This window comes from Peteryoungia ipomoeae (assembly GCF_004912165.1).
Lineage (GTDB): Bacteria > Pseudomonadota > Alphaproteobacteria > Rhizobiales > Rhizobiaceae > Allorhizobium > Allorhizobium ipomoeae.
In genome coordinates this window covers 1-57,061 of the sequence record NZ_STGV01000008.1, presented here as the reverse complement: position 1 = coordinate 57,061, position 57,061 = coordinate 1, and the positions used below count along the sequence as shown (strand labels likewise).

General features: G+C 61.1%; 55 protein-coding genes (1 of these 55 cut by a window edge). 28 read left to right on the top strand and 27 right to left on the bottom strand.

All coding sequences use genetic code 11. From position 1 onward, the window contains the following. The 12 genes from FAA97_RS19445 to FAA97_RS19390 all read left to right on the top strand — a co-directional run. Window positions 1-462, top strand: partial view of a TonB-dependent receptor plug domain-containing protein gene (locus tag FAA97_RS19445; protein ID WP_136600239.1) — the 3' end only. The gene continues 1,854 nt to the left of window position 1, outside the view; only the last 462 of its 2,316 coding nucleotides appear in the window; its start codon lies off the left edge, out of view; its stop codon occupies window positions 460-462. Between the two features lie 151 nt (window positions 463-613). Further along, entirely contained in the window at window positions 614-2,404 is a 1,791-nt protein-coding gene (locus FAA97_RS19440) for an IucA/IucC family protein (RefSeq protein WP_136600238.1), read from the top strand. Further along, window positions 2,388-4,112, top strand: coding sequence for an IucA/IucC family protein (locus FAA97_RS19435; protein WP_136600237.1), 1,725 nt, complete (start codon window positions 2,388-2,390; stop codon window positions 4,110-4,112). Before FAA97_RS19440 ends, FAA97_RS19435 begins: the two co-directional genes overlap by 17 nt. Beyond that, window positions 4,109-5,377: an AMP-binding protein gene (locus FAA97_RS19430; protein WP_136600236.1), complete on the top strand. Its 1,269-nt coding sequence runs from the start codon at window positions 4,109-4,111 to the stop codon at window positions 5,375-5,377. Before FAA97_RS19435 ends, FAA97_RS19430 begins: the two co-directional genes overlap by 4 nt. Then, complete coding sequence (locus FAA97_RS19425) at window positions 5,374-6,687, top strand: DUF6005 family protein (protein WP_136600235.1); 1,314 nt, start codon at window positions 5,374-5,376, stop codon at window positions 6,685-6,687. The genes FAA97_RS19430 and FAA97_RS19425 overlap by 4 nt, the downstream gene beginning before the upstream one ends. A 36-nt stretch (window positions 6,688-6,723) precedes the next feature. Continuing rightward, window positions 6,724-7,635: a siderophore ABC transporter substrate-binding protein gene (locus FAA97_RS19420; RefSeq protein WP_136600234.1), complete on the top strand. Its 912-nt coding sequence runs from the start codon at window positions 6,724-6,726 to the stop codon at window positions 7,633-7,635. Next, a complete protein-coding gene (locus FAA97_RS19415) occupies window positions 7,635-8,612 on the top strand; it encodes an ABC transporter permease (protein WP_136600233.1) in 978 nt (325 codons plus the stop codon). The genes FAA97_RS19420 and FAA97_RS19415 overlap by 1 nt, the downstream gene beginning before the upstream one ends. Further along, entirely contained in the window at window positions 8,605-9,549 is a 945-nt protein-coding gene (locus FAA97_RS19410; RefSeq protein ID WP_136600232.1) for an iron chelate uptake ABC transporter family permease subunit, read from the top strand. The genes FAA97_RS19415 and FAA97_RS19410 overlap by 8 nt, the downstream gene beginning before the upstream one ends. Beyond that, a complete protein-coding gene (locus tag FAA97_RS19405) occupies window positions 9,546-10,316 on the top strand; it encodes an iron ABC transporter ATP-binding protein (RefSeq protein ID WP_136600231.1) in 771 nt (256 codons plus the stop codon). Before FAA97_RS19410 ends, FAA97_RS19405 begins: the two co-directional genes overlap by 4 nt. 129 nt (window positions 10,317-10,445) lie before the next feature. Continuing rightward, window positions 10,446-12,767 carry an FdhF/YdeP family oxidoreductase gene (locus tag FAA97_RS19400; protein WP_136600230.1) on the top strand — a complete coding sequence of 774 codons (2,322 nt, stop codon included), beginning with the start codon at window positions 10,446-10,448 and terminating at the stop codon, window positions 12,765-12,767. 127 nt (window positions 12,768-12,894) lie between these two features. After that, on the top strand, window positions 12,895-13,641 hold the full coding sequence (locus FAA97_RS19395; RefSeq protein ID WP_136600229.1) for a cytochrome c oxidase assembly protein: 747 nt from the start codon (window positions 12,895-12,897) through the stop codon (window positions 13,639-13,641). A gap of 8 nt (window positions 13,642-13,649) precedes the next feature. Then, window positions 13,650-14,138, top strand: a complete 489-nt coding sequence (locus tag FAA97_RS19390; protein WP_246041585.1) for a CopD family protein — start codon at window positions 13,650-13,652, stop codon at window positions 14,136-14,138. On the opposite strand, the gene FAA97_RS19385 is transcribed toward FAA97_RS19390, so the two are convergent. After that, window positions 14,116-14,622 carry a DUF2231 domain-containing protein gene (locus FAA97_RS19385; RefSeq protein ID WP_136600227.1) on the bottom strand — a complete coding sequence of 169 codons (507 nt, stop codon included), beginning with the start codon at window positions 14,620-14,622 and terminating at the stop codon, window positions 14,116-14,118. The two genes, FAA97_RS19390 and FAA97_RS19385, sit on opposite strands and share 23 nt — an antisense overlap. Before the next feature lie 42 nt (window positions 14,623-14,664). On the opposite strand from FAA97_RS19385, the gene coxB reads away from it, so the two are divergent. Genes coxB through FAA97_RS19370 form a run of 3 tightly spaced genes read left to right on the top strand, consistent with a single transcriptional unit; the run spans window position 14,665 to window position 18,222 of the window. Continuing rightward, on the top strand, window positions 14,665-15,363 hold the full coding sequence (coxB, locus tag FAA97_RS19380; protein ID WP_136600226.1) for a cytochrome c oxidase subunit II: 699 nt from the start codon (window positions 14,665-14,667) through the stop codon (window positions 15,361-15,363). Then, on the top strand, window positions 15,360-17,885 hold the full coding sequence (gene ctaD / locus FAA97_RS19375) for a cytochrome c oxidase subunit I (protein WP_136600225.1): 2,526 nt from the start codon (window positions 15,360-15,362) through the stop codon (window positions 17,883-17,885). Before coxB ends, ctaD begins: the two co-directional genes overlap by 4 nt. A gap of 1 nt (window position 17,886) precedes the next feature. Next, a complete protein-coding gene (locus tag FAA97_RS19370) occupies window positions 17,887-18,222 on the top strand; it encodes a hypothetical protein (protein WP_136600224.1) in 336 nt (111 codons plus the stop codon). A 90-nt stretch (window positions 18,223-18,312) separates the two neighbouring features. Here FAA97_RS19370 and FAA97_RS19365 read toward each other — a convergent pair whose 3' ends face one another. The 12 genes from FAA97_RS19365 to FAA97_RS19310 form a co-directional block, all read right to left on the bottom strand. Next, entirely contained in the window at window positions 18,313-19,404 is a 1,092-nt protein-coding gene (locus FAA97_RS19365) for an ABC transporter ATP-binding protein (RefSeq protein WP_136600223.1), read from the bottom strand. Window positions 19,405-19,415: 11 nt separating this feature from the next. Further along, window positions 19,416-21,659, bottom strand: coding sequence for a glycoside hydrolase family 2 protein (locus tag FAA97_RS19360; RefSeq protein WP_136600222.1), 2,244 nt, complete (start codon window positions 21,657-21,659; stop codon window positions 19,416-19,418). A gap of 9 nt (window positions 21,660-21,668) precedes the next feature. Further along, window positions 21,669-22,487, bottom strand: a complete 819-nt coding sequence (locus FAA97_RS19355; RefSeq protein WP_136600221.1) for a carbohydrate ABC transporter permease — start codon at window positions 22,485-22,487, stop codon at window positions 21,669-21,671. Then, window positions 22,484-23,380, bottom strand: coding sequence for a carbohydrate ABC transporter permease (locus FAA97_RS19350; protein ID WP_136600220.1), 897 nt, complete (start codon window positions 23,378-23,380; stop codon window positions 22,484-22,486). Before FAA97_RS19350 ends, FAA97_RS19355 begins: the two co-directional genes overlap by 4 nt. A gap of 129 nt (window positions 23,381-23,509) precedes the next feature. Beyond that, window positions 23,510-24,778: an ABC transporter substrate-binding protein gene (locus FAA97_RS19345; RefSeq protein ID WP_136600219.1), complete on the bottom strand. Its 1,269-nt coding sequence runs from the start codon at window positions 24,776-24,778 to the stop codon at window positions 23,510-23,512. A gap of 155 nt (window positions 24,779-24,933) precedes the next feature. After that, on the bottom strand, window positions 24,934-26,004 hold the full coding sequence (locus FAA97_RS19340; RefSeq protein WP_136600218.1) for a LacI family DNA-binding transcriptional regulator: 1,071 nt from the start codon (window positions 26,002-26,004) through the stop codon (window positions 24,934-24,936). A 133-nt stretch (window positions 26,005-26,137) separates the two neighbouring features. Continuing rightward, window positions 26,138-28,027, bottom strand: a complete 1,890-nt coding sequence (locus FAA97_RS19335) for a bifunctional sugar phosphate isomerase/epimerase/4-hydroxyphenylpyruvate dioxygenase family protein (protein WP_136600217.1) — start codon at window positions 28,025-28,027, stop codon at window positions 26,138-26,140. Between the two features lie 31 nt (window positions 28,028-28,058). After that, the gene (locus FAA97_RS19330; RefSeq protein ID WP_136600216.1) at window positions 28,059-28,508 is read right to left on the bottom strand and encodes a type II 3-dehydroquinate dehydratase; all 450 of its coding nucleotides are present in this window, start codon (window positions 28,506-28,508) and stop codon (window positions 28,059-28,061) included. A 10-nt stretch (window positions 28,509-28,518) separates the two neighbouring features. Next, a complete protein-coding gene (locus FAA97_RS19325; protein WP_136600215.1) occupies window positions 28,519-29,820 on the bottom strand; it encodes a TRAP transporter large permease in 1,302 nt (433 codons plus the stop codon). After that, window positions 29,817-30,335 carry a TRAP transporter small permease gene (locus tag FAA97_RS19320; RefSeq protein ID WP_136600214.1) on the bottom strand — a complete coding sequence of 173 codons (519 nt, stop codon included), beginning with the start codon at window positions 30,333-30,335 and terminating at the stop codon, window positions 29,817-29,819. The genes FAA97_RS19325 and FAA97_RS19320 overlap by 4 nt, the downstream gene beginning before the upstream one ends. A gap of 68 nt (window positions 30,336-30,403) precedes the next feature. Continuing rightward, entirely contained in the window at window positions 30,404-31,396 is a 993-nt protein-coding gene (gene dctP, locus FAA97_RS19315; RefSeq protein WP_136600213.1) for a TRAP transporter substrate-binding protein DctP, read from the bottom strand. Between the two features lie 122 nt (window positions 31,397-31,518). Then, window positions 31,519-32,406, bottom strand: coding sequence for a shikimate dehydrogenase (locus FAA97_RS19310; RefSeq protein ID WP_136600212.1), 888 nt, complete (start codon window positions 32,404-32,406; stop codon window positions 31,519-31,521). Window positions 32,407-32,597: 191 nt separating this feature from the next. Between FAA97_RS19310 and FAA97_RS19305 the strand changes: the two genes are divergently transcribed. Further along, a complete protein-coding gene (locus FAA97_RS19305) occupies window positions 32,598-33,263 on the top strand; it encodes a TetR/AcrR family transcriptional regulator (RefSeq protein WP_168801055.1) in 666 nt (221 codons plus the stop codon). 134 nt (window positions 33,264-33,397) lie between these two features. On the opposite strand, the gene FAA97_RS19300 is transcribed toward FAA97_RS19305, so the two are convergent. The 4 genes from FAA97_RS19300 to nirK all read right to left on the bottom strand — a co-directional run bounded on the left by FAA97_RS19300 (window position 33,398) and on the right by nirK (window position 36,849). After that, window positions 33,398-33,838 (bottom strand): pseudoazurin, encoded by a 441-nt coding sequence (locus tag FAA97_RS19300; protein WP_136600210.1) that lies wholly within the window; start codon window positions 33,836-33,838, stop codon window positions 33,398-33,400. A gap of 104 nt (window positions 33,839-33,942) precedes the next feature. Next, entirely contained in the window at window positions 33,943-34,644 is a 702-nt protein-coding gene (locus tag FAA97_RS19295) for a Crp/Fnr family transcriptional regulator (protein ID WP_136600209.1), read from the bottom strand. A gap of 98 nt (window positions 34,645-34,742) precedes the next feature. Then, window positions 34,743-35,636, bottom strand: a complete 894-nt coding sequence (locus FAA97_RS19290) for an SUMF1/EgtB/PvdO family nonheme iron enzyme (protein ID WP_136600208.1) — start codon at window positions 35,634-35,636, stop codon at window positions 34,743-34,745. A gap of 73 nt (window positions 35,637-35,709) precedes the next feature. Continuing rightward, on the bottom strand, window positions 35,710-36,849 hold the full coding sequence (nirK, locus tag FAA97_RS19285) for a copper-containing nitrite reductase (RefSeq protein ID WP_136600207.1): 1,140 nt from the start codon (window positions 36,847-36,849) through the stop codon (window positions 35,710-35,712). Between the two features lie 230 nt (window positions 36,850-37,079). On the opposite strand from nirK, the gene FAA97_RS19280 reads away from it, so the two are divergent. After that, window positions 37,080-38,324: an NnrS family protein gene (locus FAA97_RS19280; RefSeq protein WP_168801054.1), complete on the top strand. Its 1,245-nt coding sequence runs from the start codon at window positions 37,080-37,082 to the stop codon at window positions 38,322-38,324. Here the strand turns inward: FAA97_RS19280 and FAA97_RS19275 are convergent. Together FAA97_RS19275 and FAA97_RS19270 are read right to left on the bottom strand one after the other, a co-directional pair. After that, window positions 38,288-38,812: a DUF2249 domain-containing protein gene (locus FAA97_RS19275; protein WP_136600205.1), complete on the bottom strand. Its 525-nt coding sequence runs from the start codon at window positions 38,810-38,812 to the stop codon at window positions 38,288-38,290. The genes FAA97_RS19280 and FAA97_RS19275 overlap by 37 nt on opposite strands. An 83-nt stretch (window positions 38,813-38,895) precedes the next feature. Beyond that, window positions 38,896-39,177, bottom strand: a complete 282-nt coding sequence (locus FAA97_RS19270; protein WP_136600204.1) for a DUF2249 domain-containing protein — start codon at window positions 39,175-39,177, stop codon at window positions 38,896-38,898. Window positions 39,178-39,373: 196 nt separating this feature from the next. Here FAA97_RS19270 and hemN point away from each other — a divergent pair, with 196 nt between their 5' ends. After that, window positions 39,374-40,726, top strand: coding sequence for an oxygen-independent coproporphyrinogen III oxidase (gene hemN, locus FAA97_RS19265; RefSeq protein ID WP_136600203.1), 1,353 nt, complete (start codon window positions 39,374-39,376; stop codon window positions 40,724-40,726). 71 nt (window positions 40,727-40,797) lie between these two features. Here hemN and FAA97_RS19260 read toward each other — a convergent pair whose 3' ends face one another. The 6 genes from FAA97_RS19260 to FAA97_RS19235 all read right to left on the bottom strand — a co-directional run bounded on the left by FAA97_RS19260 (window position 40,798) and on the right by FAA97_RS19235 (window position 46,384). Continuing rightward, complete coding sequence (locus FAA97_RS19260) at window positions 40,798-42,696, bottom strand: nitric oxide reductase activation protein NorD (RefSeq protein WP_136600202.1); 1,899 nt, start codon at window positions 42,694-42,696, stop codon at window positions 40,798-40,800. Between the two features lie 9 nt (window positions 42,697-42,705). Next, entirely contained in the window at window positions 42,706-43,509 is an 804-nt protein-coding gene (locus FAA97_RS19255; protein ID WP_136600201.1) for a CbbQ/NirQ/NorQ/GpvN family protein, read from the bottom strand. A 62-nt stretch (window positions 43,510-43,571) separates the two neighbouring features. Next, window positions 43,572-44,918 carry a nitric-oxide reductase large subunit gene (locus FAA97_RS19250; protein ID WP_136600200.1) on the bottom strand — a complete coding sequence of 449 codons (1,347 nt, stop codon included), beginning with the start codon at window positions 44,916-44,918 and terminating at the stop codon, window positions 43,572-43,574. A gap of 28 nt (window positions 44,919-44,946) precedes the next feature. Beyond that, on the bottom strand, window positions 44,947-45,399 hold the full coding sequence (locus FAA97_RS19245; RefSeq protein WP_136600199.1) for a c-type cytochrome: 453 nt from the start codon (window positions 45,397-45,399) through the stop codon (window positions 44,947-44,949). A 155-nt stretch (window positions 45,400-45,554) separates the two neighbouring features. Continuing rightward, entirely contained in the window at window positions 45,555-45,830 is a 276-nt protein-coding gene (locus FAA97_RS19240; protein ID WP_136600198.1) for a cytochrome C oxidase subunit IV family protein, read from the bottom strand. Window positions 45,831-45,838: 8 nt separating this feature from the next. Then, window positions 45,839-46,384: a cytochrome c oxidase subunit 3 gene (locus FAA97_RS19235; RefSeq protein WP_136600197.1), complete on the bottom strand. Its 546-nt coding sequence runs from the start codon at window positions 46,382-46,384 to the stop codon at window positions 45,839-45,841. Between the two features lie 125 nt (window positions 46,385-46,509). Here FAA97_RS19235 and FAA97_RS21125 point away from each other — a divergent pair, with 125 nt between their 5' ends. The 7 genes from FAA97_RS21125 to FAA97_RS19205 all read left to right on the top strand — a co-directional run bounded on the left by FAA97_RS21125 (window position 46,510) and on the right by FAA97_RS19205 (window position 52,307). Next, complete coding sequence (locus FAA97_RS21125) at window positions 46,510-46,665, top strand: hypothetical protein (RefSeq protein ID WP_168801053.1); 156 nt, start codon at window positions 46,510-46,512, stop codon at window positions 46,663-46,665. A gap of 10 nt (window positions 46,666-46,675) precedes the next feature. Beyond that, entirely contained in the window at window positions 46,676-47,152 is a 477-nt protein-coding gene (locus tag FAA97_RS19230) for a hemerythrin domain-containing protein (protein ID WP_136600196.1), read from the top strand. Window positions 47,153-47,292: 140 nt separating this feature from the next. Beyond that, window positions 47,293-48,333 carry an ABC transporter substrate-binding protein gene (locus tag FAA97_RS19225; RefSeq protein WP_136600195.1) on the top strand — a complete coding sequence of 347 codons (1,041 nt, stop codon included), beginning with the start codon at window positions 47,293-47,295 and terminating at the stop codon, window positions 48,331-48,333. 9 nt (window positions 48,334-48,342) lie between these two features. Next, entirely contained in the window at window positions 48,343-49,152 is an 810-nt protein-coding gene (locus FAA97_RS19220; RefSeq protein WP_136600194.1) for an ABC transporter permease, read from the top strand. Next, the gene (locus FAA97_RS19215) at window positions 49,149-49,898 is read left to right on the top strand and encodes an ABC transporter ATP-binding protein (RefSeq protein WP_136600193.1); all 750 of its coding nucleotides are present in this window, start codon (window positions 49,149-49,151) and stop codon (window positions 49,896-49,898) included. The genes FAA97_RS19220 and FAA97_RS19215 overlap by 4 nt, the downstream gene beginning before the upstream one ends. Next, window positions 49,895-51,115, top strand: coding sequence for an NnrS family protein (locus FAA97_RS19210; RefSeq protein WP_206110067.1), 1,221 nt, complete (start codon window positions 49,895-49,897; stop codon window positions 51,113-51,115). Before FAA97_RS19215 ends, FAA97_RS19210 begins: the two co-directional genes overlap by 4 nt. 1 nt (window position 51,116) lies before the next feature. Then, window positions 51,117-52,307, top strand: a complete 1,191-nt coding sequence (locus FAA97_RS19205; RefSeq protein WP_136600192.1) for an NnrS family protein — start codon at window positions 51,117-51,119, stop codon at window positions 52,305-52,307. 19 nt (window positions 52,308-52,326) lie between these two features. Here the strand turns inward: FAA97_RS19205 and FAA97_RS19200 are convergent, their stop codons facing one another. Beyond that, window positions 52,327-52,896 carry a UbiX family flavin prenyltransferase gene (locus tag FAA97_RS19200; protein ID WP_136600191.1) on the bottom strand — a complete coding sequence of 190 codons (570 nt, stop codon included), beginning with the start codon at window positions 52,894-52,896 and terminating at the stop codon, window positions 52,327-52,329. 2 nt (window positions 52,897-52,898) lie between these two features. Beyond that, complete coding sequence (locus FAA97_RS19195; RefSeq protein WP_136600190.1) at window positions 52,899-54,416, bottom strand: UbiD family decarboxylase; 1,518 nt, start codon at window positions 54,414-54,416, stop codon at window positions 52,899-52,901. A 107-nt stretch (window positions 54,417-54,523) separates the two neighbouring features. Between FAA97_RS19195 and ubiT the strand changes: the two genes are divergently transcribed. Genes ubiT through ubiV form a run of 3 tightly spaced genes read left to right on the top strand, consistent with a single transcriptional unit; the run spans window position 54,524 to window position 56,924 of the window. Next, window positions 54,524-55,036, top strand: coding sequence for a ubiquinone anaerobic biosynthesis accessory factor UbiT (gene ubiT / locus FAA97_RS19190; protein ID WP_136600189.1), 513 nt, complete (start codon window positions 54,524-54,526; stop codon window positions 55,034-55,036). Then, window positions 55,027-56,004, top strand: a complete 978-nt coding sequence (gene ubiU, locus FAA97_RS19185) for a ubiquinone anaerobic biosynthesis protein UbiU (protein WP_136600188.1) — start codon at window positions 55,027-55,029, stop codon at window positions 56,002-56,004. Before ubiT ends, ubiU begins: the two co-directional genes overlap by 10 nt. Next, entirely contained in the window at window positions 56,001-56,924 is a 924-nt protein-coding gene (gene ubiV, locus FAA97_RS19180) for a ubiquinone anaerobic biosynthesis protein UbiV (protein WP_136600187.1), read from the top strand. Before ubiU ends, ubiV begins: the two co-directional genes overlap by 4 nt. Window positions 56,925-57,061 lie beyond the last annotated feature (137 nt).

Below are 57,061 nucleotides of genomic sequence, written 5' to 3'. Positions count from 1 at the left end.
CTCAACTACGACGTCGTCTCCGAAGGATACGAACTCGGTGTCGGCTACGACTGGGTCGATGGCTTCATCAAGGTGAAGTACGCGCACATCACCGGCGAAGTCGACGGGCAGCCAGTGAACTCTGATACTGGAAACTACTTGGCGACACCCGTGGGCGATATCATCACCCTCTCCGCGGCTCACACATTCACGGAATGGGGCCTGACCATCGGCGGTGATATGGAATTTGCACCGAAATACGAGTCGGGCGACACCACCTACAAGTCATATGAAGTGGTCAACATTTACACCGAGTGGAAGCCGGAGCAGCTCTCTCATATGACGTTCCGCGCGGAAGTTCAGAACCTCTTCAACGAGACCTATGCGAGCCGCGCCACTTACGGCCAGGAGTTCGAAGCGGATGTAACCCCCCTCTATGAGCAGGGCCGCACCTTCCTGGTTTCAGTCAAGGCAACCTTCTGACCCTGAGAGACTGCGCTGCGCCAGGAGACTGGCGCAGCGCTCACGTGTATCGAGTGACGAGGAACACCTCGATGAGCGACATGGATACCAAGCGGGCTATCCGCTGCAGTCTTCGTGGACCAGTATTTCGGCATAGCGGGGCGTCGTCCTGATGCAGCGCGCCCACACCCCGAACCCTCACGCGATTGCCGCGGCTGCAACCTTCCAGAGCTTCGCCAATTGCTATATCCGCGAGATCGATCCCGGCTGCACCACTTGCATGACGCTTGAAGGCTGCGAGCGAGACTGCCTCGACTGGTATCTGTCGGCACCCAGGCTTTATCTGCGGGCAGTTGTCGCCACCGACAGCCAGGTCGGACCAAAGGCCTTTGGTCAAATCTTTAGCCGCCATCCCGGCGAAAGCGTCTGGCATACAACCGATCCACTCTGGGCCGTCCAGTGCCTGGTCCACGATCTCAGCGAAAAAACCAAGGCCGAGAGCCGTCCCGGTGCCGGCCTCGAACTGATGCTGCGCACGCTGCAGAGCTGCGCCCGGATTGCGAGCTTGGCCGAAGAGGCGAGTGAGCGCGCTCTCGAAAACCGGCCCAACGGCTTTATCGAAAGCGAACAATCGCTCGTCTTCGGCCACTGGATGCATCCGACACCCAAGAGCCTGACCGGCATGAGCGACTGGCAGTCGGCAACCTATGCCCCGGAGGGTGGCGGGCGTTTTGCGCTCACCTATTTCGCCGCACCGCGGCAGAGGGTCCGGGCCCGCTCGGTCGCGGGCGATCTTGATGGGATCGTTCGTGAAATGGCGGGCGATCTGCTCGATGAGAACCCACTCGGTGACAACGAAATGATCCTGCCGATGCATCCGCTGCAGGCCGAGGCGCTGCTGCTGCAGCCGCAGATCCAGGCGCTGATGGCTGAGGGCGAGCTACGCCTGCTCGGCAGCGGTGGCGTCAAGTTCACCGCGACATCTTCCGTGCGCACCGTCGCCTCTGACGACTGCGACTGGATGCTGAAATTCTCGCTGCCGGTGAAGATCACCAATTCGCTGAGGCTCAACCGCGCCCATGAGCTGGAGGCCGGGGTGGTGATGGCGCAGCTGGTCGACCTGCTCGACCTTGAGACCCGGCTGCCGAAGCTCGGCTTCCTCCGCGATCCCGCCTATCTCACCCTCGATCTGCCGGGATCGAGCGAAAGCGGCTTCGAGGTGATCTTGCGGGAAAACCCCTATCGCGGCGAGAAGGGCGAAGGCGTGATCAGCCTTGCGGCGCTGACGGCACCGGCCCTTCCCGGTCGGCGCCAGCGGCTTGCGGCGCTCATCGAGCGGCTGGCCGGAGAGGCGGGACTGGCAAAGACCGAGGCCGCCCATCAGTGGTTCGACCGCTATCTCGACTGCGCCGTGACGGCCCTTGTCCGCCTCTATGACGAGACAGGCATCGCGCTCGAAGCGCATCAGCAGAACATGCTGGTGGATGTTGCCCAGGGCTGGCCGTCGAAAGTGATCTATCGCGACAGCCAGGGCTTCTATCTCTCGGAGCGGCACCGGCAGGGGCTGACGAACCTCCTGCCCGATCTCGCCGACGTGAACGATCTCTTCTATCCCGATACCGAGATCCGCCGTCGCTTCGGTTATTACCTTGTCGTCAATCAAGTCTTTGCCGTGATCCAGCGGATGAATGCCGAAGGCCTGGCCGATGAGGCGCACCTTCTGGGCAAGCTGCGCGGCCATTTGACCACATTGTCGAAGACCTTGCACGGCAGCGGGCTCGATCTCGTCCGCCACCTGCTCGACAACCGGACCATCACCACAAAGGCCAATCTCGGCGTGCGTGTCGCCGGCATAGACGAACTGGAAGGGGGCACTGGCATGGCCCTCTATCGCGAAATGCCGAACCCGCTGCATCCCGCCCACATCAAGACCGCGAGGCTTGCCGATGCCCTTGCCTCTTGATCTGCCGGCACAGCCGGAAGAGCGCGTCCTTCGGCAACTCGTCTCGGCGCTGCTTTTTGAAGGAATAGCATTAAGCGACAGTCGCGGCGCGAATGACGGTACGACAAACCTTCAAATTGGCGCTGGCGAGGCCCGCGCGGCGCTTCGAAGGGGTCCCTTCGGCCGGCCACGCCTCACACCCGGCTCCATCGAACTCCGCTGCCCCGAGACCCGCGGCTGGACGCTTGGGGACCTCAACAGGCTCATCGATGTCTTGCCCGCACCCGAGGCGTCGCGAAAGACCTTGCTTGACGAACTCAAAAGCACGATCCGCTTCCTCGATCAGGATGGGATCGTCACGACCGTCTCGGACCGGCGTGCCCTCTCCTTCGATCGCTTGGATTGCGCGCTAGCCGAAGCACATCCCTACCATCCGTGTTTCAAGTCGCGCACCGGCTTCAGCCTCGACGACAATGCCCTGTTTGGGCCGGAGGCAGGGCGAGCTTTCCGCCTGCACTGGCTTGCCGTCGAACGACAGCATGTACGCGAAGCCCTGCCTTGCGATTCCGATCAGTTTTGGCAAGACGAACTCGGCGAAGGCCATGCCGCCCGGGTGCTGTCGCGGATGAAGCGCAAGGGTTTGTCGCACGAAAGCCATGCGCTGGTGCCGATTCATCCCTGGCAGTGGCGGCATCTGAAGGACGGGCTTCTGGCCGACTGGATCGCCGACGGACGCGTGACCTCGCTCGGCGAAAACGGCGATCCCTACCGCGCGACGCAATCGATCAGGACGCTCGTCAACCATGCCGATCCGACCCGCGCGCATGTGAAACTGCCGCTCGATATCGTCAACACGTCGTCCATGCGGGGGCTGGAGCCGCATTCGATCGTGACGGCGCCGCATCTTAGCCACTGGCTAGCCGGACTGATCGAAGGCGATGAGGATTTCAACAGCCGCTATCCGGTCGAGGTGCTGCAGGAATATGCTGGAATTCGGGTCGACGCGCATGGCGCGCTCGATGGCAAACTGGGCGTGATGCTGCGCGAAAGCCCGAAGATCAGGCCCGGCGAACAGGCCGTGCCGTTCAATGCGCTGATGATGCTGGAGGCGGATGGCCAGCCCTTCATCGCGCCGTGGATCGCACAGCATGGCCTTCGTCCCTGGCTCCAGCGCATGCTGGAAGTGGCTATCCTGCCGGTCTGGCATCTGATGGTCCACCACGGCGTCGCACTGGAAGCGCATGGACAGAACATGATCCTCGTGTTGCGCAACGGCTGGCCCGAGCGGCTGATCCTGCGCGACTTTCACGAGAGCGTCGAATTTTGCCCGGCGCTTCTGCGCCGCCCTCAGGATCTGCCGAATTTTGTGGCCATCGACCCCGTCTATGAGGGGGCGCCGTCGGATGCCTATTACTGGACCGACCATGCCAATGAGCTGCGCGAGCTGGTGATGGACTGCCTGTTCATCTACTGCCTCACGGAGGTCTCGCTGTTGATCGAGACGGCCTATGGGCTCACGGAGCACGCGTTCTGGAGCATGGTCAGCGAGCTGCTCGATGGCTACGGCGAGCAGTATGCCGACGAGGCGCGGCTTTCGCTCTTTGCCCATGACCAGCCCGAAATTTCGACGGAATCGCTGCTGTCGCGCAAGCTCTTTCGCGATCGCAGCCTCTATCGCCACCGGGTGCCCAATCCGCTTGGCCCCAGAGAACGGAGCGACCAGCCATGATCCTCATCGACGGGACTTTCCATAGCGAGGCACAGATCAACGAGAGGGCCACGGCCTTCCTCGCCGCAACGGGCATCGTTGACCCGCGCCTCAGCGTCGCTGTCTGTTTCGACGAGACGGTCGACTGGCTCTCGGCCTTCTTCGCCATCCGGCAGCTCGGCGCGAGCATCCTGCCGCTTCTGCCCGGCACGCCGCTTGCGACCGCCCGCAAGCTCGCCAAGGAGGCCGGCTGCCACCGGCTATTCCACGGCGGGACGACAGCCGAATGGCTGGGCGAGCCCGACGACGACAGCCCGAGGGGACGGCTTTTGCAGATGAGCTCCGGCACCACGGGTGCCGCCAAATGCGTGGCGCGCGGATGGGACGATATAGAGCGGGAGCTTGAGGACTACGTCTGCTTCTTCCGCGAGCCCCAGGACATGACGCCTGTCGTCGCCTGCCCGACCACCCATTCCTACGGGCTGATCTGCGGTCTCCTGGTGGGATTGAAGCGCGGGCGCGTGTCGCATGTGGTGAACACCGGAAATCCCAAACACCTGATCAGGGTCCTCAGGGAAACCGAGCGACCGATCCTCTATTCCTCGCCCGCCATGCTGCACACATTGGCGCGCTTGCTGCCATTAGGCGAAAAGGTGCATGCGATCATGACCTCGGGCACGCTGTTGCCGGAGAGCTGGTTTTCGACCATCCGCGCCAAGTGCGAGCGTTTCTACCAGCAATATGGCTGCTCGGAGGCTGGCTGCGTTGCCATCAACAGCGACCTCACGCATCCCGCCGACATGGGCCGCATTCTGCCGCGCTTCTCGGTCGCCGAAACAGGCACCGCGGATGCGCCGGTCGAAATCGTGCTTCAGGGCCATGCCCGGATCGAGACAAAAGATCTCGGCTATGTCAGAGCCGACGGTATGCTCGTCTTCGTCTCCAGGCTCGATGACACGGTGAATGTCTCGGGCCTCAACGTCTATCCGCGCGATGTCGAGGACCAGGCGATTGCCGTCGACGGTGTAACAGATGCGGTGGCTTTCCGTGTGCCGGACAGCTTTGCCGGCGAGCGCGTGGCGCTCGTCTATTCGGCGAACAGGAACCTGCCATCCACCGAGTTGCGCGAGAAGCTGATTGCCCTCCTCCAACCGCACCAGGTGCCGATGCATTTGGTGCAGGTGGGCGAGGTACCCCGCCAGGCGAACGGCAAGATCAGCCGCCGCGAAATTGCCAGGCGCTTTTTGGCCGGCGAATTCAACGATCAGAAGGAGCGCGCCTCGTGACCCGAAGCGACATCATCGACGCCATTGCGCAAGTGTTGGCCGGCCCCATGCAGCATCGGCATATGGAGGCATTTTCGCCGGCGGCGCGGCTCAACCAGGATCTCTATCTCGATTCCGTGCTGATCCTGCAGATCTTCCTCAATCTCGAGCTCGAACACGGGCTGATGGTCGACGACGCCGTGATCAGCCGCAAGGATGTGGTGACGGTGGCCGATCTCGCCGATCTCTTCCTGCCTGAAGACGACACGGCACCCGCTGAACCGGAACCTGCCGCAGAGCCCATGCCGGAATTCGAAGGCGGGGTGCATGGCGAGGAATATTACGACATCAAGGTGCACTGCTTCGTCAGCTGCCTTTGCGACGGCTTGAAGCGGCGCGGCATCGATCACCGGCCCTTCTATTTCGGCATCTGGGATGCGCCCTTCGGGATAAGCCCGCGCCACGAGCTGCTCTATCACGACGCCACCGTCAGCCATGAGCCCTTCCGTCTCTGGTTCGAGCGCCTCTACCGCGCGCCCGTGACGCCCTGGTACGACCACGCCCGCTCGAAGGACGAGAATGTCGCGGCCTTCCTCGATCTGCTGGAAAAACGCAGCGAAACCGAAGGCGTGATGGTGATGCTCGACCTCTTCCATCTGCCGGAGCGGGAGAACAAGTTCAACCAGAACCCCTTCCCGCATTACCTGATGCCGGAAATGACCGAGGACGCGGATGTCTGGTTCATCCGCGACCCCGACTATCGCTGGGAAGGGCCGATCGAACGCGCGAAGGTGTTGAACGCGATTGCCCAGCCGACGGTTGCCGGCGGCTATCATTTCGACCGCGCCGCCTTCCAGCCGGCGGATGATGCCGATGTGGTGGCCTATCTGAACGAATGCCTGATCCGCGCGCGCAATCCGCTCATCGAAGCACTGCGATCGGTTCTTGCCGCCCATGTCGAAGGGCGAGACGGTCTGGTACTCTCCGATCTTACCTCTGGCCTGCGCGAGCTGCCGGTTCTCGCCATCCGCAAATATGCCTATGAGCATGGCTTTGCCTTTGTCTGGCGGGCGGCCAAGCTCGGCAACAGCGAATTCGAGCATTGGTGTAACGAAATCGAAGCGCTGCACCAGGAGTTGAAAAACATCCACTTTACCGCCATGAAACTGGCGCAGACGGGCGACCGACGGCTGATCGAGGATGTCGAGCGCCGGCTCGACCGGGCCGACCGCTTCGAGACCGCCATCAAGACCCGCCTTGGTGCCGCGTTCGACGCCTGGAGCGCCGGCTTTCAGGACGCAGATAGCCCACGCCTGAAAGCGCTGGCCTGATCCATGACCACCTGCTTACGTTTCGGAGAGACAGCCATGAGCATTCGCCACTTCACCCGCCGCGCGCTGATTGCCGCCAGCCTTTGCCTCGCCGCTTTGCCGGCGGTTGCGCTCGACGTCGAGACCTATGCCGGCAAGGTTACCGTCGAGGGCACGCCGTCGAAGGTTGCCGTCTTCGATATCGCCGCCCTCGACACGCTGCTGGCGATCGGCGTCATGCCCGCAGGCATCCCGGAGAACCTTTACCTCTCCGAACTCTCGGAGCTCAAAGGCAAGGCCGAGGTCGTCGGCGACATCTTCGAACCCGATCTCGAGGCTTTGAGCGCGCTTGAGCCCGACCTCATCATCCTCGGCGGCCGCTCCTCCGGCAAGGAGAAGGAGACGGTCAAGGTCGCGCCCTCGCTCGACATGACCATGGACGGCATCGATGTCATCGAGCAGGCGCGTGAGCGCGCCACGACCTATGGCGCGATCTTTGGCAAGCAAGCTGAGGCCGAGAAGGCCGTTGCTGAATTCGACGCAGCACTTGCCCGCGCCAAGGCCGCCATTCAGGGCAAGGGCAAGGGCCTGATCCTGATGACCAACGGGCCGAAAATCACCGCATACGGTGTCGATTCCCGCTTCGGTTGGGTGCACAAGGCGCTCGACCTGCCGCCAGCAGTGGAAGACGTCGAGGCCGCCACCCATGGTGAGCCGGTCTCCTTCGAATTCATCGCCAAGGCCAATCCCGACTGGCTGCTGGTGCTCGACCGCGCGGCAGCCATTGGCGCAAACGACCAGAATGCCAAGGCGACGCTCGACAATGCGCTGGTTGCTGGAACTACGGCCTGGAAGAGCGGCCAGGTGATCTACCTGCCCTCGGCGGATTTCTACATCGCAGCCGGAGGCTTGAAGGCCACCGAACGGGTGCTGGCGACGATTGAAGCCGGCTTTTCCGCCAGCCAGTGATGTTTGCCATCGCTGATGTAGGACGTCGTCGTGCAATGATCGGCGCCGGGCTCTGTCTGGCGCTTCTCATCGTCATGAGCATGGCAATCGGCGTGCAGGAGCTTTCGATTTCCGGCACTGATGGGGCGATGCCGCTTGCCGAGCTGCTCTCGATCAGCCGTCTGCCGCGCACGCTGGCCGCAGTCCTCTGTGGTGCAGGCCTTGCGGTCGCCGGGCAGATCATGCAGACGCTGACGCGCAACCGTTTCGTCGAGCCCTCAACGGCAGGCACCGCCCAGAGTGCAGCGCTCGGCATCCTGATCGTGACGCTCTTCCTGCCGGCAGCGGGTCTGGGCGTGAAGGCACTGGTTGCAAGTGGCAGCGCCATGGCCGGCACCGCGCTGTTCCTCGCCACCGCCCATCGCCTGCCGCCGGAACAGCCGCATCTCGTGCCGCTCTTCGGCCTTGTCTATGGCGGCGTGGTTGGGGCTGCCGTCACCTACGTCGCCTGGCAGAATGACCTGCTGCAATATCTCGATATCTGGACCAATGGCGAGTTTTCCGGCGTGTTGAAGGGCCGTTACGAACTGCTCTTCATCGCCGTCGTCATCGTCGCAGCCGCGATCCTGATTGCCGACCGGCTGACGATCATGGCACTCGGCGAGGACCAGGCGACCAGCCTCGGCATCGACTATCGCCGCATGACCCAGATCGGGCTGGTGCTGGTCTCCATCATGTCGGCGCTCTCGGTCGTCGTCGTCGGGCTCATACCCTTTGTAGGCCTTGTCGTCCCAAATCTCGTTTCACGCATCTCGGGCGACAATCTGCGTGGCACGCTGCCGCTCGTGGCACTCGGCGGCGCAATCCTTGTGCTCGCCTCCGACATCGCCGGTCGCGTCATCCGCTTTCCCTACGAAATCCCCGTGGGCACCGTGATGGGCGTCATCGGACCGGCCGTCTTTCTCTGGTTCATCCTTCGGGAGAGACGCGATGCGTGACCGGGTCGTGATTGCAGTGCTCCTCTGTCTGGCGCTCTTCGCCATCGCCGCCTTCATGACGATAAACCTGCGCGGCAACGTCGCTTTTGCCCTGGAGCTGCGCGGCATCCGGCTTGCAGCCCTGGTGACAGTCGCCGTCGCCATTGCGCTGTCGACCGTTACTTTCCAGACGATCACCGGCAACCGTATCCTCACGCCCTCGATCATGGGGCTCGATGCGCTTTACCAGTTTGGTCAGGCAGCCCTCGTCTTTACGCTTGGCGGGCTGGGCTATGTCTCGCTCTCGCCGCATCTGAAATTCGGCATGGAGACCTCCGCCCTGATGCTGCTGGCTATGGTCATCCTCTGGCCGGCGCTGAAAAGCCGGATGGACCTCACCTTGATGTTGCTCGCCGGCGTCGTCATCGGTGGCCTCTTCCGCAGCCTGACCAACCTTTTGGCCAGGTTGATCGATCCGCAGGAATTCGCGGTGGCGCAGCGGGCGATGTATGCCAACTTCTCGTCCCCGAACACCGACCTGCTGATGATCGCCGGCCTGATCACCATGCTCGCCAGCGCTTTCCTCGTCTCGCGCCGGCACCAGCTCGACATCGCAGCCCTTGGACGCGACACGGCGATTGGCCTCGGCATCGCCTGGAACCGCGAGATCATGATCCACCTCCTGGTGGTGTCGCTGCTGGTCGCGGTCTCCACAGCCCTGGTCGGCCCCGTTACCTTTTTCGGTCTGCTGATCGCGGCGCTGGCCGAGCGGCTGACGGCCTCGCGCCGCCATGCCGGTGTTTTTGTCGTGGCAAGCCTGCTCGGCGTGATTGTGCTGGTCGGCGGCCAGACGCTGCTGCAGCACGGGCTTGGCCAAGCAGGCACCCTCTCTATCGTCGTCGATTTTGTCGGCGGCCTTGTCTTTATCCTGCTTCTGTTTGCGAGGCGCACCCGATGATCGACATTCAATCCGTGAGCCTTGATCGCGAGGGCCAACGCGTTCTCGATGGCATCGACCTTACCCTGCCCAAAGGTGGGCTGACCGCACTGGTCGGTCCGAATGGGGCAGGCAAATCGACGCTGCTCTCGCTCACGGCAAGGCTCTTGCCGCTGAAACAGGGCAGCGTAACCATTGACGGCCTGTCTGTGGCCACCACACCGGGCAAGGTGCTGGCAAAGAAACTCGCGATACTGAGACAGGAGTCCGGACCGCCGCCGCGTGTGACCGTGCGCGAGATGATTGGCTTCGGCCGCTTCCCCCACAGTGGCGGACGTCTGACGGCCGAGGACAAGGCCATGGTGGAGGAGGCGTTCGCCCGCTTCGAACTGGAAGGGCTTGCCAACCGCCCACTCGACCGGCTCTCCGGCGGCCAGCGGCAACGCGTGATGGTGGCGATGACCTATGCGCAGGACACCGACTACATCCTGCTCGACGAACCCCTGAACAATCTCGACATGTATCACGCCCGCCAGTTGATGCTGGAACTACGCCGGCTGGCCGACGAGACGGGCCGCACCATCGTCATCGTGCTGCACGACATCAACCATGCCTCGGCAAGCGCCGACCGGATCATTGCGATGAAACATGGCCGGATTGCCGCCGATGGACCGCCCAACCAGATCATGTGTACAGAGGTGCTGGAGACGATATACGGCTTTGCCATCGAGGTGGTGGAAACGCAGGGCATGCGGATCGCACTGCAATACGCAAGGTCGGTTCGCTAGCCGATCCCACAGCCGCTTACGCCGGACGGTGCTTATCAGCATGCCTTGCCCTTCACCCTACCCCGGATTGAAACCATTGTCTGATCCGCGAGTTCCCCCAGGATGGCACCACCCTGGAGGCGATGGAACATGGCAAAGCGCGATGAGACGGTAACCTATGATGGTCCCGCTGGTGGCTGGGGTTCGCTGCGTGGGATCGCCGAGATAGCCGGCAAGGAAGGAGTGAGCGCCGGCGCCATGGCGACCCTCCTGGAGCAGAACAAGCCCGGCGGCTTTGCCTGTGTCTCCTGTGCCTGGACGAAGCGGGCAAACCACAAGGCCGTTGAGTTCTGCGAAAACGGCGCCAAGGCCACCCTTTGGGAACTGACCAGCCGCAAGGCGACCCTGGATGTCTTTGCCCGTCACACCCTTGCGGACTTGCGCGGCTTCTCGGATCATGATCTTGAACAGCTTGGCAGGCTGACCCATCCCTTGCGCTATGACAGTCGCAGCGATCGTTACATTCCCTGCTCCTGGGATGAGGCCTTTGCCGAGATCGGCAAGGAATTGCGGGCCATGGAGCCCAAGAAAACGGTCTTCTACACCTCCGGTCGCGCCAGCCTTGAGACGAGTTACTGCTGGGCTTTGTTCGCCCGAGCCTACGGCCACAACAACCTGCCCGACAGCTCGAACATGTGCCACGAGACAACCTCGGTCACGTTGAAAAAGGTCATTGGCTCGCCCGTCGGCACTGTGGTGCTCGACGATTTCGACCATTGCGACGCACTGTTCTTCTTCGGGCAGAACACCGGCACCAACAGCCCGCGCTTCCTGCATCAGCTTCAGGCAGCCGTGCGGCGCGGCTGCAAGATCGTCACCTTCAATCCCGTGCGCGAGCGCGGCCTTGAAAGCATGATCAATCCTCAGGAACCGACAGCCATGGTCAGCGGCCATGAGACCGCGCTGTCCTGCCAGTATCACCAAGTCAAGCCGGGCGGCGACATCGCGGTTCTCCTGGGGCTCTGCAAGCACGTTCTTGCCGCCGATGATGCAGCGCGTGCGGATGACAGGCAGATCATCGATCACGCGTTTATCGCCGAACATACCACTGGGTTCGAAGCCTTCGAGGCACGTCTGCGATCGCTCGACTGGTCGGACATCGAAGAGGTCTCCGGCGTCACCCGCGCCGCCATCGAGGCGGCGGGCACGGTCTATGTCGAGGCTGAGAATGCCATCGGCATATACGGCATGGGCCTGACCCAGCACATGCACGGCTTCGAAAACATCGCAACTTATGTGAACCTGCTGCTGATGAAGGGCAATATCGGGCGCAAGGGCGCCGGCATTTCGCCTGTGCGCGGTCACTCCAATGTTCAGGGTCAACGCACCGTCGGCATTGCGGAAAAACCGGAGCTTGTGCCGCTTGATCGACTGGCAGAGCTTTTCGATTTTGCGCCGCCACGGGAAAAGGGCATGAATACGGTCGAGGCCTGCGAAGCCATCCTGAAAGGCGAGGTGAGCGCCTTTATCAGCCTCGGCGGCAATTTTCTGCGCGCCGTTCCTGAGCAGAGAGCGATGGAAGAGGCGTGGCCGCGCATGCGCCTGACGGTGCAGATCGCAACCAAGCTCAATCGTAGCCACCTGATCAATGGCGAGATCGCGTATCTCCTGCCCTGCCTTGGGCGCAGCGAAATGGATCTGCTGACCGGCAAGCCGCAGGTGGTCTCAATGGAGGATAGCCTCAGCTGCGTGCATGGTTCGGTCGGCAAGCGTACGCCGGCCAGCAAAGACCTGAAGTCCGAGATAGAGATTGTCAGCCGCCTCGCTGAGGCGACACTTCCGCCGAACCCGAACATGCCCTGGGGCAACTGGGCCCGCGATACCGCCGCCGTGCGTGACCTGATCGAGAAAACCTATCCCGACGAATTCCGGGACTTCAATGCCCGCTTGTTCACGCCGGGCGGCTTCTATCGCGGCCATCCCGCCCGCGAGCGGCAATGGAAGACGGAAAGCGGCAAGGCCGAATTCGTGACTCCGGAGATGCTTTCGGCGACTGGCTACCAAACAGCGCCTGAGCGGTTCACCCTCATCACGCTGCGCAGCAACGATCAGTTCAACACCACGATTTATGGCTATAGCGACCGGCTGCGCGGCATCGAAGGCAAGCGTGACGTGTTGCTGATCAACCCCGGCGAAATCGACCGGCTCGGGCTGGCCGTGGGAGAGCGGGTCACCGTGGTATGCGATGCAGAAGATGATATCGATCGTCGCGTTACCGGCCTGGAGATCATGCCATTCGATCTCCCGGATGGCTGCGTGGCTGGCTACTATCCGGAACTCAATCCACTCGTCCCCCTGTCACATCATGACCGCGCGTCGAAGACCCCGGCCTATAAGTCCGTGCCGGTCAGGATCAAGCGCAACGGTGAGGCAAGATTGTCTTTCCCGGGAGCAGACAAGCCGTCGTCCTGATCAGGACCTATGGAACAATTCGGCCCCAGGCGTGTTGCCTTCCGCAAGGCAGCTGCTGCACCGGCCCGTAACTGGTCGACCGAGCGCGGCAAGCGACAGATCAGGACTGGAGCCGAGTGGGGGGACGATGAACCTGGACATATATTGCGGCCCTGCGCCCACCCCTGATGCAGTCTGGAGTGCGTGGAATTTTGACCCTCCGCTGCTTCTCATGATCGCCGCGGCTTTCGCGATCCTGATCACGTTAGCGAGCGGGTCACGGCAGCGACTGGCGGCAATTGCCGCACTCATCATCATGCTGATCGCGTTCGTTTCGCCTCTCTGCGCTCTCGCCTCGGCGCTGTTTTCCGCCCGCATTTTCCATCACATCCTGATTGTCTCTGTCCTTGGTCCCCTCATCGTGATGGCGATCCCCTTAAGATTGCGACCGGGGCGACGCCTTCCGCCGCAGCTTTCGTTCCTCGTGCACACACTTTCGATGTGGTTCTGGCATGCGCCGGAGCCCTACCTATTGGCGCTCTCGTCACCTGTTATCTACTGGTTGATGGAGCTCAGCCTGATTGGATCAGCCATCTGGCTCTGGGCTGATATCGTTTCCCCACGGCGCGCGGCGGGCTCGGCCATCGCGCTCCTGCTTGGAACGACCTTGCAGATGGGCATGCTGGGTGCACTTCTCACCTTCTCGCGCCAACCGCTTTTCGCCGCACATATGGATACGACCCTCGCCTTTGGACTTTCGCCACTGGCCGATCAGCAACTGGCCGGGCTGTTGATGTGGGTGCCGGCAGCACTTCCCTATCTATTTGCTGCGCTTCTCATCCTGCGCCGTGTCTTTGCCGGTCGCGGCCTCGACGGCGAGGCCTCCAGCCGATGATTGCCCTGTTGAAATTCGTTCACATCGCAGCGATTGCCATCTGGACAGCCGGTCTCATCAGCCTGCCCAGCCTCTATGTGCAGAGAGCGCATGTAAGAGACAAAGATGCGCTTTACCGCATGCAGCGGATGACGCGATTTGCCTTCGTGGCGCTGATATCGCCGGCGGCCTTTGTTGCGGTCGCAAGCGGCATAGGGCTCAGCTTTTTGCGAGAGGTCTTCTCTCCGTGGTTTTCCTGGAAGCTGGCATTCGTCGGTCTGCTTGCCGTTTTCCACGTCTTCTCTGGCCTGGTGGTCATCAAGCTTTTTCGCGAGGGCGAGGTCTATCCCGTATGGCGCTTCGTGGTCGCAACAGCGAGTTGCTGCGCGGTGGTGCTCGCCATCCTCGTTCTGGTCCTCGCCAAGCAGGCCCCGGACTGGTCACTCCCCTCCGTCATGTCGGAACCTGGCGGGCTCCAGCGGCTGCTCGCGCCGATCAATCCTTGGGCGACACCATGAGGCCGATACCGTGATCGAAAATCAGCTTGCCCCCATGCCATCCAGCAATACCCGTCAACACGGCGGCGAGACACGACAGGAGCATGCCATGCGGCAGAACCGCATCCGGATCGACCAGTCTCAGGCCCCAATTGGCACCGGCAACAGAGATCAGCGTGACAGCGGCGATTGCATGCGCCCAGCTCGCAGCCCGTGCACGAATGCCAGGAACGAGAAGGAGTTCCGCAGTGCCGACGATGCCGGCGGCAACACCCGCGAGAAATGCCGTCCCTGCGCTCCAGAGCCCGACCCGCAACCAGAAGGGATCGGCACTGAACCAGTAGAACACATCGGCTGCCAGCGTGCCGAACACCAGAGCGATCGGAAAATGCACGCTCATGGCATGGAGAGGATGACCGGCAACGGCGACCGCCGAGGTCTTGTCTTCCTTCTCCAGCTGCTCGATGACAGGGTTTGCGGTATCCGCGTCAGATGTTTCGGCCATGGGCATCCTCCATTCGCGTTGAAAAGGTCGGAGCGAGCGCAATTGTTCCAACGTGCCAGTTTGCTGACTGTTTCCACACTGCCGCTCGCCTCCTGTTCCGGAGACCTGTCGGCCCTGGATCCGGCAGGTCCCTACGCCGGCGCGATCGCCAATCTCTGGTGGATCATGCTTGCAGGTGCCGCAGCGATCCTCGCCCTTGTGCTTGTCCTGTTTGCACTGGTGTTCTTCCGACCCGGCTTCGGCCGCGGTCTCTCGCAGAAGGGCTGGATGATCGCGGGCGGCCTTGTCCTGCCGGTTCCCGTGTTGATCGCGCTGATGATCTACGGCATGGCGCAGGGAGAGTATCTGATTGGCGCATGGCAAAAGGAACCGGTGATCGCCCGTGTCGAAGCCAAGGGGGCCATGTGGCGCTGGAATTTCCGCTATCCCGATCTTGGACCGGATGTCGCGTCAGAAGAGACACTTCACATTCCCGTCGGCGGCGTCGTTGAGGTTCAGGTCACCAGTGACGATGTCGTGCACAGCTTCTGGATCCCCAGATTGGCGGGCAAGGTCGATGCCGTACCCGGCCATATCACGACCCTGAGGATCAGGGCCGATGTAGCCGGACGCTATGGCGGCGTCTGTGCCGAATATTGCGGTGTCGGACACACATCCATGCGCTTCACCGTCGAGGCCCACCCGCCCGAACTCTACGAACAACGCCTGACCGAGATGTCCGTAAGGGGGGCCGCGCCATGACAGAAGCAAAACCGGTTACCGGATTTGAGACCCCTGCGACACCGATCCGCCTGCATCGCCAACTGGATTCCGTCTGGGGATCGGGACAAGGCCTCGAACGCCTGTCCGCCGTCAACCACACAGTGGTTGGCAAACGCTTCATGCTGACAGCGCTGGTTTTTTTCGCCATCGGCGGCGTTCTCGCCATGCTGATCCGTGCGCAGCTCGCCACGACCAGCAGCGCCTTTCTCGATGCCGCCCAATATGCCCAGGTTTTTACCATGCATGGCGTCATCATGATGTTCCTGTTCGCCATCCCCTTCTTCGAGGGCCTGGCGATTTACCTGTTACCGAAGATGCTGGGAGCCCGTGACCTCGCCTTTCCGCGCATGTCGGCCTATGGCTACTGGTGCTACCTTTTCGGCGGCTCGTTTCTGGTCGCGGCACTTGTCTTTGGTATCGCGCCGGATGGCGGCTGGTTCATGTACACGCCGCTTTCGTCGCGGCCCTATTCGCCCGGCATCAACGCCGATGTCTGGCTGCTCGGGATCACCTTCGTCGAAATTTCCGCGCTGTCGGCTGCCATCGAAATCCTGGTGACGATTCTGAAGGTGCGCTCACCCGGGATGTCGCTCACACGGATGCCGATCTTTGCCTGGTACATGCTGGTCGTTGCCGCCATGATGCTAATTGGCTTTCCTCCACTCATCCTCGGCTCCATCCTGCTGGAGGTTGAGCGCGCCTTCGACCTCCCCTTCTTCGATCCGACGCGCGGCGGCGATCCGTTGCTCTGGCAGCATCTCTTCTGGCTTTTCGGCCACCCGGAAGTCTACATCATCTTCCTGCCAGCCGCCGGTGCGCTCTCGACCATCATCCCGGTGCTGTGCCGCACCAGGCTCGAAGGCTATGGGCTGATCGTTGCTGCCATCGTCGCCATGGCCTTCCTGTCCTTCGGCCTCTGGGTCCACCACATGTACACGGTTGGCATTCCGCATGTGGCGCTATCCTTCTTTTCCGCCGCAAGCGCACTGGTCGCCATACCCACAGGCATCCAGATCTTCGCGTGGCTTGCCACGATGGCGCATGGCAGCCCCCGCTCGTCCATTCCGATGTTGCATGTCTTCGGGTTTTTCTTCGTCTTCGTCGCTGGCGGTCTCACCGGCGTCATGCTTGCCATGGTCCCCTTCGACTGGCAGGCCCATGACACGCATTTTGTCGTCGCCCACCTTCACTACGTTCTCGTCGGCGGCTTCGTATTTCCGATGATGGCGGCAGCCTATTACTGGCTACCGCATATTGCCGGGCGCCAGCCGGTGCAGCACCTCTCGAAACCCGCCTTCTGGCTGGTCTTCATCGGCTTCAATCTAACCTTCTTCATCATGCATCTGACCGGGCTCCGCGGCATGCCGCGCCGGGTTTTCGAATATCCGCAGGCAGCAGGCTGGGAGGTTCTGAATTTCATTTCTTCGGTGGGCGGCTTCATCATGACGATCGGGTTTGCGCTGGTGGCCCTCGACCTCATTCTGCTCTTCATTCACGGCAAGCCCTTCCGCCGGGACCCGTTCGAGGCCGGGACGCTGGAATGGGCGACCCCGACGCCGCCGCCCTCCTACAACTTCGCTTCCCTGCCGCATATCGAGACCCGCGCCGACCAGTTACAGCCGCGCCAGCTCGGCCCCGAGCTTGCCGCAGGACGTGGCTATCTCGGCTTCATGCGAAACGGCTGGATGGAAACCCTGACCGTCGACATGACAGACGGTCGCCTCGATCATGTCGTCGTCCTGCCGGGTCCGACTTACTTGCCGCTCTGGACGGCGATCGCAACGGCCGGCTTTTTCGCCAGCCTGCTGGCAAAGCTCTATTGGCTGACGCCAATCGCGCTTATCGTCGTCATCGTGCTGTTCTTCCTGTGGACGCCGTCGACCGGCCTGAAACAGGATTTAGGCCCGCTTGAGGTCGGGCGCGGCTCAAAGGCCTGGCATCACCAGGAAGTCGACCAGCCGCCATCCTGGTGGGCCGTCGTCTTCGCCCTGGCCGCGGATGCCACCCTCTACACCTCGCTGATCTTCGGTGCCTTCTTCCTGTGGCTGTCCGCACCGAACTGGCCGCCGGCTAATCTCGACTTCACCTTTCCGCTGCCGGCGCTTCTCGCAGCGGCGTCGCTGACGATCGCCGCGATCGCCGGCCGCTATGCCGATGGCAGCGCCGGCCGGACCTCGTCAGCTCTCGGCGTCGTCCTTGCGGCACATCTGGTCAGCATCGTCGCTTTGGCGACCATCATGACCTCGATCCCGGCCCCGACAGGCCACGCAGCCTCCGCCGCGGCCTTCGCCGTCGCGGCCTACGGCTTGCTGCATGCCGGCATCGGCGCTCTGCTTGCCCTTTACGGGCTGTGGCGGTGGAGGACCGGCTATATCTCGCAGGCACGCAGGCTTGACCTGCGCATTGGCCGTCTCTGGCACGATTACACCGCCGTGACAGGCCTTGTCGGACTGGCCTTCCCCTTCATCCTGCAAAGCCTGACCGGCACCGGAGGAGTTTGAGATGAAGGCACCGAGCTTCACATTTCTGCTTTCGGGCTTCCTGGTCTGGTCCGTGGGATTCCTTCTGCTCTATGGCGTCCAGGCCACCGGCTGCCATCTTGGGTGGCACGAAGTTCCCATTGGACCGATCTCGGCACTGCGCCTGATCCTTCTTGCCCTGCTCGCGGCAATGCTTGCTCTGATCGGTGCACTGGTCTGGCACGCGACAAAAGCTCGTCGCACTGCGCAATCTGAAAACATCGGCATCCTCGCAGACATCGCCCGATTGCTGCAAATCGCCGCCCTCGCTTCGACGGTTCTGGTCTATGCGGGCGTGGCCTGGCTGACGCTCTGCTAGACCATTGCGAACCTACCCCGGATCGCGAATGCGCGGGGTAATGCGGCAAAAGGGAAATGGAGAGGAAGCCAGCGAGAACGCCTCAAACTGTTACCGGATCCTTCGGCCCAGCGCGTCAAAGAGGAAACAGGCCCTGGCGGATAGGCCGACGGTGATCTCCTCGCCCAGCCGACCGCCCTGCCGCCGTTCCTCCTGTTCGATGATGATCTGCTCGCCGGGCACCGTATGGGCGTAGACATAGCTGGTATTGCCAAGGTGTTCGACGACGTCGACATGGGCGGTAAATTGCGCATCGCCCTCACCATCGGATGAGAAGTGCTCAGGCCGAACGCCGAGCGTCACGCTGTCGCCGGTCTTCGGCGGCGCAGCGCAGGCGAACGTCAGTCGTGTCTCGGGCCGCGCGGTCAGCGCCACCGTGACTGCGCCGCCTTCTACCTGACCGACCACCGTTGCCGGCAAAAAATTCATCCGCGGCGAGCCGATAAAGCCCGCGACGAACATGTTGTCGGGGTCGTCGTAGAGCGCGAGCGGCGCCCCCACCTGCTCCACGATGCCACCACGCATGACGACAATCTTGTCGGCGAGGGTCATCGCCTCGACCTGGTCATGCGTGACATAGACGATGGTGGCGTTAAGCTCCTTGTGCAGCCGGGCGATCTCGACGCGCATATGCACGCGCAGCTCCGCATCAAGGTTCGACAGCGGCTCGTCGAACAGGAAGACATCTGGCTGGCGCACGATCGCACGACCGATCGCCACGCGCTGCCGCTGGCCGCCGGACAGGGCCTTGGGCTTGCGGTCCATCAGCGCATCGAGTTCAAGGATCTTCGCGGCGGCATCAACCCGCCGCGCAATCTCGTCCTTCGCCATGCCGGCAAAGCGCAAGGCAAAGCCCATGTTTTCACGCACAGTCATATGCGGATAAAGCGCATAGGTCTGGAAGACCATGGCGATCCCGCGTTTCGACGGATCGACATCGTTCATCACGGTTCCGCCGATAGTCAGTTCGCCCGAGGAGATATCCTCAAGCCCTGCGATCATCCGCAGCAGCGTGGACTTGCCGCAGCCGGACGGGCCAACGAAGACGACGAATTCGCCGGAGGAAACCTCAAGGTTCACCCCCTTGATGACCTCGAGCGAGCCGTAGGACTTGCGGATATCGGTGAGCCGAACCTCTGCCATCTTATCCCCGCTCAGGTGACGTTGAAGGTGATGCGTTGCGTCCCGAAAGGACGGCAGTTCGCGGATAACGTCAATTGACCGGCCTCGTTTCCGGCTTCGACATAGACGCCGACGGCGCCGCCCTTGAAGGAAAGAAGCGAGGGGCCGACGATGCGGCCCGGGCCCTCAAGCGAGACCTCAACCGGATCGTCGAAGAAGCCCATGACGTTGCCGCCCTGGTCAAGTGCCCGCAGGATCACCCTAACCGTGTCCTTCTCGCCGGCCCTAAGCTCGGTATCGTCAGCCGCGATCTCCAGCGTCGTCGGCAGCGGATCGGCCGGCAGATGGCGGCGAACCACTTCCTTGCCGTTGATAAAGCCGACAAGTTCGCCGTCCCGCCAGGTCATGCCCCATTCGCCGAATTCCTCCGGCGTCACCATGCTGTGGTCAAGGATACAGGGCGGATGCGGCAGATGCGGATAGGTCTTGGTATCGGGCTCGATCCGCTTGACGATATGGCCCATGCGGATTTCCACATAGTCACAATTGGTCAGCACGATGAGCGGCAGCACCCCGCCGATATTGCGCTCGCCGCGCGCCCAGAAGCTGACCGGCTGCATCACCACCTTGGCGGCTGGATCGCCCTGCGAAGCATAGGCATAGGCCGCGAATTTCGGTTCGCGATACATGTCGGTCACGCCATGATAGCAGATGCGGTCACCGGACCCGAAATCCTTGTGGGTGTTGTAGTCGAACATGCACCAGCCGGTAGAGCCGGAGATCGACGGGTCGCCGGCTGCCGCATTCAGGATCGCCAGATGCCGTCCGACATGCTCCGCCTGCCGCTGCTCCTGGTCGAAGCGCTTGGTCGGATACATGTGCCCGCCATATTCGGTGATCATGTAGGGCACCTTGCGGTCGAGCCCCGTCACCTCGCGCTGGTCGCGCAGCACCAGCCGCTCACGGTTGTGGCCCGGCATTTCCTCCATGCCGAGAATGAAGTCGTTCATCGTATAGACATCTTCGAGCAACTCGCTCTCGGTGATGTAACGGACGCCGCCGGTTTGCCGGGTCGTATCGAGCGAGCGGGCCATGGCATTCGTCTCGGCATAGAAATCATGGCTGTCCTGACTCTCGTTGATACGCACCCCCCAGATGATGATCGACGGATGGTTCCAGTCGCGCTCGATCATGCGGCGCACATTCTGCACGCTTTCCGCCTTCCAGGCATCTCCGCCGATATGCTGCCAGCCGGGGATCTCTTCGAAGACGAGCAGCCCGATCTCGTCGCATCGGTCGAGGAAGTATTTCGACTGCGGATAGTGCGAGGTGCGGGCAATGTTGCAGGCAAGATCGAATTTCAGGATGTCGGCATCCTTCTCCTGGCCGCGTCGTCCCATGGCGTAACCCAGATGCGGCCAGGCCTGGTGACGATTGAGGCCCCGCAGCTTGACCACACGACCATTTAGCTTGAAGCCCTCGATCGTGTATTCAGCCGAGCGGAAGCCGAAGCGGTTTGTCACTTCGTCGGTCCCGGCAGCGGTCTCCAGCGCCACCGTGAGGTGATACAGAACCGGATTGTCGATATCCCAGAGCGTGATGCCCTGAAGCCCAGAGAGGCCAAGCGAAACTTCTGCGCCCGCAACGTTCGCCTCATTGCGTGCAATCTCCTGCCCCGCGCCGTCCTTGAGTATAGCCGTCACCTTACCGGAAAGCGCCTGATCGGTCGGATTGGAAATCCACACCTTCGCGGTCACTTGCTTGGTGTCGGCAAGCACATCCGGCGTCTCGATCTTGACGTTCGCGATCGAAACCGGCGCCGCGATCTTCAGCCAGACGTCCCGGTAGATCCCCGCATAGGTGAGATAGTCGATGACGCCGCCAAAGGGCGGGATCTCAGGGTTTTCCGAACCGTCGATCTTCACCGTCAGCAGGTTGTCGCCGGCCTTCAGATGCGGTGTCAGCCGCGCCTCGAAAGGCGTGTAGCCATCCTTGTGCGCGGTTACCTCGACGCCGTTCAGATAGACGACGCTGTCGGCCATGGCGGCATCGAAGACCAGTGAAACCTCCTTGCCCTCGAAGCGCGGATCCCAGGCGATCACCTTCTGATAGGTAAAGGCCTTCTGATAGCTCTTCTCGTCGAAGTAGTTGTAAGGAAGCTCGACCGCCGTATGGGGGAGCTGAATCGTCTCGCCGGGCTGCGCAGCCGAGGCGAAAGCCGGCTCGAAGCCTGCGCGGAAGCTCCAGTCTCGGTTGAAAGTCTCGATAATGCGCATTTCAAAGTCCTATTTCACGGAGCCGAGCATGCCCTGCACGAACTGGCGTTGCATGGCGAAGAAGACGAGAAGGGTCGGAAGGGTGGCAAGGATCGTGCCGATCATCACCGTGCCGTATTCGGGCGAATAGGCGGATGCGAGCGACGAGACGACCAGCGTGATCGTCTTGGTATCGTTCGACTGCAGCACGATCAGTGGCCAGAGATAGTTGTTCCAGTTCAGCATGAAGACGATGACGAAGGCCGCCGCATAGGTGGATCGCATCACCGGAACATAGATGTAGAAGAAGATCTGCCATTCCTTGAGACCATCCACCTTCGCCGCATCGCGAAGTTCGGTCGGAAACGCCTTGGAAGCCTGGCGGAAGTAGAAGATGATGAAGGCGGAGGCGATCATCGGCAGCATGATCGCGGCATGGGTGTTGAGGAGCCCGGCCTTGCCCATCATCATGAAGAGCGGGATCATCAAGGCCGCAAACGGCACCATCAGCGTCAGCAGGATCAATGTATAGACCCGCTCGCGAAGCCTGGAGCGGAACATCTCGAAGCCGTAGCCGGCAAGGGATGAAACGAGCAGCGTCAACGCCGTGCCGACGAGCGCGATCTTCACCGAATTCCAGAACACCAGTGGCACATCCACCTGCGCGAAGAAGGACGCGATGTTGTCGAGGAGCGCGGCGCCGAAGGTGACCTTGCCACGGATGATCTCGCTCGTCGTATTGGTCGCCCCAATCACCATCCAGATGAACGGGAAGATCGACAGGAAGGCCGCAAGCGACAGAACGGCATACTGCACGATATCGGGCAGGCGGCGGCGAAGCGCAGTCATCGGCGTTCCCTCGCAGCATAGAATTGCAGGAAGGAGAGAACAGCCACCATCAGCACGATAACATAGGAAATGGTTGCCGCGTAACCGAAGCTCGGCATGAATCGGAAGGTCAGATTGTAGATGTAGAGCGAGAGCGTCAGCGTCGCATTGGCCGGCCCGCCCTTGCCTTCGGTGAAATTGTAGACCTCATCGAAGAGCTGCAGCGTGCCGATTGTCGAGGTGATCGTGGTGAACAGGATGACCGGCTTCAGCATCGGCACGGTGAGGAACGCAAAGCGCCCCCAGGACGGCACGCCGTCGATCTTCGCCGCCTCGTAGATCGAGCGATCGATATTCTGCAGGGCTGCTAGATAGAAGATCATGTTGTAGCCGGTCCACCGCCAGGTAATGGCGATGATGATCAACACCTTGGCCCAGAAGGGATCGGTCAGCCAGCCGATTGGCTCGCCGATGATGCCGATGGCGAGCAGCGTGTTGTTGACGACCCCATCCAGCGAGAACATGCTCTTGAACAGGATCGAATAGGCGACCAGCGACGAGACGCAGGGCAGAAAGATCATCGTCCGGAACAGGCCGGAATAGCGCAGCTTCGGATTATTCAGCATGGCTGCCAGGATCAGCGCCATGGTGATCATGATCGGCACCTGGACGATGAAGAAGATCACCGTGTTTTGCAGCGCCTGCCAGAAGACAGGGTCGTTCCACAGGCGCACGAGGTTGCCGGTGCCGGAGAAGCTCATCATCATCCCGCGGCCCGAATAGAAGGAGAGCGCAAGCGAGCGCAGGATCGGATAGACCAGGAAAATGCCAATCAGCGCGACGGCGGGCGCAACGAACAGCCAACCGTTCACGTCGTAATATCGCTTCAAACTCGATCTGGATGTGGTGGCCATGCGGTATCCCCGAACCCGATCAGTGATCAATCAACCTTGTATTGCGACCGGAAGCCGCGCGGCGTTTCCGCCGCACGTCTCCGGGAGGACAGAGGCCAAGCGCGAACGCCAAGCCCCTGAGGGATGGGTTTATTGGATCTGCCCGGCGGCCTGGCTCTCGATCGCCTTCAGAACATCGTCGACCGGCGTGCCCTTCAGCAAAGCGGGGAAGTTTGCCGTAACAGCCGTGTCGAGTTCGTTGGTGAAGATGCCGTAGTTCACGGCCGGCACCTGGACGAGCCAATCGGCAAAGTTTTGCCAGACCGTCTGACCACCGAAAAACTCATCCGGCTTCTGATAGGCTTCCCCCGTGCGGGCGGCGAGCAGCGAGCCGACAGCGCCACGCTCGGTCAGGATCTTCTGGTAGAAATCGAGATCCTTCGCATAGACCTCGTTGAGGAAGTCGATCGCTTCATCCTTTTCGGCAGATGCCTCGAGCACATACCAGCTCGAACCGCCGAGGTTCGATGCCGTCGTAGCGCCCTCGACATTGAGCTTCGGGATTGCGGTCAAAGCCCATTTCCCGGCCTGATCGGCCTGCGACTTGACGGTACCGGTGATCCACACGCCCATCAGCACCGAGGCGACATCGCCTGAGGTCAGGGCGTTGATACCGTCGTTCCAGCCGCTGGTCGGCTTGGCGACGCCCTCGTTCACGATGCGGGCCTGGGTTTCCAGCGCCGCCCTCAAGGCGGCATTGCCCGTGATGTTCAGGCTGCCGTCGTCGTTGAAATACCACTGGCCGCCGGACTGCATCATGATGCGGATCAGGCCGCCATCATTGCTGTCCAGCGCCATCATCTCGTGGCCGGTCTTGGCCTTGATGTCCTTGCCGATCTCAATGAAGCGGTCCCAGGTCAGGTTCTCCATGTCTGCGGGCTTGTAGCCGGCCTGCTCCAGGTAATCGGTACGATAGTAAAGGCCGGTGACGCCGGAATCGAAGGGAACGCCATAGACCTGACCCTCAAGCGTCATCAGGTCGACCTTGTACTTGGCAAAGCCGGAATAATCGATCTTGTCGGTCAGCGCCGCAAAGGAACCGGGGAAGGACTGCAGATACTTCTGCGCGCCGTAGTCCTCGATCAGCACGATATCCGGCAGCGTGTCGGTCATGCCCGAGGCGAGACCGGTCTGCAGCTTCTGCTCGACATCGGCCTTGGCAAAATCCACGATGTTGAAGGTCGTGTCGGGGTGCTTGGCGGTATAGCGCTCGGCCGCTTCCTTCATGATTGCGACGTTGAAGTTCGGGTCCCAGCACCAGATGGTGACTTCACCGGCAAAGGCGGCGGTGCTGCATAGAAGTGCGGCGCCAGCAACGGTGGCCGAAATCGAGCGCTTGAACGCGCGAGAATAATCCATGTCTTCCTCCCATGGTGTCGTTGATACGCGGCAGCTCCATCCCCTGCCTCGCTACCACTATTTCCGAAAATCGGGAGAGCGCCAAGAAAATTTTTACTAAAAGTTTTGTGCGCTGCGGTAAGCCGTCGAAATCTCTGGATTACCGGTGCAACTGCTTAGTCAGCAGGAGGCTTGCGGGCACTGCCGCGCCATATCATTTCCGTTGGGAGCGTCACGTGCTTGGAATAGTCCCGTCCATTCAGCCGCTCGACCAGGAGGTCCACAGCCACCTCTCCGATCAGTTCGCCAGGAATGCGCATGGTCGAGAGGGGTGGCATCAGGAACTGGGCAACCGGAATGTCGTTGAAGGCAACGACAGCAATATCCTCCGGAATCGAGAGCCCTGCCTCCTGGATGGCGCGATAGGTCCCGATCGCCATATTGTCGTTTGCAGCCAGAATGGCATCTGGCCTGTTTTGAAGTGCGATGAGCGATTTCGCCTGCTGATATCCCGTTTCGAGCCTTAGGTTCTGGCCGAAACGCTCGCTCTGCCCGAGCGCCAGCAAGTTCTCGTCGAAGCGGCCCCGCGCTTGATGCCATTCGATATAGGCCTTGCACCGCTGCTCACCCTGCCGCAGCGCCTCGTTGTCCATCAGCTCATAGCCACCGACAAACCCGATCCGCTGGTATCCCGCGCTTTCCATGCTGTCGAGAATGGAGGTCGTCGCCTCTCCCAGATCCGCCCGCACGCAATCGAACTGCGGCATGCGCGGATTATAATCCGCCATGACGAGATGCGGGCACATTCTGGCAATCGCCTCGATTTCAGCCTTGGCTCGATGTCCAACAACGATCACCGCTGAAATGCCCGCCAGCTGTGCCAAATCAACGGGAACATCCGGATTGAACACCCGAGCAATTTCCAGCTTGTATTCACGACACCGCACCTCGATAGCGAGCCGCACGCCCACGTAATAAGGGTCAACGAGTTCCTCGTTCGGTGCCAGGAAGTGAATGACGGCAATACTTGCAGCGACTTCCGCATGCAGCCCCATGGGGATGGAAAGCTGTGGCAACAATGCATTTTTGCGCGCGCGCGGAGTTGCGTAGTTCAGCGCCTCCGCCGTTTCGATGATGGCTTGCCGCTTGATTTCCGAGATGGACAGCGTCTGGTCGTAGTTCAACACACGCGAGACCGTGCCGGGCGAAACGCCAACGGCCTTCGCGATTTCCTTGATTGTCACCACGACGTCCCGTCCCCTCGCACCGATATTTGCGACCTTGCTAGTAAATCAGCGGAAAATATTTACTAGGCCAGGCGCGTGACGGAGACAAGCATTTCGTTCAATGCTGGAGGCCAGCAGCCGACACGGGATCGGACTACCTCGGCATGCCCTTCGGTCGCAGATGCCGCTTGAGCGCCGCGATGCGGAAAATGGCATTGGGTGCGCCATAGCCCGCGTAACCACGGCGCTCGACAATCTCGAAGAAAAAGCCCTCGCCATAGGTCGGGGAATAAAGTTGGAAATATTCGCCGTGATCGTCCCGGTCGTAGAGAATATTGGCCATTTTCATGCGCTCGACCAGCACCGGATCAAGCCCAAAGCGGGCCTCTATGTCGTCGTAGTAGTTTGCCGAAATCGCGAGGGCCTTGAAGCCGTTCTGGGCAAGCGCTTCGGCCGAGGCAAAGATGTCGGCGGTCTCGAACGCGATGTGCTGGATGCCCGAGCCGAATGTTTCAGTGATGAACCGTCCGGCAAGCGTATTGCGGTTTTCCGCCCCGTTGAGCGTTATCCGCAGCCTCCCGTCCTCCGTTTCAACCACCTGGCTTCGAATCACGCCGGCAGGATCGATGATATCGACCATGGGCGTCTTCCTCGTCGCAAGCTGCGACGTGTAAAAAAGCAGCCAGGTCAGCATTTCCTCATAATGCGTCGTCTGGGCAAGATGGTCGATCCGTGTCAGGCCGATGGCGCCATGATCCTCTTCCACATCGGAAACCGGCTCGAACTCGATATCCCAGATGGCGCCAAGCCCGGTCTTCTGGTCGAGGAAATAGACAACCCCTCCCCCGACACCGCGAATGGCCGGCACCTGCATTTCTCCCGGTCCGACCGGCTGGCGAAAATCCTCCGACCCGAGCTGAAGCGCCCTTGCATGTGCGGCCAGCGCATCGTCAACCATCAGCCCGAAAGCATAGGCATTGGCGCCGTGCACGAGATAAGAGGCATTGGCGAACCCCTTTTCCTCGCGGTTGATCACGAGGTTGATCTCGCCCTGTCGCATCAGCGTCACCGCCTTGGTTCTATGGCGGCCAACGGTTTTGAACCCGAGGACTTTCAACAGTGCTTCGAGTTCCCGTCCATCGTCGTCACCCACGGCAAACTCGATGAACGCGACACCAGAGACTTGGCTGCGCGCCGGCATCGGCACAACGGGGATGCGCATGTCGGGCTCGACACGACGAACCTGATCCATCAGATAGACGAGAGACCGGTGACCATCGCGGGAGATTGCCTCGGGCGACCCGCCGCGGAACTGGTCATTGAATATCTCCAAAGAAAGATAGCCGTCATACCCCGTCGCCGCGACCGCCTGCATGAAGGATGTGACAGCCAGATCGCCTTCACCCGGCATATTTCGGAAGTGGCGCGACCAATAGAGGAGATCCATCTCGATCAGCGGCGCATCGGCAAGCTGGACGATGAAGATCCGGTCGCCCGGGATCGAGCGGATCGAATTCACATCGATCTTTCGAGCAAGCGTGTGGAAGCTGTCGAGGATCAGGCCGATATTCGGGTGATCGGCGCGGCGAACGATCTCCCAGGCATCGCGGTGATCATGAATGTGGCGACCCCAGGCAAGCGCTTCATAGCCGACACGCAGACCGCGCTTGGCCGCACGCTCGCCAAGTTCGCGGAAGTCCGCCGCCGCGCGATCAATGCCGCCCAGCGATACCGGCGAGGTATTCGAGCAGATCAACATCAGATCCGTGCCAAGTTCGGCCATCAGGTCGAACTTGCGTTCAGCGCGGTCGAAGTTTCGGCTGCGAAATGGTTCAGGCATGCCCTCGAAGTCGCGAAAGGGCTGGAACAGCGACACCGTCAGCCCGTGATCGCGCACCATCTGGCCGACATCTGCGGGCGATCGGTCGAAAGCCAGAAAGTCGTTCTCAAAGATCTCGATGCCGTCGAAGCCGGCTCGGGCAATGGCTGAGAGCTTTTCTTCGAATTCGCCGCTGATCGAGACCGTCGCAATCGAGGTTTTCATCGCCGTATTCTCCGTCTCGCCTGATGCGGCCTCACCGTTTGCCTTCGGATACCAGAAGCTTCAGCGCCCGCACCGCATGCGGGTAGCCCGTTGCCCCAAGCCCCGCCATGACGGCTGTCGCCGTTTTTGAGACCAGGGATTTGTGATAGATCTCTTCACGCCGGTGAACGTTGGATATGTGGAACTCGATGATCGGACCTTTGAACATCTTCAGCGCATCCAGAAGCGCCAGCGACGTGAAGGTAAAAGCCGCCGGGTTGATCAGGATCCCACATCCCTCATCGATCGCCTCATGGACGGAGTCGATCAACACGTCCTCACTGTTCGTCTGGCGAAAGACGACCGGCCAATCGCCGGCAGCCTCGCGGCACCAGGCCTCCACGTCGGCCAGTGTATGATGCCCGTAGATGTCCGGCTCGCGCCTGCCGAGCCGATTGAGGTTCGGTCCGTTCAGGATGAAAAGCGGCTTCTGATCGATCATGACCTTTTCCTCAACCCTGGTAACCGAGAAGGCGTGGAAGCCATAGGACAACATCCGGGATGAAGGTGATCACGGCCAGGCACAGCGCCATCCAGAGAATGAACGGCAGGGCATCACGAACTATGTCACGCAGCGGCGCACCGGAGATTTTCGCCACGATGAAGAGCAGCAGGCCATAGGGTGGCGTCACCAGCCCCAGCATGATGTTGACCACCACGACCACGCCGAAATGCACGAGATCGATGCCAAGCGCCTGCGCCGTCGGAATGAGCACCGGTACCACGATCAGCAGGATGGTCGTGCCCTCGAGGAAACAGCCGAGCAGCAAGAGCAGGATGTTGACGAAGATCAGGAAGACCACCGGCGACATATCCCAACTGGTCAGCACACCCTTGATGCTTTCGGGAATGTTCTCGATGGTGATCACATAATTGAAGACCAGGGCGCCGGCGATCAGCATGCCGATCGAAGCGGTTGTCTTGCTGCTCGATAGAAGCGCCCGGTAGAGCGCGTCCCAACGGATGCTGCGATAGAGAACCGCGGAAACAAGCAGCGCATAGGCTGCAGCGAGTGCGGCTGCCTCGGTGGGCGTCGTGACGCCGGAGTAGATGCAGCCAAGAAGCAGAACCGGCATGAAGAGAGCTGGCAGTGCCCGCCAGGTAATGCCGGGGATCTCGCGCAGGGGAACGGGCTCCTCGACCGGGAAATTCTGCCGCCGGGCGGTGATCGCAACCTGGACCATCTGCAGGCCGGCCATCAGCAGGCCGGGAACCATGCCGGCAAGGAACAGATAGCCGATCGAGGCATCAGACACGAGCGCATAGATCACCATGGGGATCGACGGCGGAATGATCGGGCCGATTACCGAGGTGACGGCGGTCAATGCCGCCGCAAAGCTCGGCGTGTAGCGGTTTCCATCCGTCATCAGCTTCTGCATCATGCTGCCGGTCCCTGCGGCATCGGCAATCGCCGAGCCGGACATGCCAGCAAAGATGATGCTCTGAACGACGTTAACCTGCGCCAGGCCACCGCGAAAGCGGCCAACCAGAACGTTGCAGAAAGACAAAAGCCGTTCAGTCATCGAGCCGATATTCATCAGTTCGGCTGCCAGGATGAAGAGCGGCACGGCCAGGATGACATAGTTCGAATACATGCCGTTGAGGAACTGCTCGGCGACGATGCCCATATCGGCACCGGACAGCGCCAGATAAAGAATGGAGCCGCAGATCATCGAGAGGCCAATGGGCAGGCCCAGAAAGGCGAGCGCCGTGATCGCCACGAGTGCGAGGGAAAAGGGACTGGCAAGGTTCATACGCCGGAACTCGCTTTCGTCGGGTCGAAGCCCTCGGGCGCCTTGCCGCGGATCGCGAGCACGCAGAGCCAGAGATGGCGCACGATCATGGCGATCGCGAAGACGACATAGATGGAATAGAGAAGGTCGAAGCGGATCTTCAGATACGCCGTGCTCTCCACCTTCATGAAGCTGACATAGTCGATGACGGCGGGCAGCGACCAGGTGAAGAGCGCCACGAGACTGGCAGAGCCGATGACCTGCATCACCCGTAGGCCGCGCGCCGTCGCCGCACCCCAGAACAGGTCGAACCTTATCTCATCGACTTCGCGCACAACGAAGGCAGAGCCGAACAGAACCATCCAGATCCAAAGCGCCACACTTGCCTCATGGGTCCAGCCAATCGACAGATTGAAGAGATAGCGCGAGAAGATCTGCAACAGGAAGATCACGAACATCGCCAGCAGCATCATGGCGAGCAGGTTCTCCGCCCGGTGCCTGAGCCAGCTCCCGATGGGGGAAAGTTGTCTGTTCATAGGCCGAGCCCTTTCTGATGGAACGGGAGCCGGAACTTGTCCGGCTCCCGGATCTCACTGGGATGAGCTCAGAGTGCGCCAACCTTGTCGAGAATACCTTCGGGCCAGGACTTGGCGAGATCGGAAGCAAGGTATTTCTCTTGCGCGAACTTGCGGAAAGCTGCGACGTCGGGTTCGTAGATCTCAAGGCCGGCAGCCTTGAATTCCTCGACCAGCGTCTTTTCCTGGGCAAGGTGCTGCTCTTCGCTCCACTGCATCGCCTTGTCGGCGGCGGCCTGAACCTTGGCCTGCTGCTCTGGCGAAAGAGACTTCCACGTTTCTGCAGAGATTGTGAGGAGGTCGTAGCCGATCAGATGCGAGGTCATGACGATCTGCGACATGACTTCATAGAATTTCATGTTCTTCACGTTCGGCAGCGGATTGTCCTGACCGTCGATCGCGCCGGTCTGCAGGCCGGTATAAACTTCGGCATAAGCCATAGGCACAGGGTTGGCACCGAGTGCTTCGCCGAGGAACTGCCAGGCATCGCCGCCCGGCATGCGCAGCTTCACGCCTGAAAGATCGGCTGGCGTGGAGATCTTCTTGTCGCTTTTCAGACCGACCTGGCGGGCGCCGAAATAGGTTGGCCCGAGTATGTAAACGCCTGCCTTTTCTTCAGCCATCTTCTTGAATTCCGCGCCGACGTCGCTTGCGAAGAAAGCGCGGACATGGGCAGCATCACGGAAGAGATAGGCAGAGGACAGGACCGACCATTCCGGCACCTGCTTGGCGATATCCTGCGGCGCGATATTGCCCATCTGCAGGTTGCCGCGCTGCAGCGCAACGAGTTCGGTGCCCTGCTTGAACAAGGTGCCACCGAAGAAGGGCTCGACCTTGAAGCCATCCTTCAGCTCGTCGGCAAACATCTTGACCATGCCGGCGCGGATGTCCTGCTCGGAGAACACGGCCGAAAGTTTGAGCGTCACCGGCTCCTGGGCAAGTGCCGGCATGGAGACGCCCATCATGGCGCCGAGAGCGACCGATCCTGCCAGAAACATGCGGCGTGAAATTTCCATCATCATGTCTTCCTCCTCTTGTCCCGGCCCCTCCTCGGGCTTCGGGATCCTTTCTCTCCCTGACCGGCCAAAACCGATCGACGAAAACGCATCGCTTTCCGGCAGCCTCTGCCGAGAAGTCTATCGCATCAGGCGGGCTGCGCCAGAACAGCTCCGCCGGCACCGGTAAGCTCTGCGAAGTGGGCCAGCATCCGCTCAGCATCTGGCGCAAGCCCCGTAAACAGCGCAAAGGCGCCGACCGCCTGGAAGACAGCCATGCCACCACCATTGGCCACCTGGCAGCCACGGTGCCGCGCGGCCTGCAACAAGGCCGTTTCCAATGGAAAATAAACGATTTCCGCCACCCAGATCGGCGGGTTCAGCAGTTCGGCGGACAGGGGCAAGCCCGGATGCCTGTCCATTCCCATGGGTGTCGCATGCACCAGGCCCGTGGCCGACAGCATGGTCGCGCCAAGGTCTTGGCCGGCAAGCACCTCCGCCTCCGGGAACAGCGTTGCCATGTCGGCTGCAAGCTCAGCCGAGCGCGCCTTGTCTATGTCGAAAATCGTCAGCTGCCGTGCCCCCATCTGCAACACGGCAAAGGCCGTGGCAGCACCGGCGCCGCCCGCCCCGATCTGCACGACGCGGGACATATCGGCATCCGGCAACTGAAGGCGGAGCCCCTCGGCGAAGCCGGACCAGTCCGTATTGTGTCCGATCCGTTTGCCGTCTCGCAAGACAACAGTATTGACCGCACCCAGGCGCCGGGCGTCATCGGAGATATCGGTCAGATGCGCGAGCACGCGCTGTTTGCAGGGATACGTGATGTTCAATCCGGAAAATCCGCGCGCCTCCGCTTCCGAAATCAGCGCCTCAAGATCGTCCGCGGTCATCTTGCGTTCGGCAAGATCGATAAGCTCGTAGGAATAGGCAAGACCGTGGGCGCGGCCTTCGCGCACGTGCATGGCGGGGGTCAGCGAGCGCTGAATGCCAAAGCCGATCAATCCGGCCTTCACCTCATTCCGCTGCTGCGTCATGCCCGCTCCCGTCTTCCATGCCCGGCAATCATCATCGCCAAGCGGCCTCCCAACCAAGATCAGCAATATTGTACGAACTAGTTAGTGTCAATGCCTTCGACACTTGATGTGACGATGGTGGAGTTCTATGAACGGAAAAACCGGCGCGCGGCACGATGAGCAGCGACCGCTGGCCTGGGGGGGCGGATAAGATGGCAAAGACCGCGAAGGACGCGCGCAAGAATGACCCTGAACGAACGAGGGAAGACATTCTTGAGGTTGCGACAGAAGAATTTTCCGAATTCGGGCTCTCGGGCGCGAGGGTCGATTCAATCGCCGAAAAGACGCGCACCTCAAAGCGAATGATCTACTACTACTACGGCAGCAAGGAAGGGCTATACCTTGCCGTGCTGGAGCGGGCCTATCGCAAGATACGGTCGCTGGAGTCAGACCTTCAGCTTTCCGCTCTACCGCCACAAGAAGCCTTGCGTCAGCTGATCGGAACGACCTTCGATCACGATGAAGAGAATCCTGATTTCGTGCGGCTGGTGAGCATCGAGAATATCCATCACGCCATGCATATGAAGCGATCGAGCGTGATTGCCGACCTCAACATCTCGGTTATCCGAACGATTCAGGACATTCTTGATCGGGGCCTTGCGACCGGTGCATTCAAGCGGCAGGCGGACGCGATCGACGTGCACATGCTGATCAGCGCCTTCTGCTTCTTCCGCGTCTCGAACCGCTATACATTCGGCACCATTTTCGAGCGCGACCTCTCGGAAGCCAACCTCTATGCGCGCCATAAATCATTGATAACGGATGCTGTCCTCTCCTATCTGCGATCTGACAATCTCGCAGGGGAAGGCGGAAGCTGAGTGCGGCCCGTCAGCGCTCTACTGAATGGGGAACAACAGGAATGCCGGTTTCCTCCACCCCGACCGAAAATTGATGCCGCCGGGAAACATCAGTTCCCGGCGGCATCGATCACAGGCTCATCGATTGGATGGGTTTACTTCGCGGCGGCAACGGCTGCGTCGATGCGCTCGCGGGCCTTTTTCGGAAGCTTGGCAGCGTTGAAGGCATCGAGATTGGCGGCAGGTGCATCGCCAACGACGATGGCTGCCACCATGCCCATGCCAACATGGGGAGCGCATTTTACGCCGTAGAGCCCCGGCACATCAAAGGTCACCTTGATCTGTTCGTTCATCTTGCCCTTGAACTCCGCAGCGCCCTCAGGGATCATGCCCTTGATGACTTCAGCATTGTGGCCCTTGTCGGTCGGGATGAAGGTCACGCTGTCGCCGGGGGCGATCTTCAGGCCTGCCGGCTCGAAAACCATGGCGCCTTCGGCGCCCTTGTTGAGCATCTTGACTTCGAAATCGGCAGCGAGCGAAAGCGCCGGGGTCGCAAGCAGAATAATGGCGGCCATTGTTGCACTACGAAGTTTCATTTCTCATCTCCTTACACAGGAACACCTCGTTCCGTTGAGCAAGAGATAGGCCAGGCTTGCGGAGCCTTCTTTGCGCAATATCAAGTAAGGGGCGCTTTACGCAGTTATCTGCGCTCGGGAAGCGATTCCGCCAGCGATGCCAGTTCAGCCATATCGCAGACGAGGAGCTTCTGCCGGCCACCTTCGATCAGCCCCCTGCTCTCCCAGGCACTCAATATGCGCGAGACTGTATGAACCGTCGTGCCGGTCATCTCGGCGATATCTTGCCTTGAAATCGGGAAGTCGATCCGTATGCCCGCAGCCTCTGCGCGTCCTGCCTTCTGGGCAAGCCTAAGCACGGTGTGCGCCACGCGCTTTTCGACTTCCTGCGTAGACATTTCGCGGATGCGGACATGCGCCTCTTCGAGCCGCTGCCCGATTGTCTCCATGGCACTGACAGCAAGCCTCGGATTTCGCTCGACAAATTTCGGCCACTGCTCGGTAGGCCACGACAGAACAATGCTTTCTGCGGCGGCCAATGCCGTTCCTGGATAATCGCTTCGTTGCAACGCCTTGGCAAAGCCGAAAAGATCACCCGGATGGACGACGCGGACAATGATCTGCTGGCCGGCACTGGTGACTTGGGTAACCTTGAGACGACCATGCAGAAGCAGAAAGAAATAGGAGGCTGGTTGACCCTGTTCAAAAACGGTCTCACCAATCGGCAGTCGTCGCGTTTGAGCGGGAACAAGCAGGGCATCCAGCTCTTCATCGGTCATCTTGTCGAACAATGACAAAGACTTAATGATTGTTCGATCAAGCTTCAAAACAAATCCCTTCACCGCCCTCAGCGAGCGGTCACCGGATCAAGAAGCCCGACACCGGCGGCTCCGGCGAGCGCTCCATACGACTGGTATAACCTATCTTACAAGGCACCGATCGAAAAGAGCAAGGGAGCGTACCAGCGACGATCTTCAACCAGCCGGAATCCGACGTGATCAGGAGGAACTCCGACTGAGCAGCCACCGCTTTTTGGATCGCGAACGAACGAACTCAGTGGTGATCTGTGTTTGCCGGCAGCGATGTAAACACCGCAGGCTTCGCTCGAAACGGTCTGTCCATTCTTGGCAAGATCGACCCGACGATTGCAGGTGGTCGTCCATTCCCAGATATTGCCTGCAAAATCAGCCAGACCATGCTCGTTTTCGCCAAAGCTTCCATAGGGGAGCGGCTCGGGCTCCTTCGATCTCTTGCGAGCCGCTTCGCGCTCATAGTCCGCCAGCCAGCGCAAGGCCGGGTTTCGATTGTCCGGGTCGATGCCAAGCGCATCATCCGGGAACTTTGAGCCGGCAGCAAAGGCCAGTTCCGCGTCACTTGGCAGCCGCCAGACGCCGCCGCTCTTTTCCGAAAACCAGTGCGCATAGTCGGTCGCATCGTCATGGCTGACGCCGGTAACCGGCATGTCCGCGCGCGATGGCGTAGCCGATTCCCGCGCCGGGCAGGCACCATCGGCGACACAGGCATCGTAGTCCTGGGTGCTCACCTGGTATTTCATGATGGTGACCGGGGCCACCATGGTTTCCTCTGTCTTGGGTCCGTCAACCGCATAGCCCGCACGATAAAATTCACCCGGCTGACGATAGGCGAATGCGCCGGGGGCAACCGAGATGGTCTGTGGCGCGGGGACCGTTGCTCCCTCCAGCCGCACAATGCCGGACTGTAAAACGACCGCGATCGACAGACTGCCGATCAGGAAAAGCGGCAAGGCCACCGAACCGACCGAATTGAAATGTCTGGGTGGGGTGAGGGCGCCGAACATGGCGATTTCCACAGCGTTTGAGAAGGAAAGCCCCCGGGGCGCCCCATCGAGCGCCCCGGGCTGACGTTGACAATCAGCTTTGCGGCTTGACCACGGCGGTCATGAGATCGTCGTTCCAGTCGCCGGTGACCTTGAAGTGGGCGGCTGCGCCCTTTTCGAAGGCTTCGATCAAGTTGTGGTTCACATAGGCGTAGATGCCCGGCTGCTGGAAGGTATAGTAGGCAGCACCCGCCGCACCGCCGGGAATGAACCAGGTCTCCTGGTCGAGCTCCGGCGGGTTGGCGAACTTGCCGGTTGCCCAGACATAGTCGCCGTGGCCACCGATCAGGTGCGGGCGGGTGTCGCGGTTGGCCTGCGAATGCAGGATCAGCACCCGGTCGCCCACTTCCGCCGTCATCGCCTTGTCGCCGGTCAGTGCCCCGACCGCGCCGTTGAAGACGATGTGGCTCGGGGTGAGCGTGTTCATGACTTCAAGCACGTCGGCATAGGCGTCACCGGCGCTCTCGTATTTCTTGTAGTTGCCGTCGGCATCCTTCGGCACGTAGAAATCCTGCTCGCCGACATAGTAGGCCTTGTCGTAAGGCAGATCATTGCCCTTGTGATCCTTCAGGCCTTCCCGCGGCAGAACCATGATCGCACCGTTCATGCCCGAGGTGACATGCCAAGGCACCATTCCGGGAGGGGCGCAGTGATAGACGAAAACGCCGGCCTTGGTGGCCTTGAAGCGTAGAACAGCCGTTTCACCCGGATTGACGAGCGTCAGCGCGCCACCGCCCAGAGCACCCGTGGCCGAGTGGAAATCGATATTGTGCTGAAGCGTGTTGGTATCGGGATTGATCAGGGTCACCTCGACGTAATCGTCCTGATGCACCACCATCATCGGACCCGGCACCGAACCGTTGAAGGTCATGGCATGCACTTCGGTGCCGGCATCATCGACGACGATCTTCTTTTCCTCGATCGTCAGCGTGAACTCGACAACCTTCGGCGCACCTTCTGCCTTCTGTGTATGGGCATGGACGAAGGGAGGTGCGACCAAGTCTACCTTGACCCGCTCGAGCTTGGCGATATCCGCGGCCACAGCCGCAGAATTCGTGTTGATGTCACCGCCTTCGGCGCGTGCCACCGTGCCCGTCATGACAGGCACGAGAGCGCTTGCGAAAACAGCCCCCGCAAGCATTGTTCGTCTGGTCAAATTGAGGCCCTGCGTCATGATCTCTTCTCCTATCCATCAGTGGGCGTCTCGCCCGAACTGTTGGTATTGTTTTACTTCAAGACGCACCGTTCTATTTGACCTGGAACAAAGATCTTCAGAGGCTGCAGTGCGACATTAGGCCGCCTACTTAGTTGAGCAAACAAAGAAGTTGCGTTGATCCAGATCAATTACTTTGCTCAAAAGCATCTTGCAGCAACACGATCGGCATTTTTGACGAGGTCAAATCCGTGACAGACCCAGAGAAATCGTCCAGTGGCGGCATTCCCCGCGGCCTTGCTCGCGATGGTTCGGTTCTCCTTTCCTACGGCTTCAGACCCTTCTATCTTGCGGCCGGTGTGTGGGCCGTTGCGACAATGGCAATCTGGGTATTGGCCCGTAAGGGCTTGCTCGACCTTCCAGACACCTATGGTCATTCGGCCTGGCACGCGCATGAACTGATCTTCGGTTTCATGCCGGCCGTTCTCATCGGCTATTTGATGACAACCGTACCAAACTGGACGGGTCGCTTTCCGCTTTCAGGCGCACCGCTTGCCCGTCTCGCCTTGGTCTGGCTTGCAGGTAGGATCTCGATGTTTCTGGTCGATGGAAACATTGTCCTCGTGGCCGTGGTGATCGACGGGGTCTTCCTTCCCCTCTTTGCATTTTTTTGCCTGAAGGAGGCCTGGGTTGCGAGGCGGATCGGCGATGGCAAACCGATCCTTGCGGTCTCGCTCCTTGCCTGTCTGAACCTCGGGTTTCATGCCGCCGCCATCACCGGAGGCGATGTCAGTGCCTGGGCACGGGCTGGACTGTCTGTCTACGTCGTGTTGATCGCGTCGACCGCCAGCAAGCTTGTCCCGAGCTTCACCAACAACTGGCTTGCCCAGAGAGGTAGGCCACGCCTTGCGCCTGCACGTCCTGTCATCGACCGCATCGTCGTCGGCACGACCTTGTTCGCAGCAATCCTTTGGACGCTTGCCCCCTTCAGCGCCCTGACGGCAATTGCGGCGATTGTCGCTGCAGGCTTGCATGTCCGTCGCGCCTCAGCCTGGTTAAGGCCAGCTGTCCTACGATCCTCGATGATTGTAGCGATCCAGATCTCCTACGCCTTCATCCCGCTCGGGCTCTTGGGCATTGGAGCAACCGCGCTCGGCATGTCGGGTCCGGTCTTAGCCTTGCACCTTCTTGCCATCGGTGCCGTCTCGGGCATGATGCTCGCAATCATGAACCGCTCTATCCGACTGCATACCGGCAGGAATGAAAGCTCATCCTGGCCGATGCGATTGTCCGTTCCATGTCTGCTGTTTTCGGCAGGCTTCCGCAGCGCTGCCGAATTTCTACCGGGACCTTACGAGGCCCTCATCCTGACATCTGGCCTATTGTGGATTGCGGGTTTCGTTTTCTTCCTCTGGGACAACGCAGGCCCCTTGTGCCGCGTGATGCGAAAGCCAGGCCGTCAGCCCTCTCCGCCAACGCGGATCAGCATACGATAGGCACCCTTGGTCGCATCCACATTGCCGACCCACTGGTGACCGCGCTTTTCCAGCTCGGCGGCGAGAAACCGCGACTCGTCGGAGAAAAGCGCAAACAGAACCTCCCCCGGCTCCATCAATTCGATCAGGGACAGAACCTTTTCCATCGGCCCCGGAGGCTCAAGCTCAGTGAGGTCCACCCGCCAAAGGGGATCGGGCCAAGCCGCTGCTTCTTCAGCCCCAAGAGAATGCAGTATTTTCGCGGATGCCTCTGGGGCCGGAGAGAACACGACCTCCCAATCGCCGCCCTCCAACTCGGTCAGCTTGGCGGAATAGCCGCGTCGGGCCATCACGCTCAACAGCGGAACGGGTTGAAAGGTTGCCAGAAGTCGCAGGCCTTCTCCCGGCTGCAAGGCGCGCACCGCGTCCATGATCGCGGGAAATGGCTCACCGCCCTCCCGAAGGATGGGCCGCACGTCAAGCTCTCTGCAAATGACGTCCGTCGACATGTGACCTCCCTGTTTGCCAATCGGCTACGATCTGACCCGGAATGAGCGGAGCAACCGATGGGTACCGGTCGCTCGCGCACAATTCAATGACCGCCGCCGCAATTGCAGTTGCAGCCTTCATGTTTTCTTCTCTGAATCCGCACTTCCCAGATCTCCGGGCCGCGGGACAGATATTCCCAGTCGAACATGCCGTCATAGTGCATCTCGAGATGGTAATAGAGCGGCACCGGATCGTGATCGACGGTCAGGATCAGATCATACCCCGGAACCAGCGAATTCAGCATCCCGAATATGCGGGGATGCCTTTCGGGGCGGGGAATTTCGCGCACATCGATTTTGAGGATATGGTCTTCGGCAACGGTCATTCGGTCGCTTTCTTGAATGGAAGTGTGTCTGTCTTCTGCAGCTTGGCCGCATCGCATCACCTTGAATAAAGACCTGCCCCGATCTTTCGTTGTGCTGCGACAAGCAAAACCTTGAAAGTGATGTTCCTCTTTGCCTTTCGACAACGAAACGCGCGCGCGCGGCACTATCGTGACGGCATCAAACCGGAGCGATACAATGAACGCAGAGATTATCCGCCGTTACGGCGAAAGCCGCCTGCCCCGTTACACGAGCTACCCGACCGCGCCGCGCTTCTCCGCCAGCATAGGAGCTGGCACCTATCGCGACTGGCTGATGGCCGTCCCGCAAGCCGAGCCGGTTTCGCTTTACCTTCACGTCCCCTTTTGCCGATCCATGTGCTGGTATTGCGGCTGCCACACCACCATCACCCAGAAGGACGCGCCGATCCTCGACTATCTGACCGTGCTGAAACAGGAAATCGGACTGGTGGCAAAGACGATCGGACGGCGACAGGAGGTCAGCGACATCCACTTCGGCGGCGGCACGCCCACCATCATAACGCCGGAAGAATTTCTCGACCTCACGGCCACCTTGACCGCCGCCTTTGGCATTGGCGCCACGACGGAGCTTGCGGTGGAAATCGATCCGAGAACGCTGACCGTCGAAATGGCAGAAGCCCTCGGCACCGCGGGGATTACGCGAGCGAGCCTCGGTGTGCAGAGTTTCGATCCCAAGGTGCAAAAGGCGATAAATCGCATCCAGTCCGCAGAGCAGACGGCAACGGCCCTTTCAAACCTGCGCAAGGCGGGTGCGAGAAGCGTCAACTTCGACCTGATCTACGGGCTGCCACATCAGACCGTCGAATCGGCGATCGACACCGCGCGGATTGCAGCGGCCATGCGGCCGGACCGCTTCGCCGTGTTCGGCTACGCCCATGTCCCGGCCTTCAAGAAGCATCAGCGCCTGATCGATACGGCAGCGCTCGGCGACGCCCATGAGCGACACGCGCAGGCGGAAGCGATCGCGGCGACGCTGTGCGAAGCCGGCTATCGCCGCATCGGTCTCGACCATTTTGCGCTTCCCGAGGATCAGCTTTCGATCGCAGCCGATCACCGCGCGCTGCATCGCAACTTTCAGGGATACACCACCGACAATGCATCGACACTGATCGGCTTCGGCTCATCGGCAATCGGGCGCCTTGCGGAGGGTTACGCGCAGAATGACGTCGCGATCGGACGTTATGCGAATCTGATTTCATCCGGCGAACTGGCCACGTCGAAAGGCTATCGCCTGACCCAAGAGGATCGCGTCCGAGCCTTTATCATCGAGCGGCTCATGTGCGATTTCCAGATCGATTTCGCAGCCATGCCGGATGGCTTCGCGCTTCCAGACGAGAGCATTGGCGCCGACAATTTGCCGCTTCAGGGCCTGTTGGCGGAAGGGATCGTGAACTGGCGCGGCGATATGCTGACGGTGGATACCGAGCACAGATTCCTGGTCAGAACCGTTGCTTCCTGTTTCGATGCTTATCTCGGCGAAGCGGGAAGAACCCACGCCACAGCGGCGTAGTGCAGCGTGACGAACACGAGAAAGCCCGGCCCGATCACTCGGTCCGGGCTTTCCCTTTGCGCGATCGCGGATCAGCGAACGAGCGCGCGGTAGATCTGCGGCAAAGCGGCTGGCAGGCGCCGGATATCAGGCACCACGGCATAACCGTGATGTCCGAAGACGGCGGGCACATAGGTCTTGGCATCCTGGTCCACGGTGACGCCGAAGACATGAATGCCGCGGCGACGCGCCTCGGTGACCGCCCGACGTGTATCCTCAAGCGCAAAACGACCCTCGTAATGATCGACATCGTTCGGCTTGCCATCGGTGAGCACCAGCAGCAGATGCTTGCGGTTGGGGCGTTCGGCAAGCTTGGCCGTCGCATGGCGAAGGGCTGCCCCCATCCGGGTATAGTAACCGGGCTTCAGCGCGGCGATGCGGTGGCGCACATGCGCGTTCATCGGCTCATCAAAGTCCTTGATTGTCTCGACACGCACCCAGTCGCGCCGTCTCGATGTGAAGCTCAGGATGGAATGCATATCGCCACAGGCGGCAAGCCCCTCGGCCAGAACCAATAGAGCCTCTTTCTCTACGTCAAGCACCCGTCGGTCGTTGAACCAGGCGTCGGTGGACAGCGACACATCGACAAGCAGGGTCACCGCAAGATCGTGCGCCTGCGGCCGGCTTGCGAGATGGATCCGGTCAGAGCATTCGCCGCTCGCGGCAAGCTCGGTCCGGCTGCGCACAACCGCATCGAGATCGAGATCGGCACCGTCGACCTGTGCACGCAGCATCTCGTGACGCGGACGCATCGCCTCGAACTGGCGCCGCACGCGACGAACCAGGGCCTTCATCTCCGGCGACGGGCCTGGCGAAAGGCCGGCGTCGGACGCCGGACCGGCAATGACCCGGCAGTGATCCTTCAGATAGACCCCGCGCCGGTAGTCCCATTCCGGATAGGTGAGTTCCGCCTCGAGCGCGGTATGAACGAGCGCTTCCGGCGGCAGGTCGAGGTCGAAGCGGAACTTCGCGGCAGGGCGGCCTTTTCGTTCGCCAAGCACCATCTCGTCGAGTTCATCGGCCGCTGAGGCATCGTGGTCGTCACTGTCGTCGGCAGGGCGCTCGACATTGACCATCTCGGCCATGGCGAGGATTTTTTCGAAACGATTGAGGATGAAGGGGCTGCGCTCACCCTTGGCGGCGGAATCCTTCTCGCGGATCGCCAAATGGCGTCCAGCCGCTTGCGCCTCCGCCTGATTGGAACCGACCGGCTGGTCCATTTCCTGTCGACCGCTCCACTCGTCTCTGATGACCGCCTGCGGCCACAGTGGCACGGGTAGCATCGGCAGATAGCCGGGGGGCGCCCGCCCCGGCATGTCATCCCCTGCCGAAAGAGGCGCAAGTCCGGCACCACGGCGCAGGAGATCGATGATGCGGTCCTCCAGCAATCCTTCCACCCGCGGCAGCGAGCCGCGCCGGCGCTCCGACAAGAGAGCGAGGCAAAGCCGGCGATAGCGCGCGACAAGACCGGGAAAGGCCTGCAGCACCTGTTCCTCGAGTGCCGACGCCGCCTCCAGCATGGCAAGATCGGCCTTGAGCGGATCACCGTCGGTCATCGGTTGCAGCGGCATCACGGCCATGGCAGCCGCGAGCCAGACATAGAGGTCGAGATTGAGCGACTGCTCCGGCATGAGGTCGAGGACAGGGGGCAGCATTACGCTTGCTTCGTCCCGCGCCGGATGGATGAGCTTCTCTTCGCCAAGGCCCATCCGTTGCCGAAACTTCAGCCGGTGCTGCGAGGTCTTGCCCCGTGCGGGCACCAGTTGCACCGTCCTTTCGCCCCCGAAGCCGCGAAAGCAGACGGAGAGCACCGGAAGCACATCTTCCAGCATGACAGCCGCTTCGGGGTAGCGCGGCCAGGTGCGCGTATCGCCGGCAAGCCTGTGCCAGGCACGCCCGACCGTCTCCTCAAGCTCCAGAAAGTCCAGCATGACATTCTCCTAGCGGATGACCGCCTGTGCCAGTTCCAGAAGCGCCGTGCGCACGTCGGGCTCGTCGGTCAGCGGCTCGATCATGGCGGCGCGAACGGCGTCGCGCGGAGAAAGACCGGCATCGATCAGGCTGGCACAATAGACGAGCAGACGCGTCGAGACCCCTTCCTCCAGATCGTGACCTTTCAGCGCACGCAGACGTCTGGCGAGCTCGACGAGGGGCTCGACCGCAACAGTCGACAGTCCGCTTTCTGCGGAGACGACCTCGATCTCCCGCGCCTTGGTCAGGAAGTCGAATTCGATGGCGACGAAACGCTGGCGGGTCGAAGGCTTCAGCGCCTTGAGCAGGCTCTGATAGCCGGGGTTATAGGAGACGACGAGCATGAAGGCCGGCGGCGCTTCAAGCTCTTCGCCCGTGCGTTCCAGTGGCAGGATGCGTCGGTCGTCGGTGAGAGGATGGAGCACGACGGCCACATCCTTGCGTGCCTCCACGATCTCGTCGAGGTAGCAGACACCGCCGTCACGGACTGCCCTGGTCAGTGGTCCGTCAACCCAGACAGTCTCTCCGCCCTTGAGCAGGAAGCGCCCCGTGAGATCGGCAGCGGCCAGATCGTCGTGGCAGGAAACGGTGGTCAGCGGCAGGCCGAGCTTTTCTGCCATATGGCTGACGAAGCGGGTCTTGCCGCAACCTGTCGGACCTTTGAGGAGAAGCGGAAGTTGCCGTGTCCAGGCTGTCTCGAACAGAGCGCATTCATTGCCGGCGGGGGAGTAGGCCGGGATATCAGGCTGAATTTTACGGGCGATGATGTTCATGATGCTGATCCTTCAAAAATTCGGAAGGGCCCCGCCACTTGGAAAGCAGCGGGGCCACTGCTTTACTCAGCGGGCTCGACATAGCCGCCAAAGGCAGGCTCTTTTTCCTTGCCCGGCATCAACACGGCCCAGACGAACATCAGCGCGGAGATCAAAACGACGGCACCGGAGCCGAGGCGCACCCAGTAGAACAGGGCCAGCTGGTCCTGAACCGCCATGTAGCTTTCACCAAGCACGCGCTGCAGATGCACTTGCAGGACACCGGCAAAGGTGAGCGCGAAAGTCATCACCGACATGGCCGTGCACATCATCCAGAAGCTCGCGATCGAGAGCCACTGATTGTAAGGCTGGCGGCCGCGCATTTCGGGAATGGCATAGGCCATGATGGCGAGGTTGAGCATGACATAGGCGCCGAAGAAGGCGAGGTGCCCGTGCGCAGCAGTGACCTGCGTGCCGTGGGTGTAGTAGTTCACCGACGACAGCGTGTGCAGGAAGCCCCAGACACCGGCGCCGAAGAAGGCCATGACCGAGCAGCCGATCGACCACAGAAGCGCTGCCTTGTTCGGGTGCTTGCGGCCAGCCTTCCAGGTCATGACGAAGGTAAAGATGACCATGGTGAAGAAAGGCGCGACTTCCAGCGTCGAGAAGAGCGAGCCGATCCACTGCCAGTAGCCAGGCGCACCGATCCAGTAATAGTGGTGACCCGTGCCGAGAATCCCCGAGAAGAGCGCCAGACCGATGATGACATAGAGCCACTTCTCGACCACTTCGCGGTCGATGCCGTTGAGCTTGATCATCAGGAAGGCGAGCACGGAGGCCATGATCAGTTCCCAGACGCCTTCGACCCAGAGATGGACGACGTACCACCAGTACATCTTGTCGAGGGCGAGATTGATCGGATTGTAGAAGGCAAACAGGAAGAAGATCGCCACACCCCAGAGCCCGAAGATCAGGATGTTGGTGACGACGGTCTTGCGTCCCTTGAGCGACGTCATGGTGACGTTGAACAGCAGCATCAGGGCAACGATGACGATGCCGACCTTGATGACGAAGGGCTGCTCGAGAAACTCGCGCCCCTCATGAATGCCGAAGAGATAACCGACGACCGCGGCGGCAGCGGCGATCAGGAAGATCCAGAACTGCGCAATGGCAAGCTTCGGGCTGTAAAGCTCGGTTTCCGCTTCTTCCGGCAGCAGATAATAGGTCGCACCCATGAAGCCCATCAGCAACCAGACGATCAGGGCGTTGGTGTGGATCATGCGAACGATGTTGAAAGGCAGGAGCTCGGAGAGCGTATTGGGCAGGACATAGATCGTGCCCGCGACGACCCCGAACAGAACCTGGGCAACGAAGAGGCCAAGCGCGCCGTAGAAATACAGCATCGCGACCTTTTGGCTTTGATATTTCATGGTGATGTCTCCTTGGGTCACGAAGGGCTCAGCCCGCCTCGTTCGGCGGCCAGTTCTGCGTCTTGATCTTGCTGGTCCATTCGAGGAAGTCGGCGAGGTCGTTGATCTCTTCGTCGGTCAGATTGAATTGCGGCATCTGCCGGCGACCTTCGACGCCAGAGGGCTGTGCCGCCATCCAGGAGCGAAGCGTCTCGCGTGCGCCGTCCCGGTCGTCCTGGCCACCCCAGCGGGTCCAGACATTGCCGAGTTCAGGCGCAAAATAGGCCCCTTCGCCCAGGATCGAGTGGCAGTTGATACAGGAGTGCTTTTCCCAGATATGCTTGCCGCGAGCGACGCTGTCGGTGAGCGTCGTCTCATCCGTCGAGGTGGTGCGGATGTAATAGTGGCTGTGGGCGGTGAGCCCCACGAAGATCGCAAAAAAGAATATGGAGCCGCCATAGAAGACGTTGCGCGCTCCGGTCTTGGTCAGGCGCTCTGCCATGCCTTTGTCCTTCCGTCTGCCGAGCTTGAAAGGCCCGACCTTGTTTCCCCGCCTTGAAGCCCTCGACGATCCCCTCGCCGGCTTTGCGGGACCTCTGTTTCATAGAGAGCGACGGGATTTGTTCTTTGCGCTTTGGCAAGCAACGGCGCGAATGTTCAGCCGAAGAACCCAACCAGCACGGACCGTAAGAGGGCTGCCACGAGGAGCACGCACAACCATCCGATCAGCGCTATCCTCATCGGATGATAGCCGCCCCTGAGTTCCAGAAAGTCGAGAACCACGAGCCGGCCCTTGGCAAAGGCAATCGCGAGCACGGCGGCAATCGGCACGATTGTCGGACCGGCGAGCGCCGCAACAATTGCGCCACCAACCGCAAAGGTGATCAGCATGGCAAGCACACCAGCCAGTTCTTCATGTTGTCTGCGGGTCATGATGGTCCTCACGCCAGATAGAGGATGGGGAAAATGACCAGCCAGACGAGGTCGATCACGTGCCAGAGGTTGGCGATCAGAACCAGGTTTTCCCGGCCCGGCCGCCAGGCGATCAGAAGAAGCGCGATGGCGCCGAAGAAGACATGCAGGAGATGGAAGCCGGTGATCATGAAATAGAGCTCGAAGAAGGTGTCGAGCGTCGCGTCTTGAGCGTAGCGGACCTCGCCCCAGTACTCGAAAAGCTTGATGGCAACGAAGCAGAAGCCCAGAAGCGCCGCCATGGTGAGCGGCCGTTTCACCGTGTCGAGATCATTCCGCTGTCGCATCGCCACGGCGACAAAGTAGCCGCTGATGAGCAGGACCAGCGTATTGGCTCCGGCAAGACCCGAGCGCAGATGCAGCCGGGCGAGCTCGAAGGCCTCCCGCTCGAAGGTCGAGACAACCAGAAAGCCAAGGATCAGGATGCCGAAGGCAATCAGCTCGCTCCACACCAGGATCCAGAGCAGCAGGTGGTCGTCCTTTGCCTCCTCCTGGAGGCTGGTTTGCATCGCCATGGTCGCATCTCCCTTTGGGTCGGGATGACCTTTAAGCGAGCAAACCCTGTTTCTCTTTGTGGAAGCGCAAAGAAGTCTGACGAAAGACAAGGCAGAGTGCGGACGAAATGGAACGGAGATCCGAGATGACGGATGCACAGATTGGCCTTGTTGTCGCAACACCGGTCATCATGGGGTTCGCCCTCATGCTGAAACGTATGGGCGTATTGCAGGGCGGCGGCACACTCGCCGCGGTTCTGGCGTCTTTGGCCATCGGCGTGATCCTGTTCCTCGAACAGTGAGGAGAAAACCATGGACACGACTGCATCAAACCTCACGGCGACCGAGGTCAGGGCGCTTGAGGACAAACACCGCGATCTGCTCCTTCTCTGCCTGAGGCTGGAGGAGCTGGCCGCGGACTTTGCAGCAGGAGAGGTCCCGCGCGGCATCCAGAAAGTTGCACGGCACATCGAGCCGATGGTCGCCGCAGCACAGACGCTCGAAGAGCAGAAATTCTATCCGGACCTGGAACTGCATGCCGGATCCTGTTTCGGCTCACTTCTCCTCGATCAGGTCAAGTCGGAGCATCGCGTCGACCGACGCGCCGCACGGGAGTTGGCCCTGACCTTGACTGCCGTCGCCCGCAAGCAATGCAGACTGAGCCTCGACACGGTCGCCCATATGGTGCGCGGTTTCCAGGAAGCAGTCAGACGCCACATCACGACAGAGCAGATGCTGCTGCAGCAACTTCTGAACATGGAACCGGAGCTGCCGGCATCCGCATTCTGATGGTCGTCATTGCGCCCCAGTGCTCCTCCCATCGCGCGACCGGTTAGCCCAACCAATCTCCATTCAGTTTGCGCTGTGACAAACAGCCAGTGCCAAAGCCAGATAACATGACTGTGTATATCATGTTTACGGAGACCATCATGTCGAATGCCCACGCCGCAGAAAACTGGACGAAGTCGGCTGGGCTCGCATCCGACCTCAGTCGTGATGTGTCCCGCCGTGCAGTCTGCACCGGCATCGCTTCAGCGCTGGCCCTGCCCTTCCTCAGCAGGTCCGCCTACGCCGCATCGCTTGAAAGCCTCGTGCTCTACGGACCGCCCGCCGGTCCCTCGATCACTTTGGCCTATGCGGTCGGCAAGGGCCTGCTCCGCGATGTCGCCGACAAGGTGGAGTTCAAGACATGGCGGACGCCAGACGAAATGCGGGCGGGTCTCTCCTCCGGTTCGATGCAGGCGGTCGTCATGCCGACGACAGTAGCGGCAAACCTGCACACGCGGGGACTTGGCCTGAAACTGGCCAATGTCATGACCAATGGCCTCCTTTACGTCGTGTCGCGCAATGACAAGATTGCCGACTTTGCCGATCTCGAAGGTCAAAGCGTGACGGTGCCCTTCCCCAATGACACGCCGGAACTCGTCTTCGACGCATCCCTTGCCCGTCATCGGATGGAGGGGAAGGTCGAGGTGGAGCGGGCGGGCTCGCCCATCGAAGCCGTACAGATGCTGCTTGCCGGCCGCATAGACACGGCCCTCCTGCCCGAGCCCGCAGTCTCAGCCGCCATCTTCAAGGCCAAGGCCAGTGGTCAGCCCCTGTACCGGGTGCTCGACATGCAGCGGGAATGGGGCATTGTCACTGCAACGACGCCGGTCATGCCGCAGGCGGGGCTTGCCCTGACGCAGAGCTTCCTGGACGCACATCCAGGCCAGGCGAAAGCGCTTCTGGCCGGACTTGAGCAGGCGGCAGCCGAGGTGAACGCCAATCCTGCAGCCGCCGCGAGCCAGGCCGCATCGGCGCTGGAATTGCCCTGGCCGGTGCTGGAGGCGTCGATCCCCTATTCGAACCTCGTCGCCATGAACGCGCTCGACGCACGTGGGTCGATCGAAACCTTGCTGAGAACGGTGGCGCAGAGCCATCCCGAGATGGTGGGCGGTCGCATGCCGGACGCCTCCCTCTATCTTTGAGGCCGGGACATGAAGGGCTTTGCAGATCGTGTGGGCAGGATAGGCCGCTTTTTCTGGTCCGGCTGGGCGGGCCTCGCCGGCCTCGCGGTTTTTGCGGCGGTCTGGCAGCTCGGCGCCGAAGCCTATGGCAGCTTCGTTCTGCCCACCCCGGCTGCGACGATCCGGACTCTGTTTGGTTTGGCCGCAGACACCGACAACCGGCTGCTGGTGCTTTCGACCAGCCTGCGAGCAATTGCAGGTTTCGCACTGGCGACCGTCCTTGGGACGATCGCGGGCGTGGTTGCCGGATATCACCCGGCGCTCATGCGCCTTGCGCGTCCGCAGGTGACATTGCTGATCGGTGTGCCGCCCATCGCCTGGATCGTTCTGTTGATGATCTGGTTCGGCATGGGTGCCGGCACGGTCATCGCGACCGCAGCCATCGCGGCCTTGCCGCTTGTGTTTGTGGGGGCCGCCGAGGGTATCCAGACGCGGGATCGGGCATTGGAAGACATGGCCCGCATGGCCGGCCTGTCGCCACTCGCGCGCCTGGTCAAGATATCGCTGCGGCAAATGCTGCACGCCCTCTTCCCGTCTCTGGTCATGGCGCTCGGCACAGCCTTCAAGGCGGCCGTCATGGCCGAGCTTCTGGCCAATGCCGGCGGCATCGGAGGGGCACTCGCCAATGCCCGGTCCGCACTCGATGTAGAGGCAGCCCTTGCCTGGATCCTCCTGTCGGTCATCGCCCTGATCGGCGTTGAATATGGAATTGTTCAGCCTTTGCGCGCCGAAGCCGAGGCGTGGCGGGAAGCCGCCCAACCCTGGGGCGTGCGCCGATGAGCCTTCTTCAGCTCAAGGCCGTTGGCCATGTCTTTCTCGGACGCGCCGTTCTCGAAAACGTCAGCCTGGACGTCGAGCAAGGGGAGATGGTCGCCCTGGTGGGCCCCTCCGGTTGCGGCAAGAGCACGCTCGCTCAGATCGCCGCCGGGCTGATTGCCCCGCGCCACGGGCAGATCGTGAGGAACTATGACCGCTGCGCCTTCGTCTTTCAGGAGCCACGCCTCCTTCCCTGGGCGACAGTCGAAACGAATGTCGCGCTTGGCCTGTCTGGCCTCAGTTTGTCTCGGGCCGAGCAAAGGACGAGAATTGCGGCTGCCTGTCATCGCGTGTCGCTGGAAGAGAGCGACTGGCGGAAATTTCCGTCGCAGCTGTCGGGTGGAATGCGCCAGCGCACGGCGCTCGCCCGCGCGCTCGTCGGCAACCCCGATTTCCTCTATTTCGATGAGCCCTTCACGGCACTCGATGCCGCGTTGCGCAGGCGAATGCAGGATCTCGTCGTCTCAACGGTCTCCGACAGCGGCAAGGGCGGGCTGTTCATCACCCATGACATTCACGAAGCGCTGCGGATCTGCCACCGGATTGCAGTGCTTGATCGTTCCGGCCATGGAATTCTCGACTGCGTCGCCGTTCCCGAAGCGCCCGGAAACCGCAGTGACAAGATGATCTTCGAGACGGCGCGTAGGCTCATTTCCGATCATCCGCTGTTTGCTGTGGTGGACGAGCATGACGAGCGGAGGCTGGCATGAGCGTACTCCCAGACATGCGGATCTGGCCCTCGACCGATCTTGCCACGGCCATGTCCGCGGAGGGGCTGAGGCTGATGTTCCCGCTTGCAGCCTTGCATGCGGCGGTCTGGCCATTTCTTTGGGTGGTCGTCTGGTCTTTCGATCTGCCCTTCGCCACCACCTCCCTTCCCGGCCAATGGCACGCCCAGGAAATGCTGGTCGGTTCCTTCGGAGGCGCGCTTTTGGGCTTTCTGACCTCTGCCCTGCCGGAATGGACGGATACGCAACGCCTCAGCGGTCGTCCCCTGTTCCTGGCTGCAGGTCTTTGGGGCGGCGCCCGTGTCCTCGGCTTGCTCGCCGTCGAAAACGGCTGGCTGTTCGGCTTGCTGTTCGATCAGGCCTGGATACTGTTCCTGCTGATTTATGCGCTCAATCTGTCCTGGATAAAGAAAAGCACCGATCTCCTGGGCTTTATCCTGTTCCTTTCAGCATTTGCTGCGGCTGCGGCCCTTTTGCGGATCGCCATGGCCTTCGAGGCCTACGATCTCTCGGAAAGCGCGATCAGAATTCTCGGCCTTTCGCTTCTCGGCCTGCTCGGTCTCGCCCTTGCCCGCATCACCGTGCCGGTCACCAATCTGATCCTCGACCCGACGGAAAAGACCTCGCCCTATAGACCGCATCCCGGCCGCGTGCATCTCTCGGCGGGATTGACCATGCTGGTAATTCTCGCAGAGGCAACCACGCTCTCGGACGCCGTGCGCGGCTATCTGATGTTGGCGGCGGGCGCTGCCTTTCTCGACCGTGTCGCCGAAGGCTTTGTCGGCCGCGAAGGCCTGTCCTTCGAACTTGGTGGTCTGTGGCTATCGAGCGCGCTTGCCGGCACCGGCCTTCTTGTCTGCGGCCTCGCCCTGATCGGCCTGCCCCTGCCCTGGCTCGGCGGCCTGCATCTGGCGCTAATGGGAGGCCTCGGTCTCGGCGTCCTGCAGGTTCTCTCGATTGCCGGTCTGCTTCATACCGGACAACCGCTGCGCTTTGTCCCGACAACCCGGTTGTCGATCCTGCTGCTCGTGCTTTCCGTGCTTCTGCGCATCCTGCCGGAATTCGCCCCAACTCTCGCGCTGCCCCTTGGGCCCCACGCGCTGGCATCGACGCTCTTTTCGCTTTCCTTCCTCCTCTGGGCTACGGCCTATATTCCTCTGCTCTGGTCGCCGCAAACGGTGAACCAGGAAAGGTGCTGACATGACGAGACTTCCCAGCCCCTCCATCACCAAGCGCCTGCTATCAGGCGGATTCCGCCTGTTCTTTCCGGGCAGCGCCCTCATCGCCGCCCTCTCGATTGCGATCTGGGTTCCGTGGTTTCTGGGCTTTATGCATGTTCCAACCCTCTTGCCCCCGCTTGCCTGGCACCAGCACGAGCTTCTCTTCGGCTTTGTCCCGGCGGTGATCGCGGGCTTTCTTCTGACCGCCGTGCCAAACTGGACCGGCCGTCCAGGTCTGAAGGGGCTGCCTCTTCTGGCGCTGTTTCTCCTCTGGATGGCCGGGCGGCTCGCCATCAGTCTTTCGGAATGGACGGGCCTGCCTGCCGCGACGCTTGCCGCCCTTGCCTTCCTGCCCGTGCTCGCCATTGTCGTTATGAAGGAACTGCTCGCGGCATCGAACCGGCGAAACTACAAGATCGTCGCCGTTCTTGCTCTCCTGAGTGCCGCGCAGATCCTCTTCCACTACGAAATCGACCGCTATGGTCGCGTCGAAATGGCGGACCGCCTCGCCTTGTCGGCCATCCTCATCCTGATCGCCCTTGTCGCAGGCCGCATCATTCCTGCTTTTACCGGCAACTGGCTGAAGGCAAACAATCCCGGACGACTGCCTGAAAATTTCTCCCGCTTCGATCTTGTCGTCATGATCCTTTCAGGACTGGCGCTTGCACTGTGGGTCACCGTCGCCGGAGGTGTGGAGACCCTCCGCTCCGCTGCTGGCGCTCTGATGATCCTCGCCGCCCTTGCACATCTCATCAGGCAGGCCCGATGGTGTCCCGAACGGACGCTGCGCGAACCGCTCGTCACCATCCTGCACGTCGGCTACCTGTTCATCCCCGTCGGCTTTCTGCTGACCGGATTGTCCATGGTCCTGGACCACTCCGGCCTCGCCTCCGCGGGCATCCATGCCTGGACCACAGGCGGGATCGGGGTGGTGACGCTGGCGGTAATGACCCGCGCGACCCGGGGGCATACGGGCCAGGCGCTCACCTCGCCTCGCAGCACGACCTGGCTTGTCTACGCGCCGATTGTTCTTTCTGCAGTGCTGAGAATTTTCGTCGCCCTTTCGCCACAGCACACCATGCTGCTTCTGCCGATTGCCGCCCTGGCCTGGATCGTCGCATTCCTGAGCTACATTGCCTTCTACATGCCGTTGATTGCGCGGAAAGGATAGGCGGGGGGCGACTGCACGCTCACCCCCGCCACTCTGGTATCAACGGCATGTCCGTCAGGCCAAGAACATCCACGGCCCGCGCTGCGATGTGGGCAACCACCTCCTCCACGGTCGCGGGATTGCGGTAGAAGGAGGGCACCGGCGGCATGACGACGGCGCCCATCTCGGTCACCGCCACCATGTTGCGCAGATGCCCGAGGTGAAGCGGCGTTTCACGGGCAAGAAGCACCAGCCTACGGCGCTCCTTGAGCTGTACATCGGCGGCACGCGTCAGAAGATTGTCGGTGATCCCCGTTGCGATCGCGGCCAGAGATCGCATCGAACAGGGCGCAACGATCATGCCGGCCGTGCGGAACGAGCCGCTGGCAATCGAGGCACCGATATTGCTTTCTGGATGGAAGTGATCGGCAAGACCGATCAGCCGCCCAAGCGCCTCGTTGCCCGCCTCATGCGCGATCGTCCGGCGCGCAGCCGACGTGACGACAAGATGCAGTTCCACATCATCCATGGCTGCCAGCAGCCGGCCGATCTGAACACCGATGGCTGCTCCCGAAGCGCCGGAAATACCGAGTATGACACGCCGGACCATCGCTACCCTGCCATCGTCTTGACGGATCCAAGTGCGAGATCACCCCAGATCGCATCGACGCGCGCTGCGACCTCCGGCGTCATCTGCAGAACCCGACCCCACTGCCGATCTGTTTCGGCCCCGAGCTTGTTGGTGGCATCAAGACCGAGCTTTCCTCCAAGCCCAGGTTTCGGTGAGGCAAAATCGAGATAATCAATCGGTGTATCATCCACCACAACGAGATCGCGGGAGGCATCGAAGCGTGTGGAAAGCGCCCAGATGACATCGCTCCAGTTCCTCACGTCGACATCGGGATCGACCACGATGATGAGCTTGGTATAGCTGAACTGCGGCAGCATCGACCACAGCCCAAGCATGATCCGACGCGCCTGCCCCGGATAGCGCTTGTCGATCGAGACGACGATCGCCCGGTAGGAGCAGGCCTCCGGCGGCAAATATAAATCGACGATTTCCGGAAACTGACGCTTCACCAGGGGAAGGAACAGGGCATTCATCGCCTCTCCGAGCACGGAAGGCTCATCCGGCGGACGGCCCGTGAAGGTCGAAAGATAAACCGGGTCGCGACGCATCGTCATCGCGCTCAAGGTCATGACGGGAAACGGCTCAACGGAATTGTAATAGCCGGTGTGATCGCCGTAAGGTCCCTCTGGAGCTGTCTCTGTGACCGAAACGGTCCCTTCCAGCACAATCTCAGCCGTAGCCGGAATGTCGAGCGGTTGGGTGAGCGCCCGCACCACGCGGCTGCGCTTTCCTCTGAGCACGCCGGCAAACGAAAGCTCGCTCATGGTTTCGGGCAGCGGCATGACGGCTGACAGGATGGTCTGGGGATCCGCACCGATCACCACCGCAATCGGCATATCCTGGCCCAAGGCCTGCCACTGCCGAAAATGTTTGGCAGCACCGCGATGGGCAAGCCAGCGCGTGATCAGGCGCCTGCGATCCATCGCTTGCAGCCGGTAGACGCCAACATTGACGTCCTTTGGATCGGAGGGGGATGCGGTAACGACCAGCCCCCAGGTGATCAGCGGCGCCGGTTCGCCGGGCCAGCACCACTGGATCGGCAACCTATTGAGATCGACGGCCTCGCCTAAGAAGGCGACCTCCTGGCATGCGGCCTCTCCCACCCGGCGGCATCCGAGCGCCATGGCGGAGCGAAGCACAGGCAGTTTCTTCAAGGCATCCCGGAGCGAGGCCGGAGGCCTTGGCTCACGCAACTCGGCGAGCAACTCCGCGAGATCGCCGATCTTGCCGCCCGGGATGCCATAGCCGAGTTCGATCCGCTCGCGCGCGCCAAACAGGTTGGCGAGGAGCGGTATTTCTGACATCGAGCCGTCCGGCCGAACCGGACGTTCGAAGAGCAAGGCCGGGCCGCGCTCGGCAAGCACCCGCCTGTGAATTTCGGTGATCTCATGGACGAGGCTGACCGGCTGCGAGATGCGCAAAAGCTGCCCTCGCCTTTCCAGTTCACGCATGAATGCCTGAAGGCCGTCGTAGCGACGCGGCGGTGCGATCTGTGTCATGCGAACCGCTATGGACCGCAGATTCGCTCCCGTCTTTGCGCTGGCGCAATCTGCATGCTGGGGCGCTCCCCTAGGTTTGCGCCGGTTCAACCATCAAAATTGGCGCAATGCAGATACCCTCTCTTCTGGCTCTCCCGCTCAAGGCCATGCCGCTTATGCCGCTCATGCCAATCGAGCGCGTGGCACGCCGCCTTTTCAGCCTCCTGCTTCTGGCCCATGGCGACATATTCGCGCGCCTGGGTGAATACAAAAACAGCCGCTTTTCGTTTGCCCCGACAGACCTGCCCCTTGTATTCCTGGTCGAGCCCGACACACACCGCCTGACTGTGATCCGCAAAGGCGAGGCGTTCACGGCAGATGCGGGCGTCGAGGCACCTCTGGTCATCCTGCTCGCGCTTCTCGAGGGGCGCTGCGATGCCGATGCCCTGTTCTTCTCTCGCGATCTCAGCGTGATCGGCGACATGGAGGCCATGCTTGCGATGCGAAACGCCCTCGACGATTGCGACATCGACCTGCCGCGCGACCTTGCGCGCATTGGCGGACCGGCAAGTGGCCTGATCCAGAAGATGGCCGAGGAAATCCGCAGACAGTCGATGAAGGAGATGCAGGGATGGAACTGATCTGTCCGGCGGGCACACCGGCTGCCTTTCGTGAAGCCGTCGATGCTGGCGCCGATGCTGTCTATTGCGGCTTCCGCGACGAGACGAATGCGCGCAATTTCCCGGGCCTCAATTTCAGCCGCGACGAACTGCGCGACGCCATTGCCTATGCCCGCAAGAAGGGCTGCATGACATTCGTCGCTCTCAACACCTTCATGCGGGCCGGGGATGAAGAGATCTGGTACTGCGCGGCGGCCGACGCGGTGAACCTCGGTGCCGACGCACTGATCCTTGCCGATTTCGGCCTCATGGCGCATGTCAGGGAGCACTATCCCGAACAGCGCCTCCATGTGTCGGTCCAGGCCTCCGCGTCCAACCCGGAAGCGATCAACTTCCTGGTCGAAGCCTTCGACGCCAAGCGGGTCGTCTTGCCGAGAACGCTGACGATCAGCGACATCGCCCGCATCGGCCGAAAGGTCAAATGCGAGATCGAGGTCTTCGTCTTCGGCGGTCTTTGCGTCATGGCCGAGGGACGCTGCTCACTGTCGTCATATGCCACTGGAAAATCGCCCAACATGAACGGCGCCTGCTCGCCGGCCAGCCATGTCCGATACCGCCAGGATGGCGCTGACATGGTGTCGGAACTCGGCCCCTACACGATCAACCGCTTCAGCCATGGAGAGGCCGCAGGCTATCCCACGCTCTGCAAGGGACGCTTCGACATTGGCGACGCGCGTGGCTATGCCTTCGAGGACCCCGTATCGCTCGACGTCATGGGCGAAATCGAAGCCCTGAAGGATGCCGGCGTCTCCGCTTTGAAAATCGAGGGTCGCCAGCGCGGCAAGGCCTATGTGGCGGAGGTCGTATCGACGCTGCGCCAGGCGCTCGCGACCGAACCGGCAGGACGCGGCCCCTTGCTGGCCCGGCTGCGAGCGTTAAGCGAAGGGCAAAAGACCACCATCGGCGCCTATGAGAAGCGCTGGAGATGAGCATAAGCGAATTGACCCTGGGCCCCGTCTATTATCTCTGGGACGGACCGAAATGGCGCGATTTTTATTTTCAGATCGCAGACGAGGCACCGGTCGAGCGGGTCATTCTGGGCGAGACCGTTTGCTCCAAACGCCAGCATTTCATCGAGCCGCACCTGGCAGAGGTGGTCGAACGCCTCGAAAAGGCGGGCAAAACCGTCGCCTTTTCCTCGCTGGCACTGGTTACACTGGAACGCGAAAGCCGTATCGTCAAAGATCTGATCGAAACCTCGGACCATGCCATAGAGGTCAACGACCTCTCCGCCATCAATCTCATCAAAGGTCAACGACACCTCGTCGGCCCCCTGGTCAATGTCTATAACGGCCCGACGGCACGTCTGATGGCACAGCGTGGAGCGGAACGCATCTGCCTGCCGCCCGAACTTCCGTTCCAGTCGATCGCTAGAATTGCCGCAGAGGCAAGCGGCGTTGCCTTCGAGGTGATGGTATTCGGCCGCATGCCGCTCGCCATATCGGCCCGCTGCGCCCATGCCCGCTCCAAAGGCAGGATCAAGGACAACTGCCAGTTCGTCTGCGGCGAAGAGCCGGACGGCTTGCCGATCAGGACGCTCGACCGCCAGTCCTTTCTCGTGCTGAACGGCGTGCAGACCATGTCGCATACCTGCCAGCTCTTGCTCAACGAATTGAAGGACTTGCAAGAGGCGGGGGTCAACGCCTTCCGTCTCTCGCCGCAGGACTGCGACATGGTGCGGATTGCCTCGATCTTCCAGGAGACGCTTTCGGGCCGGATGGAGACTGACGAGGCCGCGGCACGCATTGGGCATTGCTACCCCGGAGCGACATTCTCGAATGGCTTTTACCATGCCCGCGAAGGGGCAGCCTGGGTATCGAGGGCAAAGAGCGTGGCCCAATCCCAGTGACGGGGGTTTGGATTACCGCAAGCTCGAAACAGCGTGGCGGTGCCAACGATTGACGCGCTCACGCTTGTGGGGTTGTTGCACCCGACATGGGCGTGCGCCTTGTGATGTCGGTTGGTGATATCAGTTTTGTCTATTTC

Coding starts and splice junctions, on each gene's coding strand:
- FAA97_RS19440 (WP_136600238.1), top strand. CDS start 614: ATGCAGCGCGCCCACACCCCGAACCCTCACGCGATTGCCGCGGCTGCA.
- FAA97_RS19435 (WP_136600237.1), top strand. CDS start 2,388: ATGCCCTTGCCTCTTGATCTGCCGGCACAGCCGGAAGAGCGCGTCCTT.
- FAA97_RS19430 (WP_136600236.1), top strand. CDS start 4,109: ATGATCCTCATCGACGGGACTTTCCATAGCGAGGCACAGATCAACGAG.
- FAA97_RS19420 (WP_136600234.1), top strand. CDS start 6,724: ATGAGCATTCGCCACTTCACCCGCCGCGCGCTGATTGCCGCCAGCCTT.
- FAA97_RS19415 (WP_136600233.1), top strand. CDS start 7,635: ATGTTTGCCATCGCTGATGTAGGACGTCGTCGTGCAATGATCGGCGCC.
- FAA97_RS19410 (WP_136600232.1), top strand. CDS start 8,605: ATGCGTGACCGGGTCGTGATTGCAGTGCTCCTCTGTCTGGCGCTCTTC.
- FAA97_RS19405 (WP_136600231.1), top strand. CDS start 9,546: ATGATCGACATTCAATCCGTGAGCCTTGATCGCGAGGGCCAACGCGTT.
- FAA97_RS19400 (WP_136600230.1), top strand. CDS start 10,446: ATGGCAAAGCGCGATGAGACGGTAACCTATGATGGTCCCGCTGGTGGC.
- FAA97_RS19395 (WP_136600229.1), top strand. CDS start 12,895: ATGAACCTGGACATATATTGCGGCCCTGCGCCCACCCCTGATGCAGTC.
- FAA97_RS19385 (WP_136600227.1), bottom strand. CDS start 14,622: ATGGCCGAAACATCTGACGCGGATACCGCAAACCCTGTCATCGAGCAG.
- ctaD (WP_136600225.1), top strand. CDS start 15,360: ATGACAGAAGCAAAACCGGTTACCGGATTTGAGACCCCTGCGACACCG.
- FAA97_RS19370 (WP_136600224.1), top strand. CDS start 17,887: ATGAAGGCACCGAGCTTCACATTTCTGCTTTCGGGCTTCCTGGTCTGG.
- FAA97_RS19365 (WP_136600223.1), bottom strand. CDS start 19,404: ATGGCAGAGGTTCGGCTCACCGATATCCGCAAGTCCTACGGCTCGCTC.
- FAA97_RS19360 (WP_136600222.1), bottom strand. CDS start 21,659: ATGCGCATTATCGAGACTTTCAACCGAGACTGGAGCTTCCGCGCAGGC.
- FAA97_RS19355 (WP_136600221.1), bottom strand. CDS start 22,487: ATGACTGCGCTTCGCCGCCGCCTGCCCGATATCGTGCAGTATGCCGTT.
- FAA97_RS19350 (WP_136600220.1), bottom strand. CDS start 23,380: ATGGCCACCACATCCAGATCGAGTTTGAAGCGATATTACGACGTGAAC.
- FAA97_RS19345 (WP_136600219.1), bottom strand. CDS start 24,778: ATGGATTATTCTCGCGCGTTCAAGCGCTCGATTTCGGCCACCGTTGCT.
- FAA97_RS19335 (WP_136600217.1), bottom strand. CDS start 28,027: ATGAAAACCTCGATTGCGACGGTCTCGATCAGCGGCGAATTCGAAGAA.
- FAA97_RS19330 (WP_136600216.1), bottom strand. CDS start 28,508: ATGATCGATCAGAAGCCGCTTTTCATCCTGAACGGACCGAACCTCAAT.
- FAA97_RS19325 (WP_136600215.1), bottom strand. CDS start 29,820: ATGAACCTTGCCAGTCCCTTTTCCCTCGCACTCGTGGCGATCACGGCG.
- FAA97_RS19320 (WP_136600214.1), bottom strand. CDS start 30,335: ATGAACAGACAACTTTCCCCCATCGGGAGCTGGCTCAGGCACCGGGCG.
- dctP (WP_136600213.1), bottom strand. CDS start 31,396: ATGATGATGGAAATTTCACGCCGCATGTTTCTGGCAGGATCGGTCGCT.
- FAA97_RS19310 (WP_136600212.1), bottom strand. CDS start 32,406: ATGACGCAGCAGCGGAATGAGGTGAAGGCCGGATTGATCGGCTTTGGC.
- FAA97_RS19305 (WP_168801055.1), top strand. CDS start 32,598: ATGGCAAAGACCGCGAAGGACGCGCGCAAGAATGACCCTGAACGAACG.
- FAA97_RS19300 (WP_136600210.1), bottom strand. CDS start 33,838: ATGAAACTTCGTAGTGCAACAATGGCCGCCATTATTCTGCTTGCGACC.
- FAA97_RS19290 (WP_136600208.1), bottom strand. CDS start 35,636: ATGTTCGGCGCCCTCACCCCACCCAGACATTTCAATTCGGTCGGTTCG.
- nirK (WP_136600207.1), bottom strand. CDS start 36,849: ATGACGCAGGGCCTCAATTTGACCAGACGAACAATGCTTGCGGGGGCT.
- FAA97_RS19275 (WP_136600205.1), bottom strand. CDS start 38,812: ATGTCGACGGACGTCATTTGCAGAGAGCTTGACGTGCGGCCCATCCTT.
- FAA97_RS19270 (WP_136600204.1), bottom strand. CDS start 39,177: ATGACCGTTGCCGAAGACCATATCCTCAAAATCGATGTGCGCGAAATT.
- hemN (WP_136600203.1), top strand. CDS start 39,374: ATGAACGCAGAGATTATCCGCCGTTACGGCGAAAGCCGCCTGCCCCGT.
- FAA97_RS19260 (WP_136600202.1), bottom strand. CDS start 42,696: ATGCTGGACTTTCTGGAGCTTGAGGAGACGGTCGGGCGTGCCTGGCAC.
- FAA97_RS19255 (WP_136600201.1), bottom strand. CDS start 43,509: ATGAACATCATCGCCCGTAAAATTCAGCCTGATATCCCGGCCTACTCC.
- FAA97_RS19250 (WP_136600200.1), bottom strand. CDS start 44,918: ATGAAATATCAAAGCCAAAAGGTCGCGATGCTGTATTTCTACGGCGCG.
- FAA97_RS19245 (WP_136600199.1), bottom strand. CDS start 45,399: ATGGCAGAGCGCCTGACCAAGACCGGAGCGCGCAACGTCTTCTATGGC.
- FAA97_RS19240 (WP_136600198.1), bottom strand. CDS start 45,830: ATGACCCGCAGACAACATGAAGAACTGGCTGGTGTGCTTGCCATGCTG.
- FAA97_RS19235 (WP_136600197.1), bottom strand. CDS start 46,384: ATGGCGATGCAAACCAGCCTCCAGGAGGAGGCAAAGGACGACCACCTG.
- FAA97_RS21125 (WP_168801053.1), top strand. CDS start 46,510: ATGACGGATGCACAGATTGGCCTTGTTGTCGCAACACCGGTCATCATG.
- FAA97_RS19230 (WP_136600196.1), top strand. CDS start 46,676: ATGGACACGACTGCATCAAACCTCACGGCGACCGAGGTCAGGGCGCTT.
- FAA97_RS19225 (WP_136600195.1), top strand. CDS start 47,293: ATGTCGAATGCCCACGCCGCAGAAAACTGGACGAAGTCGGCTGGGCTC.
- FAA97_RS19220 (WP_136600194.1), top strand. CDS start 48,343: ATGAAGGGCTTTGCAGATCGTGTGGGCAGGATAGGCCGCTTTTTCTGG.
- FAA97_RS19215 (WP_136600193.1), top strand. CDS start 49,149: ATGAGCCTTCTTCAGCTCAAGGCCGTTGGCCATGTCTTTCTCGGACGC.
- FAA97_RS19210 (WP_206110067.1), top strand. CDS start 49,895: ATGAGCGTACTCCCAGACATGCGGATCTGGCCCTCGACCGATCTTGCC.
- FAA97_RS19205 (WP_136600192.1), top strand. CDS start 51,117: ATGACGAGACTTCCCAGCCCCTCCATCACCAAGCGCCTGCTATCAGGC.
- FAA97_RS19200 (WP_136600191.1), bottom strand. CDS start 52,896: ATGGTCCGGCGTGTCATACTCGGTATTTCCGGCGCTTCGGGAGCAGCC.
- FAA97_RS19195 (WP_136600190.1), bottom strand. CDS start 54,416: ATGACACAGATCGCACCGCCGCGTCGCTACGACGGCCTTCAGGCATTC.
- ubiT (WP_136600189.1), top strand. CDS start 54,524: ATGCAGATACCCTCTCTTCTGGCTCTCCCGCTCAAGGCCATGCCGCTT.
- ubiU (WP_136600188.1), top strand. CDS start 55,027: ATGGAACTGATCTGTCCGGCGGGCACACCGGCTGCCTTTCGTGAAGCC.
- ubiV (WP_136600187.1), top strand. CDS start 56,001: ATGAGCATAAGCGAATTGACCCTGGGCCCCGTCTATTATCTCTGGGAC.